Origin of the sequence: Ponticoccus litoralis (assembly GCF_039769985.1) — a bacterium.
GTDB classification, from domain to species: domain Bacteria; phylum Pseudomonadota; class Alphaproteobacteria; order Rhodobacterales; family Rhodobacteraceae; genus Ponticoccus; species Ponticoccus litoralis.
Genome location: NZ_JBDNCH010000004.1, coordinates 56,735 through 114,405 on the forward strand (window position 1 = coordinate 56,735; position 57,671 = coordinate 114,405).

Here is a 57,671-nt window from a genome sequence, read left to right on the forward strand (position 1 = left end):
TCACAGGGTTGATCGTGATGTGGTCCGGGTCTGAGTGGTGGGGCGTTGGGCAAGCGCGCCGGATGACCGCGCGGCGCCACGCGACCCTGTGACAGGCGTTTCGACCGGTCATCTGCAAAACCTGTATTCAACGGGCGCGCCCTGTTGCGACAGGTGACCGCTCCTTTCAATCCGCGGGACATCTGTCAGTATGCAGAAGATTGGTAAGAAACATGTGCCCGGGACCATCCGGCCGGCACAGGGAGAACGACATTTGAATACGCGCCCAGACTTTCCGGCCACGCCCGCCAGGACACAATCGAGGGAGGGCGCGAGACCTGCGCTTCTCACCCTGGCTGGCGGTGCCCTGCTCGTGGCGGGCCTGCTCGCCGGAACGCCGCCCGCAACGGCAGATACAGACGGCCCGCTGCCCGAACTTGTCCTGCCCGAGGCGACGACCCCTCCGCCGATGGCCGTTCTCTTGCCCGTCCCGGACGAGCGGATCATGGCGGCGCTCTCGACGCTGGACGATCTGGGACAGGATGTCCTGACGCGCACGGGGATCCCCGGGCTGGCCATTGCCGTCGTTCATGACGGACGCACAGTCTACGCCCGTGGCTTTGGAAAACGTGCTGTTGACGGTTCCGAGAGCGTCGATGCCGACACGGTCTTCCTGCTGGCCTCGCTGTCAAAACCGGTGGGGGCCACCGTGGTCGCAACCCGGTGGGTGCCGGACGGGTGCATTGGGACAGCCCGGTGCGGGAGTTCCTGCCCTCTTTCGATCTGGGCGATCCCCGGATCAGCGATCACGTCACAATCGGTGACCTTTACGCGCATCGCTCCGGCCTGCCGGATCATGCCGGGGACGACCTGGAGGATATCGGGTTCGACCGCAGCACAGTGCTGGAGCGGCTTGCGCTGCTGCCGAAAGGCCCGTTTCGGGTGAGCTATGCCTATACCAACTTCGGAATTACCGCTGCCGCCGAAGCCGTGGCGGCAGCAGCAGGTACGGATTGGGCCAGCCTGTCGGAGGCCGCGCTTTATGCGCCGCTTGGCATGAGCTCTACCAGCTCGACACACGCCGACTACATGGCGCGGGACAACCGGGCCGCAAGCCATGTCGCCGCCGAGGACGGATATGCGGTCGCGGACCTGCGCCAGCCCGACGCCCAAAGCCCGGCGGGCGGTGTCAGCTCCAGCGCGCGGGATATGGCGCGCTGGATGGCGATGGTCCTTGGGCGCGGCATGGTGGACGGGGAGCGCGTGATCTCGGAGGACGGGCTTGTGCCCGCGCTCACCGCGCAGACGACCCGAGGATCGCAGATGGGTGTCTCTGCGCGACCGGGCGCCTACGGGTTCGGCTTCGGTGTCGATACGCGGCTGTCCGGACGCGTCATACTAAGCCACTCCGGTGCCTTCTCGCTTGGGGCATCGACCAGGGTTGCGATGATCCCCGACCTTGATCTTGGCATTGTCGTGTTGACCAATGCGCCCCCCACCGGTGCGGCGGAAGGCATTGCCGCCAGTTTCCTTGACCGGGCGGAACTCGGGGCGGACAGCCGCGACTGGCTGTCAGCCTACGCCCCGGTCATGGTCCCGCTTACGGCGCCGGTCGGGCATCTGGCGGGCGCAGAGCCACCGGCTGACCCGGCCCCGGCGGGTCCGGTCGAAAACTATGTCGGCACCTATGACAACGGGTATTTCGGCCCGGTCTCGGTTGCGGCGGTCGACGGTTCGCTGGTCCTGAGGCTGGGGCCTGAAGGCCGGGAACTGCCCATGCGGCATTGGGATGGCGATACATTCGTGGTCCATCCCGTGACCGAGAACCAGCCCGCCGGTTCGGTTTCGCTGGTCGAGTTTCTGGAAACCTCATCGGACCCGGCAATGGCCCTGCGCATCGAGCACCTGAACGACGATAAGCTTGGCGTCTTTCGGCGTATGGACTGACGCCTTGGGCCAAGACCGTGCGGCAGGCAGGGACAGGACCCGTTCTGTCTTAAGGCCGAAAGTGCCCTGTTGCCGCGCGTACGATTGCGGAAAGGAAGGCTTTTTGCGCAGCGGTCGTGACGGGTCGCAACGCTCCGCCGGTCCCTGAGCGCCTGCTGGCAGGCGCGGTCGAGCGCGAGGCCTCCATCCCGCTTGTCCCGCCGGGCAAGCGGGTCTCGGGAATGCATGGCTGGCGGCGGTGCGCACCGCTTCGAATCTTTCGGAACATGCCCCTGAACCCAGAGTTGGGCTTGCCCGTTGCGCTGGTGATGGACGGGTCGCGCCGGGTCACGATGCCAAAGGGCAGTTGCGCCGTCATTGTCCGGCCCCGGCCCGGATGGAGGTCAATCATGCCGCGCGCATTGTCGCCAATGGCGATCAATTCCGAGGGGCCGAATTCGGGATCCCCCGCAATGACCGCTTCAAGAACGGCGGCAGGCCGATCCGGGTCGCAGTTCCAGAATTGGCCGCCAGAGAATGCGCCCCATCCGAATTCCTGCCAGAACGCCAAAAGCCTGTCGGGCAGTCTTGCCTTGCCATTTGGACAGCGCGGTTTCCGATGGATATGACACATCGGATACCGGGCCATATTTCCTTATGGTGCCACCTATCCTCGCTTGCTCTGTTGGCGCAGCCATGGATGCCCTTCTTTTGGATGTGTCGGGGCACCCTGCGCAGGCGGATCGCTGTACGGTCAGACTAGTACGGAGGGACAGGTGCTGCGTTGGCCCGGCTTCAGAGAGCCCGCCGGGCGTTCACTTGATCAACCGCCGGCAGCAGCTTTTGCGACTGTCGCGGCGCCAGCGGCAACCGCACCGATGACTGCTACCTTGCCGGCAGTCTTGGCGGTGGTGTTGGTGGTGTCGGCAACCTTGTCAGCGGTGCCGCAGGCAGAGATCAATGCAGTAAGCGCCACTGCGAAGACAATCTTCATAGTCTTTTCTTCTCATGAAGTTAGTGTTTCTACTCAAGCTCGAAAGCCTGCACCTCTGTGCATCATTCCCGGACACAAGCAAGACGATAGAGGGCAGAATATGCCGCCATCTTCCGCGTTGTGTCATCAAAGCAGGTGATTTTGCCGGGGCGCAGCATTGTCCCGGGGGCGGTGAACCGACGGTCCGGCCTGCCATGTTCAACAGGCGGCAAATGGGGGGCTTGGTGACTTGATCGTGAAACCCTGCTATGCTGCGACGGAATGGCGCAGAATTTCGGTGGCTCGATGAAGTTTTTCGAAAGTCTACTCGGCATTGCAGTCGTAGGTTTGCTTTGCGGGGCGATGCCTCGCGCGGTCGATGCGGCCTCTCCTTTCTGGGTCCGCGACGCGCAGGTCTCGCCAGATGGGGCCACCGTCGCCTTCACCTACCGCGGCCAGATCTGGATCGTCCCAAGCGAGGGCGGCGATGCCCTGCCGCTGACGGAGCGCCAATTCCGAAGCACCGCGCCCGTCTGGTCACCGGACAGCAGCCGGATTGCCTTCGCCTCGGACCGGTTCAATGTCTCGGATGTCTTCGTCATGCCGGTCGAGGGTGGCGAGATCACGCGGCTGACGCATCATTCGGCGGCGGATACGCCGCTTGCCTTTTCGGCGGACGGGCGAGAGGTCTTTTTCCGGGCGGCGCGGCAGGGGGGCCCGAGGCGGATTATCTCGACGGGCTGGGTCAGCCGGTGGGCGTGCTCATGAAGGTGGCCGTGGACGGCGGTCGGGAAAGGATGGTGCTGCCGCTGCCGATGGCGCAGGCCGACCTGAGCCCGGACGGGCGCACACTGGCCTATGTCGAGCGCAAGACGGTCGAGACCCCCTGGCGCAAGGGCGAGATGTCGGACAGCACGCCGGATATCTGGCTCTACGATCTCGAGAGCGGCAGCCACGACAAGCTGACAACCTATCGCGGCGTCGACCGCAGCCCGGCCTTCGCGCCGGACGGGCAAAGCCTGTACTGGACCACCGAGATGCCGCAGGCCGGTATCGAGGATCCCAACGCCGCGCCGGGCACCTTCAACATCTGGCGCGGGCCGCTGGATGGCGGTGCGCCGGAACAGGTGACGTCGCATGACACCCTGCCGGTGCGCTTCGCCTCGGTCGCGGAAGACGGCACGCTGGTCTACACCTGGGACACGCAGCTCTGGCGGCTGGACCCCGGCGCGCAAGAGCCGGTGCCGGTGCCGGTCAACATCCGTCAGGGCACGCTCTACACCGGCGAGGTCTTCATCGATCTGGCCGGTCAGGTCTCCGAGGCTGTCGCCTCGCCCGACGGGTCCGAGATCGCGCTGATCGCCCGCGGCGAGGTCTTCGTCGCCTCGCCCGCGACGGGGGAGGTTCGCCGCATCACCGACACGCCGCAGGCAGAGCATTCGGTAAGCTACGCGCCGGACGGCAAGCGGCTGCTCTATGCCGCCGAGCGTGCGGGCGACTGGGACATCTACGAAACCGGGTTCGGCGAGGCGGACACGGGCTTTCTGACGGCGGTGACGCTGACCGAACGGCGCGTGATCGACACGCAAAGCGACGCCCTGCAACCGGCCTATGCGCCCGACGGCCAGCGCATCGCCTACCGCGACGACCGCAACGCGATCCGCATCTTCGACCCGGGCGCCGGGACCAGCACGGAGATCCTGCCCGACAGCGCCAGCTATTTCTACACCGTCGACCAGTTCGATTTCGAATGGTCCCCGGATGGAAAGCATATCCTGACGACGACCGGCTTCATCTCGACCAATACCGAGATCGAGATGATCGAAACCACGGGTGCGCACCGTCGCCAGAACCTCAGTGACAGCGGTTTTGGCGACGGCGGGGCAGGGTTCAGCCCCGACGGCAGCGTGGTCTTCTGGCAGAGCGACCGTTTCTCGCAACGCAACCTGTCCTCGGAAGCCGCGATGGTCGACATTATGGCGACATGGCTCACGGCGGAGGGGTATCTCGCCCGCGACCTGGGCGAGGCAACGGCGGCAGAGGAGGGGGCGGAGCCGGACTTCGACGGCGTGCCCTACCGCACGTCGCGCATCACGGGCCGCCCCGTCCTGCCGATCCTGACCCGCATGACCGCCGACAACAGCGGGCTGTTGCTGGTCACGCTGCAGATCACATCCGGCACGATCGAGGCCGAGTTGATCGACCTTGCCACCGGTCGGTACCGCGACAGGTCTTTGCCAAGCCCGTCGCGGGCATCGAGCAGATCATCGCGAACAAGGACGCCTCGACGCTCTTCCTGATCAAGGCCGGGTCCATCGAGACGGTGCAGGTTGCCGGCGGCGCCAGTACCCAGACGCCGTTTCAATTGCGCGCCAGCTTCGATCCGGTCGCCGAGATGCGGTACATCTTCGACCACCACTGGCGCTTTGTGCAGTCGAAGTTCTACGATGCCGCGCTGCATGGCGTCGACTGGACGGCGATGCGCGACGCCTATGCGAAATACCTGCCGCACCTCACCCATTGGGAAGACTTCGTCACCCTGATGAACGAGCTCCGGGGAGAACTGAACGCCTCCCACATGGGCGCGCGCTTCGATCACGACAACCCCGGCTGGGACAGCACCGCAGAGCTTGGGCTCTACTACGACACGGCCCATGCGGGCGCGGGTGTGAAGATCGCAGCCACGCTGCCCGGCGGACCGGCGGCACTGGCACGCGGGCCGCTTGGCGCGGGCGCCGTGATCCTCGCGGTGGACGGGGTGGAAATCGGCCCCGAGCAGGACATCCATCCGCTGCTGAACCGCATGGCGGGGCGCAAGCTGCGCCTGACCGTCGCCCCGGCGGATGGCGGGGCCGCTGTCGACGTCACCCTGCGCGCAGCCGCTGCGGGCAGCGACGGAGAGCTGGCCTACCACGCCTGGGTCGAGACGCGACGGGCCATGGTGCTGGACCTCTCGGGCGGGCGGCTGGGGTATACCCATGTGCGGCGCATGATGGATGACTCTTACCGGCAGGTCTATTCCGACCTGATGGGGCGCGACCGTGACAAGGAGGGCGCCATCGTCGACACCCGCTTCAACTTCGGCGGCAACCTGCACGACCAGCTGAGCGCCTTTCTCACCGGCACGCGCCATTCGGGGCTGGTGACGCGCAATGGCGTCGATCTGGGAACGACGCCCTATCTTCGCTGGGCCAAGCCGAGCGCGCTGTTGATGAACACCTGGAACTACTCGGATGCCTCGGTTTTCCCCTACTACTACATGCGCGAGGGTATGGGCCCTGCGGTCGGCGACCGCGTGCCCGGCACAGGGACTGCGGTACTGCGCCCCGACCAGCTTGAGAAGCGGGTCGTTCTCGGAGTGCCCCAGCTGGGCTTCCGGACGGTCGAGGGAGATTTCTTCGAGAACCGGGAGATTGTCCCGGACGAGGTTGTCCATACGTCGCCCGAAGCGATGCTGAGCGGTCGCGACCCCCAGCTCGAGGCAGCGGTGGCTGCACTGTTGCGGGCATTGGGTGAGTGAGGCCCCATGGGTGGGGGACAGGACAAGAGTGGCAAAAGCCCTGCGGCGGCTTGCATGGGGCCTGATGGTGACCCGGGCGGGCTTTCTGCCGTCGTCGCGGACGGCCTAGCAGGGGGTTGTGCGGGACGTCGCCAGCGATCTGCCGCCGCAGGCCGCCGACATGCCGCGCGAGCGCTGACGGATCGATGGGCCGCTGCACCTGCCGGAATTGCAGGAAGCACCGGGTGCGGAAGATGATCTGGGCAAACCCCCGTGGCGCCGACCGATGGCACCGGCGGCACCGGTGCCACAATTCGCGACCTTGGGGAAATGCCTGTCAGGGCCGACGATACTTCTCGATGAAGGGATCGATCGCGAGCGTCCTGATGTCGGGCAGCGCCTTTTTGTAGGCGTCGTGTGACCAATCCCAGACCGCGATCTCCTGCAGGGCGTCGGCCTGGGCGGGGGTGAACCGGCGGCGTATCTCGCGCGCGGGCACGCCGCCGACGATGCTGTAGGGGGCTACGTCGCGGGTGACCACGGCGCCGGCGCCGACGACGGCCCCGGTGCCGATGGTGACACCCGCCGTGACCGTCACCCCGTGGCCGATCCAGACATCATGGCCGATGGTCACCCGGTTGGCCTGCCGCCAGGCAAAGAAGGCGTCGTCGTCGTCTCCCAGCCCGTAGGCCTCTGCCCGGTAGACCGAGTGATGCTGCACGGCCCGCCAGGTCGGATGGTTGCCCGGGTTCAGGCGGGTGGCATTGGCGATGGAACACATCTTGCCTATGTCGGTCCAGATCACGTGGCAGTCGCGGGTGATGTAGGACCAGTCGCCCATGCTGCTTTCGCGCATCTGGGTGCCGCCGCCGACTTCGGTCCATTGGCCAAGAGAGCAGTCGGTGACCTGGGCTTCGGGATGGATCGTGGGGGCTTCGGAAAGGCGCTTCATCGGCTGGCTCCTTCTGTGCGGTTGAGCCGGATTTCGGCGGTCAGGGGGACGCGTGTGCCCTGCGACAGGCACAGGGGCTCGATCAACGCCTTGACGTCGGTCAGGCCCAGGTCGGGAAAGCCAAGGCCCATGCCGTGAAAGCAGGCGGCGCGGAAGCCCGGCTTCGGGTTCAGGCCGGGGCGAATGACGCGCGTGCCCATTTTCAGGTGATGCGCGATGTCCCATTCAAGGTCCTGCCCGTCGATGCGGGTGACGACCCAGCAATGGCCGTCGTCGCAGGAGCCGTTCTTTTCCTGTGGGAAAAAGAAGCCCGTAATGTAGCCGGCAGCGATCCCGGCAGCGCGGAGCGCCGCGAGGAAATAGGTGTTGATATCGACGCAGGAACCCACCGCCATGCCGCAGCCCAGAGCGGGAATTTCCTCCAGCCCGTCGGTGAAGCGATGCTCTGGATGGCCATAGGTGAAACGCCGGGCCGTCGCGCAGGCGATGGCCTCGGCACGGTCGAGGGGTAGAGGCCGGGCGCGATCTGGTCGACCTCGTCAAGCAGGGCCTGCGCGGCACGGGTGTGGCGCGAGGGATGGGCCGTGAACACCGCATCGTCGTAGCGCCCCGGCTGCTCGCCGAAGTCCCAGCGCACCTCTATCTCATCGCTTTCAAGCCGGATGTGGCGCACCCGTTGGCCGGTGCTGGCCTCGCGCAGTATGCGCGCGGGGCCGCCGGTGGTTCTCACCGCGTCGATACGGGCTTGCGGTGTGTCGAGCCCCATGGGGATCAGCAGATCGGTGGCGCCGGCGGGCCGCTGCGCGCGCCAGAGGACGGCAAAGCTCATTTCGCCAGTTCCGATTTGCCGATCAGCCGCGCCCGGATCAGACCCGAAAGCCAGTCGATCAGGTAGACCATGGCGATGATCAGGAAGATGATCGACCAGGCCTCGTCCCACTTGTAGGCCGCTATGCGGTCCGACAGCAGAAAGCCGATGCCGCCCGCGCCGACAATGCCGAGGATGGTCCCCGAGCGCACGTTGGATTCGAAGTTGTACAAAAGGATTGACAGGATCACCGGGTTCACCTGCGGCGCGATGCCAAAGCGGATCTGTTGCAGGCGTGTTCCGCCAGAAGCCTTGACCCCCTCGATGGGCTTGTCCGACGTGTTTTCCAGCGCCTCGGAGAAGAGTTTCGCGAAGGTGCCGATCTCGGAGACGGCGATGGCGAGGATGCCGGGCAGGGGGCCAAGGCCGAAGGCGCGGATGAAGATCAGGGCAAGGATCAGCGTCTCGAAGGCGCGGATCAGGTCGAAACCGCGCCGCGCTCCGTGACGCAGCCATGTCAGGCGGTTGATGGTCCTGGCCCCGAGGAATGACAGCGGATAGGCAAAGATTGCCCCCAGCAGCGTGCCGAGGAAGGCAATGGCGAGGGTCTCGCCCAGCCCCTTTGCGATCTCGGAAAACTCGGCCCAGCTGGTCCAGACATGCGGTGGGAACATGAAGGAAAAGACCCGGCCAAGGCGGCCCAGCCCTTCCCAGATACGCGCCGGGCTGATGTTGAAGTCGACAAGGCACCAGCCGAAGAGCCCGATGAACAGGGTCCAGAGGAGCGCGCGCCGAAGCCGCGTGGCAAGGGGTGCCTGAAAGGCCTCGGGCACGCGGGCGCGGGCAGCGGCGATGCGGTCTGCGGTGATCTGCATGGCGATGTTCCTCAAGCGGCGACGGCTTTGGCCGCGCGGCGGTGGGCGGTGTTCCGGTCGAGGCCGATGATGCGGTGGCGCAGCTTTTCCGATCCGTAATCGATCACCATCACGGTGACGAAGACGATGAGGAACAGCGCCGAGAGGTCGGTGTATTCCTGGAAGGACATGGCGGTGCGGAACTCTTGGCCCAGCCCGCCCGCGCCGACGTAGCCGATGATCGACGAGGCGCGCACGTTGATCTCGAACCGCAGCAGCGTGTAGCTGACGATGTTGGGCAGCACCTGCGGAACCGCCCCGTAGCGGATCTGGTCGAACCATGTGCCGCCTGCGGCCTTCACGCCTTCCAGCGGCTTCATGTCGATGTTTTCATTCACTTCCGAGTAGAGCTTGCCAAGCGCGCCGGTGGCATGCAGCCCGATCGCCATGACGCCTGCCATGGGGCCGACGCTGAAGCAGAAGACGAAGATCAGCGCCCAGACCAGTTCCGGCACGGTGCGGGTGATTTCCAGGTATCTGCGGGTCAGCCAGAGCACCCAGGCATTGGGCGACAGGTTGCGCGCCGCCGGGAATGACAGAAGAAACCCGCCGATGACGCCCAGCGTCGTCGCCATGAAGGCGATCAGCACGGTTTCCAGCAGCAGTTCCAGCCAGATCTGCCAGCGCCAGAACCAGTTGCCGAGATCCGCGGCAAGGCTGTCCCAGCGCAGCACGGGCAGGGTCTTTTCGATGTATTCGCCAAGGCGTGGCAGGCCCGCCGGGATGATCCAGCGCCAGTCGCGCGATCCGTCCGGCAGGGTGACCTGGGTCACCTTGAAAAAGTCCCCTATCCACGAGGTGACAGCGAAAAGCGCCACGAAGAGCACCGTGCCGACGGCCCAGCCGATGCGGGCGCGCCGGCGTCGTGCGGCGTAGTCTGTTTCGAATTGGTCGATGGCGGTCATGTCGCGTCCCCTTGCAGACAAGGCAAAAGGGGGCAGCCACGCCACCCCCTTCGACAGTCAAAAGGTCAGGAGCCGGAGCGGCGCTGTTGCTTGATCCAGGAGCGCATGTCGACGATCCACTGGTAGCGATCGGCATCGACGCGCTTGAAACCGGTCTCCGGGTTCGGGTCGTCGGCGGTCCAGGAGGAATAAAGCTTGTAGCCCTCGGGGTCGGCGGCGGGGAAGGCCTCGATCGCGGCGGTGACCTCTTCGATCATCTCGGCGGGCAGGTTCTTGCGGAAGGTCCAGGGGCCAGAGGTGATCTCGGGGGATTCCCAGATCTTGCAGATGATGCCCTTGTCGATCATCCCCTTGTCTTCCATGCGCTGGTAAACGCCATCCGCATCGTTGTTCTGGTAGGCGGAGGCGGTGTCGAAGGTGCCGTTCACCACGCCGGTCACGTCGGCCTCATGGCTGCCGCCGAAGGTCACGGTGCCGAAGTGGTTCTCGGGCTCGAACCCTTCGCGGGTGATCATGTTGTAGTAGGGCACCGCATAGCCGGAGGTGCTGTCCGGGTCGGCGAAGGCATGGACCTTGCCCTTGGCATCGGCGAGCGACTTGATGCCGCTGTCGCAGCGCGCCACGACGATCGAGTAGTAGCCCGAAGAGCCGTCCTGCTTCAGGGAGGTCAGCGTCGGCACGACGCCGCCATCGGTCGCGGTGAAGGCCGCAGCATAGGCCGAAGAGCCGAAGCGCGCGACTTCGATCTGGTCGGCAGAGATCGCCTGGATCACGCCGTCGTAGTTGCCGGCGGTGAAGATCTCGACCGCGACGCCAAGCGTCTCTTCGAGATAGACGCGCAGCGGCTCGTTGCGCATCAGGCGATCCTTCTCGTTCTCGCCGGAGAGGATGCCGAACTTGAGGACCTGGTAGTCGTCCTTCCAGCCTTCGGCCAGAGCGGGTGCAGCAATGAGCGCGAGCAGCGCGGTGGTGGTGACGAAACGCATTCTGGGTCTCCCTGTGGTCGCGTTGTCGGGGGGCAGTTGGGTGTCAGGCCTGTTCCATCACGCGGCCCGTGGCCCGCGCGCTGGTCGATGTGACGGCCTCGTTGAACTCGGCAAAGCCGTCGAGCCCGTAGATGTCGCGCACCACGTCATCGGTCAGCTGCGCGGGCGTGCCGTCGAACATGACGCGGCCCAGACGCATGGCGATGATCCGGTCGCAATAGGCGCGGGCGGTATCCAGCGTGTGCAGGTTGACCAGCACGGTCAGCCCGTCTTCGGTGTTGATCTGGCGCAGCCCGTCCATGACGCGCGTGGCGTTGGCGGGGTCGAGCGAGGCGATGGGTTCATCCGCCAGCATGATCCTGGGCCGTTGCAGCAGCGCCTTGGCGATGGCGACGCGCTGCTGCTGGCCGCCGGACAGGGTGCCCGCGCGTTGCAGCGCCTGCGGGACCAGGTCGAAGCGGTCGAGCGCCTCGATGGCCAGCGCGCGTTCCTCGTCGGTGAAGCGCATGGCCATGGAGGACAGAAAGCCATGCTCGGCCAGCCGTCCGATCAGCACGTTGGTCAGCACGTCGAGCCGGTCCACCAGGTTGAACTGCTGAAAGATCATGGCGCAGTCGCGCCGCCATTGCCGCAGCGCGCGGCCCTTCAGCGCGGTCACATCCACAGAGCCGAAGTGGATGGACCCTTCGCTTGGGTCGATCAGCCGGTTCACCAGCCGCAGCATGGTCGATTTTCCCGCGCCAGAGCGTCCGATCACGCCGACGAACTGGCCGGGCTGAATGTCGAGGGAAACATCGTCCACCGCGCGGGTGGTGCCGAACTGGCGGCTGACGCCTTTCAGGCTGAGTGTCGCGGTCATCTCGCAGGCTCCTCTGGTCGAGGTCGAATGTGTGATTCATTCGAATGAATTTATGACCAGAGGTTTAGGAGAGTCGGGTAACAGGCGCACAAACCGGACGTGACGGTTTGTTGACATATCGGCCAGCCACCCTAGGCAACGGTATCAAGCGGCTGTCCGACCGGGGCCAGCGTGCCGTTGGAATAGACCGTGCGGCCCGCGACCATGGTCAGCCCGACGCGATCCTGCGGATCCACCACGATCAGGTCGGCGCGTTTGCCCACTTCCAGGGCGCCGCGATCCGTCAGCCCCAGCGCCCGCGCCGGGTTCACCGTGGCCAGCCGCGCCGCCCCTGCCAGACCCTCGGGATCGGTCCTCGACAGAACCCGGATCGCGGGCAGGATCGCGGTACGGGTGATAGTCCGCCGCGAGGATCGACAGCAGGCCGCGCGCATGGGCCTCCCGGGCCGAGAGGTTGCCGGAATAGCTTTGGCCGCGCATGGCGTTCGGGGCGCCCATGGCGGTCATCATGCCGCGCGCCACCGCGGCCTTCGCGGCCTCCAGCGTCACCGGGAACTCGGCGATCACCGCGCCGAGATCGGCCATCAGATGTGCCTTGTCCGGGGTGTCATCGTCGTGGCTGGCGATGGCGATGCCATGCGCCGCGGACATTCGCGCCACGGCCTGCATGTTGCCCAGCAAGACCTCTTGCGGGCGGCTGCGCGCGGCAATCGTGCTGGCCACCTGTTGCCGCGCCTCGGTTTCCGAGATGTTCAAGGCCGTGGCCTTGTTGCGGATATGGATTTCGAGGTTGCGGTACTGCCCCCGGCCCGGGGTGTGATCCATCAGCGACACCAGGTCGACCTGGCCGTCGTCCAGAAGCCGTTCCAGCACCTCGACTGCATTGTTGAAGGTGATGTCGAAACGCGCGTGAATGCGATGGTCCACCCGGCAATCGCCGCGCGCCGCATGCAGCGCGCGGATGATCTGCGAGGTATGCTCGAACGACCGGCGCTCGCCGGCCTTGGCCCCGCGGGAGAAGGACACCGAGGCATAGGCCGTGGTCACGCCGCTGGCCGCCAGCCGGGCGTCCAGCGCATTGAGCGCGACGGACATGGGAAAGTCGACATTGGCGCGCGGCTCCAGCTCTTGCTCGATCATGTCGCCATGCATGTCGATGAAGCCCGCGAAGACGGTGTGGCCGCTGGCGTCGAAGCCGCCCTGCGGGCCTTCGGTGATGCGGGCGATGCGCCCGTCCTCGATCAACAAAGAGCCGCGCGTCACGCGATGGGGCAGGACAAGCGTTGCATCAGACAACCACATCTGTGCGGTCCTCCTGTTGGGGGGTGTCGGGGGTGGTGTCGGGGGTCAGGTCGATGGTCCGGTCGATCAGCTGCGCCACGTCGCCGGGGTGGTGAAAGACGCCGATCATCGCCGTGCCCTGCGCCTTCAGCGCCGCAAGCCGGTCGATCAGCGCCGCACGGGCCGAGGCGTCCAGCGAGGCGGTGGGTTCATCCAGCAGCAACAGCCGCTGCGGCAGGATCAGCGCGCGGGCGAGGTTCACCTTTTGCTGTTCGCCACCGGAGAATGTCGCGGGATAGGCGGGCCAGAGCGTGCGTTTCACCCCGAAGGCATCCAGCCAGTGCCGGGCCTCGTCCAGGGCGGCCTCCGCCGTCCATCCCGCCAGCCGCAGCGGTTCCGCCACCAGCGCCTCGGCGCTGACGCGGGGCCGGGCCTGCAGGAACTGCGTGACAAAGCCGATCTCGGTCCTGCGCAGCAGCGTGATGTCCACGTCCGCCGCGCGGGCGAGGTCGATCACCCCGTGCGAGGAATGGAACAGGATCTCGCCCGATTGCGCCAGGTAGCTGCGGTAGAGCGTCCGCAGAAGCGTCGATTTGCCCGCGCCGTTCCGGCCCTTGAGCAGCAGGAACTCGCTGGCGTCCAGCGTCAGCGAGATCGCCTCGAACGCCTGCATGGACGCTCCGAGGTGATGCATGTCAAAGCCCTTGGACAGGGCGCGAACCTCCAATATGCGGGTCATAGCTTGGCCTGTACAAGTTGTTGCGTGTAGGCGTGTTGCGGGTCACTGGAACACCTGATCGGCCAGTCCCTGTTCCACCACTTGGCCGCGCCGCATGACCATCACGCGGTCCGCCAGCGTGCGGATCACGCCAAGGTCGTGGCTGACGATGACCATGGTGATGCGCCGTTCCTGTTGCAGCCGCTTCAGCGTGTCCAGCACCAGGGCCTGCACGCTGACATCGAGACCGGTTGTCGGTTCGTCCAGCAGCAGCAGCGCCGGTTCCAGCGCGATGGCCTTGGCCAGCTGGACCCGCTGCTGCATCCCGCCCGACAGTTCCATCGGCGGCGCGTCCATGCGATCGAGCGGGAACTCGGAGGCGTCCAGCGCCACCCGGGCCTTTTCGCGCAGGGTGGCAAAGGACCGTTCCCCGGCAACCAGCAGCCGTTCCGCCACATTGCCCGAGGATGAGTGCTTCATCAGCAGGCCGAGGTGCGGGTTCTGGTAGACGATGCCGATCCTCGTGGCGCAGAGCATCCGGCGGGCAAAGCGGTCGAGGTCGAAGAGATTGCCGTCCAGATCCGGCAGGTCGAGGGTATAGGACCCCTCGTCGGGTGTCTCTTCGAGGTTCAGGCAGCGCAGGAAGGTCGATTTCCCCGACCCGCTTTCCCCGACGATGCCCAGCACTTCGCCCGGGTAGACCGTGGCCGATACATCCCGCAGGGCCTGCACCGCGCCATAGGTCAGTGACAGGCCGCGCGCCGTCAGCAGGGGCTGGGTCGTCGCCAGCCGGGGCGCTTCCATGGTCAGGCTCATGACATTTCTCCGTGCTGATACCAGGTTTCGCCGATGTGCACCGGATCGCCGTCGCGGCGGTTGATCACCTTCACGCCGAGATCGCTGTCCGAGACCTCGTGGATCGACGTCCCGTCCGCCTGCGGGATCTCGTTCATGAAGAACCCGGTCGCCCCCGAACGGTGACAGGTCAGCCGCGCGTGATCCTCGACCGCATAGGGCACATCGTCGAAGACCAGCGGCTCGACCCGGGTGAAGGGCGGGACGGCGTGCAGCCGCTTTTCCCGCCCCGCCGACAGGATCGTCAGGTGCTGCGCCATGTGCAGCTTGGGCACGTCCCAGCGCGGGATCGGCGAGGGGGTCATGACATGGCGCCCGTTGACGAGGCTGGGGTAGGACGCGCCCTGCATGACCCGACCGGCGCGCACGATCTGTTCGTATAGCTGCAGCCACATCCGACCGTAGTCGGCATCGGCGTGCATCTGCCGGGCGATGGACATGTTGGGCTGCACCGGGCGCAGCGGCTCCGGGTTCGGCACCTGCAACACCAGCACCTGATCCTGCCGCAGCCGTTCCTCGGGAATGCGATGGCGCGACTGGATGAGGTCGGCCTCCAGCGTGTCGGTTGTAGTCGGGGCGCCGGACACACGGGCGAGGAACCGCCGGATCGAGGCCGCGTTGACGCTGTCATCGGCACCCTGGTCGATGACCTTGATGCGGGTTTTCGGCTGGATCAGCGTGCAGGAAATCTGCAAGCCCCCGGTGCCCCAGCCGCGTGCCATCGGCACCTCGCGCGAGGCATAGGGGATCTGGCAGCCGGGCACCGCGATGGCCTTGAGCATCTTGCGCCGGATCTCGCGCTTGGCCGATCCGTCGAGAAAACCATAGGACATCGGCTGCCATGGCTTGGTGAGGCTGGCGAGGGTCATTCGGCGGGCTCTTTCGTGATGGGCCGGGCAGCATCGCTGCCTGAGGGCTTGTCTTGTCTTGCCGCGTCGCTGCCGGGGGTCGGGCCATTCGCAGCGCCTTTCGCCCGGGCGTCGCGCATGGCGTCCAGCGCAGACTGGAAGGTGACGTAATGCGGCAGCTTGAAGTGGATGCAGAAGCCAGAGCTTTCGACGCCTTCGGTGTGATAGAGGAAGAACTCCTCTTCCGTTGCCGACCCCTTGCTGGCGCCGGGGGCGTTGAGGTCCAGCGTCGCGGCCGCGATGACCTTGACCTCGTTCCAGCCCAGCGTCGCGGCAAAGCCGAGCCCCAGCTGGGTGCCCTTCTTCGAGACCACCTCGGCCTGGGACAGCTTCACCCGACCGGCGCTGAACCGTGTGCCGCGCGGATGGGTGACAACGACCTCGGCCTCTGCCAGCCGCAGCTCGTTCACCGTGGGGTGGGCCTGCCCGTAGCCGCGCTGTGCGGCATATCCAAGCGCCAGCACGCCGCCGGTTTCGGCGCGGGCCAGCGATTGCAGGCTGTGGGCGCGTTTCGCCGGGAACAGCAGGGGCTCGCGGGTGATGTCGGGGATCGCATTGCCGGTGGTCTCATCCGGGTCGGCTGCGCTCAGCAGGCCATTGGCCGCCTGCCATGCGGCGACAGAGGGCTGTTGGGCCGGGGCCGGTTCGTCCGCCGGTTCGACCGGGACGGGCGCGTGCGTCTCACCCTGCAGCACCTCTGTCGCAAGGATGCGGTGGGCGTAGTCCAGCGTCGGGCCAAGCACCTGCCCGCCCGGAATATCCTTGAACGCCGCCGAGATGCGGCGATGGGTGAACAGGCTTTCCTGCGTCACCGGGTCGGCCACCGCAAGGCGCGGCTGCGTCGTGCGCCAGGCGCGCAAGAGCAGCACCGCCTCGTAGAGCTCGCCGCCGGTCTGGGCGAGGGCCAGCGCGGCCACGTCCTCGTCGTAAAGCGAGGCCTCGCCCATCACGCGATCCACGAGGTAGGGCAGGGCGCGGCGCAGCTCGGCCACGCGGTCAGGAGTGATGTCGCCCAGATCTTCGCGGTAAAGACGCTGGGACTGTTCGATGGCGCGGGCACCGCCACGGGTTGCAACGTAGGCCATTAGGCTTGTCCGATCGCTTCGTTTCTTGAGGACGGGAGCCGTCCCGGGGTTTGGTTCCTTGAGGACGCGGTCTGTCCGATCGCTTCGCTGCTTGAGGACGCAGGGTGCCCCACCGCTTCGCTGCTTGAGGGCATCAAAGAACCTCCACATGCGTGGTGCGCGGCAGGCCGATGACCTGCGTGCCATGCAGGATGAACAGCTCGAACCCCATGGGGTAGCGCATGATCTCGCGGCGGATCGCCCATGTCTCGGGGGGCAGGTCGACCGCGATGTCCACGTGTCCGTCGATCCCCGGCCCGCTGAGGCGCAGGCGCGGGCCCTGGTCGAACCGGGCGCGGGTGATCAGCGTCGCGCCGTCCTCGGGATGCAGGTCCGAGCCTTGGCGCAGAGCGCGCAGCATCGCCGGAACGAAATCCGCGACAAAGACGTGATCGGCAGCCGCGGCATCCGCCAGGGCCGCGCCGGTCCGGGCGATGGCCTGCGCCAGCGCGGGATCGTCGCTATAGGCAGCGCATTCGCGGTCCAGCAACGCCTCTGCGATGCCTGCCATGTCGGGCACCGGCAGGTCACGCGGCAGGCCGGGACGCGACAGCGCCCACATCAGGGCGTCGAAGCAGGCAATGGTGCGGCTGTCTGCCTCGGACAGAAGGGGGCGGCGCTCATCAGAAGGTCTCCATGTCGACGCGGGTGGCCTCGACCCGGCGCAGGGTTTCGCGGTCTGCATCACGTTGCCGTCCGGCTTCCTCTGACAGGAAATCGCTGCAGGCGGCGTGGTTCAGCCCCGCGGCCACCGACAGGTCCACCAGCGCCATGGCCATGGCCGCCTCGAGGTCACGCCCCCGGCGCATACCGTAGCCCGCCTGGCCGCAGGCCGTCAGCCGGGCCTCGCTCACCAGCACCTCGCCAAGGTGGAAATGCGTGCCCTGCGCGGTGTCGCGCATGGGCAGCATCACAAGGCCGGTGCGGTTCTCCAGCACCTCCAGCGCGCCAAGCGACGCAATCAACGGCTCGGCAAAAGCCTTCAGCCGGGCGGCATCGGCGCGGGCGAGGATGCAGAGCATCTCTTCGTGCGTGTGGTCGGGCAGGGCCTGTGGATCCATCAATCCTCTCCGGGTGAAATCGTGAATTTGACCCGCGCCGCCGACCAGATCACCTTGGAGGTGGCGATGGGCGAGCCATCCAGCAGCGTGTCCACCGCGCGGACCACCAGGACCGGCATGTCCGGGTGCTGGTGCAGGCGCTGCGGCTCGTCGCCACTGGGCGGCGCGGGCGTGGATCTGGGTGTCGCCGCGCAGATAGTCGTCGATCCCGTAAGAGCGGTAGACCGCGGTGGTCGAGTCCATGGCCCGCCGCCGCTCTGCGAAATCCGGGAAGCGGGCGGCCTCGTGGTAGATCGTGCCGATGCTCACCGGCAGACCATCGGCCAGAGACCGGCGCTGGGTGGCGATCACCTCGGCGCCGGCTGCGATCTGCAGCAGCTCCGCCACGCGGCGCGGCGCGGGAATGCGTTCGAAACCAAGGGTTTCGCCGGACACGTCAATGCCCTTGGGGTCGAGGTTGCGGCGCAGTCGGGTGCGTCTGCCAATGGCGTAGTCGATCATCGGGCGCGCCTGCACGAAGGTGCCGCGCCCCTGTTCGACGCTGAGATGCCCGGTCTTGGCCAATGCCGTCACCGCGCGGCGCACGGAATGGCGGCCCGCGCCGTAAAGCGCCGCGAGCTCGGGCTCGGTGGGCAGTTTGGCTCCCGGTTCCAGCAGGCCGTCCATGATGTCCTGTTCGATCAATGCGCGGATTTCGCGCCAGCGTTCTCTGGTCATGTCTCAATCATCCGAATGAATTTCTGCTACCGCCTGCATATGACGTACCGGTGACGGTTGCGCTGAAAATCTGTGACATTGGCCTGCCTGCTGTCGGAAAGCCGTCACGATTCCGTCGCGCACCGCTGGCGTCGCCGGTTGCTGGTCCCGACGAAATTAGCCGAAACGGCGCGGTGGCTGACATGGGATTCCGGCCCCGGCGCAAGACGGGAGCCTCGCGTGCTTTTTGAACCGCCGCCTGCGCCGGGGCAGGCCTCTGCAATCGGCGGGGCGGCCTCTTGTTCCGTGATCACCCCCTCGCCCGGGACATCGCTGCGCAAAGCCCTGCCGGGCAGCGGATGATCGGTGCCCCGACAGAATGGTCCCTGCGCATGCGTCCACGTCTTCAGGGGGAGGCACTCGCGACATCGCGGGGCGGGATGTCGCTGGGGGGGCAGGTCAAGGCCGAGGAGGATCGGAAGACGGGCCGCAGCCTGTCAGGATGCGGTTGCCCAGAAGGTCAGGCATGGGACGCCGTGCCCGGCCGGGCGCCGGTGCAGGGGCCGGCCTTGCAGCGGCGCACCGGTGGCCGGGGCGCTGCCGTGTCGGCAGGGCCGGGCAGAACGAAGCCGCGACCGGCCCATGCGCAGGGTGGGGGGTTACCGTCCCCGCCGCTTTACGTTGCCGCCGCGCTGTCCCGGCTTGCCAGCGGTGGAGCGCCCCTTTGCCTTGACCGCCGCCTCGGAGGCGCGCTCGACCGCCTGCTGGCGCGCCAGAGGGTCGTCCGAGACCGCAAGGTCTACCGCTTCCAGCCGCTTGACCTCGTCGCGCAGGCGCGCGGCCTCTTCGAATTCGAGGTTCTCGGCGGCCTTGCGCATGTCGGCGCGCAAGCCGTCCAGCACCGCTTGCAGGTTGCCCCCGGCGAGGCCCTTGTCGATCGTCGCCGTCACGCGGCTCTGGTCGGTGTCGCCCTTGTAGAGACCGGCCAGAATGTCGTCGACGTTCTTCTTGACCGTCTCGGGCGTGATGCCGTGCTCCTCGTTGTAGGCGATCTGCTTGGCGCGGCGGCGGTCGGTCTCTGCCAGCGCGCGCTCCATCGACCCGGTCACGCGGTCGGCGTACATGATCACGCGGCCCTCGGCGTTGCGCGCGGCGCGGCCGATGGTCTGGATCAGCGAGGTTTCCGAGCGCAGAAAGCCCTCCTTGTCCGCGTCCAGAATGGCGACCAGCCCGCATTCGGGGATGTCCAGACCCTCGCGCAGGAGGTTGATGCCGATCAGCACGTCGAAGGCGCCAAGGCGCAGGTCGCGCAGGATCTCGATACGCTCGATCGTGTCGATGTCCGAATGCATGTAGCGCACCTTGATGCCCTGTTCGTGCATGTATTCGGTCAGGTCCTCGGCCATGCGCTTGGTCAGCACGGTGCACAATGTGCGGAAGCCGTCGGCGGTGACCTTGCGGACCTCGTCCAGAAGATCGTCGACCTGCATCTCGACGGGCCGGATTTCCACCTGCGGGTCCAGAAGACCGGTGGGGCGGATGACCTGTTCGGTGAAGACGCCGCCGGTCTGCTCCATCTCCCAGGCTGCCGGGGTGGCGGAGACAAAGACCGACTGCGGGCGCATGGCGTCCCATTCCTCGAACTTGAGGGGTCTGTTGTCCATGCAGGAGGGCAGGCGGAAGCCGTGCTCGGCCAGCGTGAACTTGCGCCGGTAGTCGCCCCGGTACATGCCGCCGATCTGCGGCACGCTGACGTGGCTTTCATCGGCGAAGACGATGGCATTGTCGGGGATGAACTCGAAGAGGGTGGGGGCGGTTCGCCCGGCGCGCGTCCCGTCAGGTAGCGCGAGTAATTCTCGATCCCGTTGCAGACGCCGGTCGCCTCGAGCATCTCGATGTCGAAGTTGGTGCGCTGTTCCAGCCGCTGCGCCTCCAGCAGCTTGCCCTCGCCGACGAGGATGTCCAGTCGCTGGCGAAGCTCTTGCTTGATGCCGATGACGGCCTGGTTCATCGTCGGGCGCGGAGTGACGTAGTGGCTGTTCGCATAGACGCGGATGCGCTCGAAGCTGTCGGTCTTGCTGCCGGTCAGCGGGTCGAACTCGGTCAGCGCCTCCAGTTCCTCGCCGAAGAAGGACAGGCGCCAGGCGCGGTCTTCGAGGTGGGCGGGCCAGATCTCCAGCACGTCGCCGCGCACCCGGAAAGAGCCGCGCGCAAAGCCCGCGTCGTTGCGGCGGTATTGCTGGGCGACGAGGTCGGCCATGACCTTGCGCTGATCGTATTCCTGCCCGACATGCAGGTCCTGCGTCATGGCGCCGTAGGTCTCGACGCTACCGATGCCGTAGATGCAGGACACCGAGGCGACGATGATCACGTCGTCGCGTTCCAGAAGCGCCCGGGTGGCCGAGTGGCGCATCCGGTCGATCTGTTCGTTGATCTGGCTTTCCTTCTCGATATAGGTGTCGCTGCGCGGGACGTAGGCCTCGGGCTGGTAGTAGTCGTAGTAGCTGACGAAGTACTCCACCGCGTTGTCGGGGAAGAAGCCCTTGAATTCGCCGTAGAGCTGAGCGGCCAGCGTCTTGTTGGGGGCAAGGATGATGGCCGGGCGCTGGGTTTCCTCGATCACCTTGGCCATGGTGAAGGTCTTGCCCGTGCCGGTGGCGCCCAAGAGCACCTGATCGCGCTCGCCGTCCTTCACGCCCTGCGACAGTTCCACGATGGCGGTGGGCTGGTCGCCTGCCGGGGCGAATTCCGTTTGCATCCGGAAGCGCTTGCCGCCCTCCAGTTTCTCGCGCCTGCGCACATCCGGCGCGGGCGCGTGCAGGACGGGCATCTGTTCGGGGGAATTGTTGTGCATCGGGCGACTCCTTGCCCCCCAAGATGTCGCGCGGGGCCGGGGATGCAAGGGGGGCAAAGGCCGCGGCGGCATTTGCTGACGGAATTTGACAGGATGTCGCGAGCCGGCGGCCTGGCTGCGCGGTGGCCCGGCCCGTGTTGCGGACCAGCGGGGGCGGCGGCGGCTGTGTCCTGTGACAGGGGCATAGGGCAGGTGGGCCGCCTGACCGAGGCGGTGGTGTGCCGGTGCCGGTGCGCGCCGGGCGGTCTGCCCGTCGGCGTCGTGTCTGGGGCAAGCGATTGGAACAACGGCTATCTATTCCGCGGGGGTGCTGTTCCGAACAGACCTTTGCAGCCCGGAAGGGGCAGGGGGCCAAGCGCGCTTGACCACGTCACGTCTTGGCGTTGCTGCCATGGACACCTGTTTTTGACTTGGTGAAAGATGCAAACGACCTGTACCTTTGATGTCGCAAGCAGCCTGTGCACCGTGTCCGGACCGTCAGTGCCCACCCCTCGCTCCCGCGGTCGGACCCGACGCGGGGCTGCTTGCACCCAGCCCCCAGGCCTGCGCCGAAAATTCGCGCCATCCTGCCCGCTGCCCCCGTTGCGTATCCCGCGGGAATCTCCGATACATATCCCGTTCAAGGGAGACCGAGCCTTGCCAGCACGCATCTACAAGCCAGCCCGCACCGCCATGTCATCCGGTCAGGGCAAGACGAAGCACTGGATCCTGGAATACACGCCCGCCAGCGCGCGGTCGGTCGATCCGCTGATGGGCTGGACCTCGTCAGACGATACCCAGGCCCAGGTCCGGCTGCGCTTCGACAGCCGCGAGGCGGCGCTGGCCTATGCCAAGGACAACGGCATCGACGCCCAGGTGCTGGAGCCGAAGACCCGCAAGCCCAACATCCGTGCCCGCGGCTACGCCGAGAATTTCGCCGTGGACCGGCGCTCTGCCTGGACCCACTGATCGTGTATGTAAATCGGGATCAAGTTGCGGTACGAATAGGCCACAAGATCCGGCTGAGGTCTATTTTGAAGTACGTGGATGCACCCGCTTTCAGTCAGCTTCGCGGTTATTCCTTTCGGCATCTGGTCCAGTGAGACGCTTCGACCGACCATCGGCTCTCGCATGGACTGGCTTGGACGGTGCGCATGCTGCGCTCGTTGAAGCCACTGGAATGAGAGGCCGATCGCTTCGGCGAGGCGTAGTCAGAGAAAGCAAATGAATACGCAAACGGAAGCATAAGTCTGCGCAGCGCAAGGGGTGTCAGGGGCGAAACGTACCGCCTGGTGTCTCTGGGCTGCTCTCTGAAAGACGGTGATGGAGGCGCTGGCGCTGGCGCTGATGCTCCGGCGCCTTTCGCGTATGGAGAGGGTTCTGCGGCTGGTGGCATGGGGCCACGGATCCGGCTGAGTGCCGTTGTGCTCTCCCCGTATGAGTCTTAGCATGGCGCAGTGGGGCTGGCTTGCGATAGTGAGCCCCTGGACACGAGGTCGCTTGGAAGCGGTGGGAACTCCGATGAAGACCATGCAGTCAACGCACACTGTCGCTACGATACTGAACCGATATCAGCGTTGGAGAAATTGTCAGGTGCCCTTCAGAGCAACAGATGCCTACGCCGACGCCATTACTCGCGTCTGTGGAGACGAAGTTGACCTCGACCCGTTTGAAAGGGGCCTCATCCACCTCAAGCGCCAGAAGGTGATTTCCGGTCGAAGACTGGTCACGCTTCTTGCTCGCCATCAGCGCGAGATCAGACCTGAGTGACGCCTCCCGAGGCTTTCTTGGGGTACTGGGCTCAACACCAGATAGGAATACACGAAGTGTCATCGCTCTTGGGAGCGCATGGTTCGCTTCGAGGGGCCATAGTCACCGCTCACGCCCGGCGCTGACTGATGATCTGCCCTGGCTCGAAGGGCGGAAAGCCGACGTTCGCTGCGTCTCTGGCGAAGGGCAGCAATTCCTATGATTTTGCCGCTTTGGGCTGGTTAACATCTGCTGGTGTCACTATCCAAGATACCGAACGTCTGTCGATTTGGAGCAAGGGCTGTGGTTGATCGAGCGAAGATTGAAGAGTGGTGCAGCTCTGGCGTCCTTCCAGAGCATCAGGTATTGCTAAGCGCTCTGATGGATGACGATACTCGCTTCACATCAGTTGAGGGACAGAACTGGGACTTCAAAGATAAATGGCCGGCTTCCCACAAGGACAGCTACTTTGCCGGAATTTGCCGCCTCATCTGCGCATTTTCAAACTCACATGGTGGATTTATTGTCTTTGGGGTGCATGATCAAACTCGCCTCCCAGGCCACAACAATATTTTGCCAGATATTGATAGGTTAACGCTGAGCTTCAAGCAATTAACTGGCTCCAGTTTCGAGTATGAGTTCTCTCGTTGCCCAGGAGTTGGAGGCATTGGTGGTGTTGAATTTCTTCTGATAAAGCCTCGGAAGCGCACCTCTCGGCCTCTAGTATTCCAGAATTCTTTGGCAGGCTATGAAAAGGGCAAGATTTGGGTCAGGGATGGAAATGAAGTACTGCAGGCCGGTCCGCAACATTTCGCCACTCTCTTCCTATCAGATGACAGCGATGGCATCGAAGGTTTCATCCCACCTTCATCCGCGCAAATAAAACGTTTCATTGGCCGCACTGAGTCAATGGTTGATTTGTTCGATTGGGTGAATAACTCCGATGAGCCAAGGACGTATCTGTATGGGAAAGGTGGGTCTGGAAAGACGACGATCGCAAGGGAGTTCGCAAAACTTGCAAAGATTGCAGGCAGGGAAATTCGAGTCGAGGGAGTGGATGCCCTGGATATCGTTATATTCCTCAGCGCAAAGGAGAAGGAGCTTTCCTCCCCTGATGCCGAGGTAGTAGAAATTTCCGAGCCGGACTTTCACGATGAGCTCAGTCTTCTTTCCCAGATTGTAAAGCTTTCAGGTGGTGAGGTTGACGTCATTGAGCAACAGGACGCAAGCTTGGCGGATTATCGTCGAACAGTGCAAGAATACTTGAATCACTTTTCGTATCTTATTGTCCTGGATGATGTTGACACGCTAACCACAAAGGGAATTGATCCCGGCGCGGATTTTCTCTATCGCGCTCTTAGCAGGGCAAAGAAAAGATCAAAGGTGCTCTACACCATAAGAAATGCTCCATCTCAGTCCATTCACAACTCAATCGAAGTGCCAGGCCTTCAAGGTGTCGACTACGATGAGTTCGTAGATGAGTGCGTAAAGAGGTTTCGAGCTCCGACGCCAGATAAGGAATTCCGAACGAACCGTCTTCCTGCTCTCTCTGAGAGGCGTCCGCTAGTGATTGAAACTATTATAGCTCTTTCGCGAACATCGGGTGGATACAAGGGGGCTGACCGGCTCTTCACTCAAAACGTTGGCAATGACGTGAGAGACTATGTTTTTTCTCGAGAGTGGGACGCACTCGGCAGCAACCTAGAAAGACCTTTGCTTGCAGCTCTGGCTGACCTAAATAAGCCAACATCGTTTGAAGATTTGAAAATCTTACTAACGGCTGGAGATTCAGCGGTGCGAGATGCCATCTCCGCGGTTCGAGAGATGTTTTTGACGGTCGATGACACTGGGCAAGATACCTTGTTTTCACTCGCGGCACTCACGCGGGCCTTCGTAAATTCGAAGAAGGCGAACCTGAAGCTATACCCCGCCATCAGACAGCGAGTGCGCGCGTATAAGCAGACTGTGAAAATAACTTCCCCTGAAGTTGCTCGCATAATTTCCGCCGTAAGGCGCTTGGTTCCACTCAGGTTTTCTGATCATAGCGAACAGAGTCTAAAGGCCGCGCTGCAGCGAGTACAAGATACCGAGTTGGGACCGAGTATCACAGAAGACCCTGTGTTTAGAGCACTGAAGGGTTATGTCGAGTCGATCCAAAGGCGGCCCGATTTGGTCGCGACGCGAGACGATTTCGGGTATTCACTTCAGATGAAGCATGAGCCTGAGTTCGAAGAGCTAGCTGCATGGTTTGAGGCCGAGAAGTCTTCTGGCGTCATAACGGATAGTATATTTGTCATAACTGACGCAGTGATTTCTGGCAGGAGATACAGCGAAGATCAAAAGATTTCGATGATATCAAGGAAGGCCACTACTGCTTACAATATGGCGAGGCAAAAGATTGGTGATTCACCAGATGCGGCCTACACTCTAGCGGAAACGAGCGTGTTACTACACTGCAAAGCGTTCAAGCATAACGTTTTGAATGGCTCCCCAATGACTGGCGTTTCTGAAAAGTATGCAAAGAATACCAGCTATCTTTTAATTCGCCTCTCTTCGGAGTATGGCGCGTGGCGACCGATTGAAGAACTTAGCGTACTTCAGAAGAAGGTGGATGGGTACCTCGACCCTTTCGCGGAGGCCCTATTTCCCTACTTGGACAGTTTGTCCGCCAAGGCAAGAACAAAGTCGGAAGCGTCTCGGCTCAGAAATGCGCTGAAAGCAGTGGCGGGTGGTGGATTCGACAAATCCAAATGGCTCGATACAACAATGACCCCGCAGCTTATCGACAGGTTAAAAGCGCTGGAGGCGCGCCTGTAGGGGGATTGGTGAGGCTTGGGCGCGTACAATGGGTTCGCCATCAGCAAGACCAGATGGGGTCTGACAGCGGTCACGCGCGGACCTAGGAATGAATAGCTGACACCGGTCATCCGACGCGCCTGGAACGAGGGTCGGCTTTGGGCCGGGAGCAGCGGCGCTTCCGGCTGAGGTCCCACACCTGCACATCAAGCCCCTAGCCGACTCGCGAAGGTCTCGAGGCGAAGTCACTTCGCCGCTGTATCGTCAGCCGCCGTCGAGAGAAGTGCTTCAAGGAGCCCTGGTTCAAACCAATTCCGGTCTTCCAGAACCTCTGCGTCGACAACGGTCGGTTGCCGCTTCAGCTCTTCCAGGCCAGACGCCATGATGCGTGACATTCGATATCCGCCGCGTCGGCATAGATAGAGGGAACCTGATTGACCGAGGAAGCGGTATTCGATGTCATCCGCATGAATGGCTTGGATGCCGGAGTTTATGCGCCAGCCATCCCCACTGAGATACCCCCCGCGCCAGCCGCCCAACACTCTGAGTTGAGTGAAAGTTCTGTCCCTCGTCACAAACGAAACTCTCAGGATCACCCAGTCGTCAGGTGAATAGTCCATGTTCGTTTTCTCCATAGTTCATTTTCGGTAGTGCGATATGTGGGGGTGTGACACCGTCGGCCAGGGATGGAGCCTGGTGCAGATTTCAGTGAGGTTTGCGCTTTTGGTGCGGTGAATTAGGATTGCCGGAGGCTTTTCGGGATCTTGTTTCAGATCTACCGCAATGCTGTGACCTTGTGCGGGCCGGGTCCTGCGCCCGAGCGCGCCTCCCCCGGGGCTGGGAGCGAGAGAGTCGTTGATCGGGGGAGCCTGAATTGGCGGGGCGCTTTCGATGAAGCGCTTCACCCTGTCCGGATCAGGGGCGGCTGAGCGTGCAGTCCCACGATAGGCGACTATGACACGGACGAGGCCGAACAGGCAGACGAGCATCCCGGTGATCGAGATCAGTGCATCCATGCTCAACAATCCGGACCACTCTCGTGCCAGTGAGAGCATAGTCATCGACTTCCGCCCTGAGGATCGTGACCATATGCTTCTGGGCCGGCTCTCGTCGTCGAAGGGTCCTGCGCGTCGGTGCCAGCGCTCTCGTGGTCGACCCGAAGGAAGTGCTTCGGCAGGGGAGGAGCGGTTTCGATGAACCGGCGGACGCGTTCCGGATCGGGCTCGGCAGAGCCGATGCTCTGCCCGTAAATCATCAGCGATCGGATGATGGCGCTCGCGCCGATTACCATGCCTGCAATTCCCAGAAGGGCGCCCATGGTCATTGATCGCCCCCATTTACGTCCGGAGACTCAGGCGTCGCTGCCCGTACCGAGCGCGACGATGACATCGGTTGCGTAGTACGCGTCTCCTTCCGGCACGACAGGGCAGGCGCATCCCCTCAACGCGTGACGCAGAAGGGCGCGCGTTTCGGGTGTGAGCTTGTCCACCAGGACAGGAACGCTGGTTTCGCTGCACCGAAGCGCATACTCGAAGTCCTGCCCGAGCGTCTGTCGGTCGGCCGGCAGTTCCCTAACCTCATTCGAGGACTGCGTGTTCAGCGCCGCCGCAATGAAGCAGACCTCCGCCAGGTCATCCTCGTCGGGGCCATGATCTTCGTCGGGGTAGCCGATTGAAACGTTCTGAATACGTGTTCCTGCAACCACGGAGGACAGCCGCCGGTGGGAATGCCCGAAGAACCATGTGTCGATGTCGCTCCGCTCGATGACTTCGGTCAGGTCTGAGTGGAAGGCTGGTGTGAGACCATCGACCGGGCCTGCGGCGGACGGGTGCGGGCCGTGGTGCGTGACGACAAAGGTCCGGCCATTGCCGGCGAAATGTGGGGTCGCCAGTCTTTCTTCCAGCCAAGCGCGGTGTTCCCCATGCACGGCGATTATGTCCTCAGGTGTAACCGGGACAATGCGGCGCGGCAGCACCTCGTCCGAGTCAAGCGACACATGACCGGGCGCTTCGATGGAGATCATGTCGAAGTCGCGCATGAAACAACGGGCGAAGTTCTTGGCAGCCTCCTGATCCCCCAGTAGGTCAAAGTTCGTCCATAACGTGGCGCAGAGAAATCGGTCGCTGCGGTGGCGGAGTTCGGTCTTCTGCACGAACCAACTCCCGCTGGCGTGAACCAGGGCACGGAGCCGGTTCTCGTTGTCGAGCCGCCCAGAATAGTAGTCGTGGTTGCCGGGGACGACGTAGATGCGATCGGCGGGAACATAGCGGCTCAGGTAGGCGAGCGCGTCCTGCAGAGACGGGCCGAAGGTGTCGGACAGGTCACCCGCGACGATCAAGGCATCGACGTTTTCCCCGAGCAGCCGATCTTCGAGGCCATGAAACTCGAGCGGGTTACTTCCATGCCAAAAATAGGACTTGAGGTGGAGGTCGGCCATTACTGCGACTGCCCCGCCATTGTCCGGGATTTCGATAACGGTGGGGCCGGGCAAAATCGCCTCCAATGAGTTCGTACGAGTTTTGACCCACAGGGAAGGCAGGCCAGGGCGCGGCTGATCGAGGTTGCGCTGGTGCGCAAACCTCTTCAGTGAGTCATTCCCTGCCTCATCACGTAACTCAGTTCAAGTCACTGATTTTGCTATATAATTTTTTCGCATCTGATGCGGCGGCCTTAAAGGCTTGAATTTGCTCGGCTTGTGGGGCCAGAAATTTCTTTTTCGCAAACTTGCTGGGGCGCGGCAGTGCGGAGTTGACCTCTGAGGCTCGAGGAATTCAGCCGTGCAATTGACAGTCAAATACCTCTATGCCTGAGTAGTTTGGGGATTAAAGGGCCAGGTAGCGTAAGAATGTCGTTTGATACGGTTGGGGAAGAGGCGCGTGACCAGCTCGTTCTGGAGCTGTCCGTCGCTCAGAAAGTAAACTTTGCATCGTCCCAGAACGGTGTCTCGGTTCTGAAAAGTGTCGTGTTGGAGAACCTTTCAGATGAGCCGCTGGAGAATATCACTCTCGAACTGACTTGCAGTCCCGGTCTGATCCGCCCGAAAAACTGGACGGTGGATCGGCTGGCGCCGGGGCAACGACAAGAGCTGCGCGACCTGGAAACGCCCTTGGATACGGTGATCCTGGGCGGTCTCAACGAGGCAGAGTGGGGAGAGCTGCAGTTCGTTGTGAAGCACGGCGAGACGGAGCTGCTGCACGAGCAGCGCCCGATCGAGATGCTGGCCCGAGACGAATGGGGTGGTGTCGGCGACATGGCGCATCTGCTTGCGGCCTTCGTATCTCCCAATGACTCGATTGTCGCTGGTGTCCTCAAGGAGGCAAGCCGACTACTGGAAGGGGCCGGCCAGAGCGGTGCTATGGATGGCTACCAGACCCGCGATCCGTCCCGTGCATGGATGCTGGCCGGGGCGATCTGGTCTAGCCGCGACCGGCATGGGGCTTACCTACGCGGTGCCTCCTGCAAGTTTCGAATTACGCGGCCAGAAGGTGCGCGACCCCGAGCCGCATCAAGTCTGAAGGGCTGGCCACCTGCCTGGATAGTGCTCTTCTGCTGGCCGGCTGCTTCGAGGCTGCTGGCCTCAACCCCGTTGTGCTCTTCTCCGAAGGGCATGCCCGGACCGGGGTCTGGCTGACGGACCGGGATTTCGGGACCATCAGCGAGCCCGACGTGATGACGGTCCGGAAGGCCATCGATGCGCGTGAGTTCGTGGTCATGGAGACCACCTTGCTGACGAAGAAGCCCAGCGTTGGGTTCGAGCAGGCGGTTGATACGGCGCGCGAGCTGACATCCGAGCGCAATGAGCACAGCTTTGTCATGGCAGTCGACATCCGGCGTGCCCGGGCGGCCCGGATTCGCCCGCTTGCCAGCCACCGCTCCGAGCTGAAGGCCGAGGCGGAAGACGTCATTGCAAGTCCGGCAGCCCTGCCGCGCCCGCTGGATCTGGGCCTGCTGCCGGGCGAACTGATCGAGGATGAGGCCTCGACGCCAGCGGACCGGATCTCTCGCTGGCAACGTAAGCTTCTGGATCTGTCGCTGCGCAACCGCTTGCTGAACTTCAAGGACAGCAGGCAGACGCTCCCCTTCCTGTGCCCCGATGTCTCGGCACTGGAAGATCAGCTGGCCGACGGCAAGAAGTTCCGCGCGCTGGCGCTCAAGGACGAGGACCCTGTCGGCGCGCGCGACCTTCTGGCGAAGGAAGAGCCCAAGCTCCTTGAGGAGGTCGCGCAGGATGCCTTCGCGAAGGGCCAGATCGCGGTCCCGCTGACCCGCAAGGAAAGCGAGCGCCGGCTGCTCGAGCTGCACCGGCGCGCCAAAAGCGACATGCAGGAAGGCGGCACGAACACCCTGTTCCCGGCCGCCGGTTTCCTGCGCTGGAAGAAGTCCGAAGGAGACACGCGCAGCTACCGCGCGCCGTTGCTGCTGGTGCCGGTGAAGATCTCTCGCAAGTCTGCGCAGTCGGAGTTCGTGATCGAGCATCACGAGGACGACGTGCGCTTCAACACCACGCTGCTGGAGTTTCTCAAGCGGGACTTCGACCTGAAGGTGCCCGAGCTGGAGGGTGATCTGCCACGGGATGAGAGCGGTTTCGACCTGCCTCGCATCTTCGAGATCATGCGCCGCAAGGTGCGCGATGTTGCCGGTTTCGAGGTGGTCGAGGAGCTTGCGCTTTCAACCTTCTCCTTTGCAAAGTTCCTGATGTGGAAGGACTTGGTAGAGCGGACCGACAGCCTGCGCGAGAGCGCGCTGGTGAAGCATCTGGTGGACAACCCGACCGAGCCTTTCCTGGCCGAAGGGACGCCGGGTCTCCCGGTCGCGGTCGACGTGGACCGCAGGCTGGCGCCGCGCGACCTCTTCACACCGCTACCCGCTGACTCCTCCCAACTCGCTGCCGTCCTGGCCGCGCAGGAGGGGCATGACTTCGTTCTGATCGGGCCGCCGGGCACCGGCAAGAGCCAGACCATCGCCAATATCATCTCGCAATGCCTCGCCATGCAGAAGACGGTTCTCTTCGTGGCCGAGAAGTCGGCGGCGCTGGACGTGGTGCAGCGGCGGCTTGCGTCGCATGGGCTTGGCGATGCTGTGCTGGAGCTGCACTCCAACAAGGCCGACCGGAAATCGGTGCTGTCTCAGCTGGGCCGCAGCTGGGCGCGGGCAGTGACCGGCACGAGGGGTGAGTGGATAAAGGTGACGGATGACCTGACGGTCACCCGCGAACAGCTGAACGCCTACGTCACGGCGTTGCACAAGAAGGGGACGCAAGGCTTCAGCGTCTTCCAGGCGATCGGGATGGCTGCCAGTCACGAGCAGCCGTTCAGTCTGACCTTCGCGAACAAAGATGCGCATGATGCGGAAAGCTACATGCACCTGCGGAAGTTGGCCGAAGCCCTTGGCCGATGCGAGGAGATCATTGCGGGCCGTAAACCGCTGCCGCTGGTCCAGGCGGAGGAGTGGTCCTTTGGCTGGCAGGCGGAACTCCTGGAACGAGGCGCGAAGCTGGGCACGGCCACCCGTGAACTGGCAGAGGCCGCCGAGGCGCTCGCGCGCCATGCCGGGCTGACCTGGGCGGGCGCGGGGGAGGCTTCCGAGGTCGCGCCGCTGGCGCGCCTCGCGTCGATCCCCGAGACTGGCGAGGATGTAAGCTGGTCGCTGACGCGGGATGTCGTCGAGATGCAGGCGCAGGCAGAGATGCTGACGGACAAGCTTGCCGCCTACACCGCCGCAGCCGGTCGAACCTCTGCGAGCTATCCGATGGCGCGGCTTGAAAGCATTCCGCTGGATCAGCTTGATGCCAATTGGCGACTTGCGCAGACGAAGATGTGGCCGTTCTCGGTCTTTGCCAAATCCTCGGTGCGCAAGCTCTTGCAGACCTATGCGGAGGGCGGAAAGGCCGATCCCCAATCCGATATCGCCGCGCTGGCGGACGCCAAGCGCGCTCGAGCCGAGGTCGAGGCGACTCCGCTCACCGGGTGCCCGGTGGTCAAGGGCGTGGAAACGGATCCTGCACGTCTTTCTGACTGGATGGACGAGGCACGGGCGATGAAGACGGTCCTCGCCGAGATCGCGCCCGCGGTCGCCGATCCGGACCGCTGGGATCTGGCCCGCCAGAGCCTTGTCCAACGGAGCGGCGGTGACCTGCGGAACGCGATCACGCTCTTCCAGCGCAAACATGAAAGCTGGCAGGAGCATGCCGGGGCCTTCGCGCAGACGGCGCATACCTCGCCCGAGGGGATGGCGCTGTCGGAGCTGCTCGCATCTCTGCAGGCCATCCAGGACAACAAAGAGCACCTGCAGGATTGGACCCGGTGGGTCGAAGTCCGCACGCAAGCCAGTGGCGCAGGGCTTGAGGCCCTCGTGCTCGCAGTCGAAGAAGGCCAGATCGAGGGCGATGTCGATGCAGCCTTCGCCTCGGCCTATGCGGCCTGGTGGTTGCCGCAGGCCATGGATGCGCAGCCTGAATTGCGGGGGTTCTCCCATTGGTCGCACGAGGACGCAATCAAGCGCTTCCGGGAATTGGACGACCGCGCAACGGAGATGGCAGCCGGGCAGGTCCTGTCTCGCATTCAGCATGGCTTGCCAGCCCAGGATGCCGTCGCGCGCCGTTCTGAACTTGGCACGCTGCGGCATCAGCTTGGGCTTCAGCGGCCCAGCATGCCGATCCGGGAGCTGATCTCGGAAATGCCCGACGCCTTCACCAAGCTGGCCCCCTGCGTGCTGATGTCCCCGCTTTCGGTGGCGCAATACCTGCCCGCGGGGCAGGCGGCCTTCGACGTGGTGATCTTCGACGAGGCCTCCCAGATCACCACCTGGGACGCGATTGGTGCGATTGCGCGGGGCAAGCAGGCGATCATCGTCGGCGACCCGAAGCAGCTTCCCCCGACGAACTTCTTCGGGCGCAGCGACGCCGGTGAGGACGAGCTGCCTGAAGCAGAGCGGGATCTGGCGTCCATCCTGGACGAGGTCGCCGCGGCAGGCATCCCGACGCAGCAGCTCGATTGGCACTATCGCAGCCGCGACGAGGCGCTTATCGCCTTCTCCAACTGGCATTACTACGGCGGTCGGCTGGTGACCTTCCCGTCACCGGCAACGGCGTCGGAAGCGGTGAGCCTGCACCAGGTCGATGGCGTCTATGCACGGGGCCAGGGCAGGACCAACGAGGCCGAAGCCCGCGCCATCGTGCGCATGACGGTGCGCCGCCTGAATGAATGGCTGACCTGGCCAGAGCAGGAGCGACTGACGCTTGGTGTCATCACCTTCAACGCCGAGCAGCAGGGTCTGATCCTCGACCTGCTGGACGAGGAGCGGCGGAAGAACCCGGATCTGGAATGGTTCTTCGAGGATGCGCGGGAAGAGCCGGTCATCGTCAAGAACCTTGAGAACATCCAAGGGGACGAGCGGGACGTGATGCTGTTCTCGATCACCTTCGGTCCTGACCATGCAGGCAAGCTTTCGATGGCCTTCGGCGCTCTGAACGGAGACGGCGGCGAGAAGCGCCTGAACGTGGCGGTGACGCGCGCTCGGGCGGAGCTGCACGTATTTGCTTCGATCCGGGCCGATCAGATCGACCTGACGCGCACCAAGGCCATCGGGGTGAAGCACCTGAAGGGCTTCCTCGATTTTGCGGCACGTGGTCCTGTCGCGCTCCCGGCGCAAGATGACGGCTCGCTCGGGCCGGTCGAGAATGTCTTCGAGGCCGCGATCAAGGCGGCCATCGAGGCCAAGGGATGGGAGCTGCGTCCGCAGATCGGCGTCTCGGGCTTCCGCATCGACCTGGGCGTCGTGCATCCGGATCATGCGGGCGTCTATCTTGCCGGGATCGAGTGTGACGGGGCGACCTATCACGGTTCTGCCACGGCGCGGGACCGGGACAAGGTGCGACAGGCGGTGCTGGAAAACCTTGGTTGGACGATCTTCCGGATCTGGTCGACCGACTGGTTCCGCAATCCTGCGGCCGTGGTCGAACGCATCCACACCGCGCTGACGGAGCACCTCGAGGCCGATCGCGCCAAGCGGGCCGAAGAAGACGCGGCACGCGACGCCATGCTCGCGGAAGATGCCGATGAGATCGAGGTCTCACATGAGGCCGAGGAAGCAGCGGTCGCTGAGGTCGAGCTGCCGATCATGGAGGTCGGCGAAGGAGGCATCGCACCGTCAGAGCCTGTCCGGCAGGAGGCACAGTTTGCCCGTGCAGCGCCGTCAGCTGCCAGGCCGGAGGTGGGAGAAACTGGTTCGAGTGAAGCCAGCCCCGATCCCGAAAGGTTCTACGATGCGGACTACATTCCCGTCCTTGAGCGCCTGATTGCGGACGTGGTCGAGCGCGAAGGGCCTATGCCGATTTCCTTGCTGGGCAAGCGGGTCTCCGGGATGCATGGCTGGCAACGGACAGGGAGGCGGATCTCCGGGCAGGTGTCCGGGGCGCTTGGCCAGGTTGAGCTGCATCCCGAGAATGATGTCGATTTCCTTTGGGCGGTGGGTACGAAAGCCGACAGGGTCGGTTTCCGGTCGGGACTGGATCGGTCTATCCGGGATATTTCCCGCACGGAGATTGCGGAGCTTTATGATCGCCATGTGTTCGAGCTGAGCAGGAGCGAGGATCCCGTTCTCGATCTGGCGCGGTACGCGGGGATTGCCAGATTGTCAGCGGATGCGCGTTCATACCTTTCGGAGTGCATTGGATGGCGATCTATTGCCAGTGAGTGAGGGAGAGCGATCGGGCGGTCGCGCCACTGCCCGTCGCATCGAGCACGTCATTGCTTTCGGGCCCCACCACGAAATCAAGGGGCTTTGTTCGGCGCTTTCTCATCGTTACTCATAAGCCTATGGAAATGCGTCACAACCAACTTTTGTCCCGGTGCCTGTCAATCGATCTCGAGGTCGATCCTTCCAGGGCAAAGATCTTTGGTATAGCGGTACGTGCGCGGTGATGAACGTACCGGTGCTAAAGTCGTGGGAAGGGATTTCCGAAGAGTTCCTCGATCAGCTCGAAGCGCAGGTCGGTGATGTGGCGCATCCGATTGGTCATAACTTCCTGAAGCACGACCTCGAACATCTGATCGCGAAACGGCCCCGTCTTGGCCAGATCATTCAGGCACCAATCGATACCCTGTGGCTGAACCCACTCGCCTTCCCGCGGAACCCATACCACCACCTCGTGAAGCACTACCACGACGGGCGCCTTGCTACCGGGCATGTGAATGATCCCGAATTGGACGCACGCCTTGTTTTCGAGGTGCTCGCCAATCAGTTGGATGCTTTTGCAAAGCTGGCGGAGGATGCGCCCGACGCGCTGGTTGCCTACCATTATCTGACCACGCGCATGGAACGCGCCGGCGGCTTTGATGCGGTGTTTTCCTATCTGCGCGGCAAGAGTTGTCCAAGCTATGACGAGGCTGCTGCCGCGATCACCCGGTTGCTCGACGGGCGAGCGTGCGGGTTGCGTGTCGAACAGACGCTGCGTCGCCTCAGCAGCCCTCAGAACGGCTGGCCGATGGCCTATGCCCTCTCTTGGATTACGGTGGCAGGCGGCGACTCCGTCATGCCTCCCTGGGTGAGGTCGCAGTTCCGCGAGGCATCTCTGATCGTCAGGCACCTGCGGGACACCTCCTGCAAGGAACCGGCCTGCACCTGGTGCGCCGAGCAGAACGACCCGGTGCGCGCCCTGGAAAGGTGGTTCGGGTTCCCCAGCTTCCGCCCCAAGCCGGTGGACCCGGAGGGACGCCCGCTGCAGGAACGCATCGTCGACGAGGCCATGTCTGGCAACAGCCTACTGGGGATCCTGCCGACAGGGACGGGCAAGTCGCTGTGCTACCAGGTGCCGGCGCTGTCACGGTTCGACAAGATCGGTGCGCTGACGGTGGTGATTTCTCCCTGGTCGCTTTGATGGCGGATCAGGTGCAGGGGATGGAGCGTGCCGGTATCTCCTGCTCGGTCACGATCAATGGCATGATGTCCATGCCGGAACGTCAGGATGCGCTCGACAAGGTCCGGATGGGCGACGCCGGGATCCTCATCATCTCTCCTGAGCAGCTTCGCAGCACCTCGATCCGTAGCGTGCTGGCGCAGCGCGAAGTGGGGCTTTGGGCGATTGACGAGGCGCACTGCGTGTCGAAGTGGGGGCATGATTTCCGGTACGGACTATCGCTATCTCGTACCGCTTCATCCGGGAGTTCTCGGGGATCAACCACCCGCGCCTGTGCTCTGCCTCACCGCGACCGCAAAGCCCGAGGTGGTTGCGGATATCATCGAACACTTCCAGTCCAAGGCCGGGGTCGATCTGTTGCCGCTTGACGGGGGCGCTTCGCGGACAAACCTGGCGTTTGAAGTGCGACCGACGAACAAGGCATCCAAATTGTCGGACGTGATGAACGTCCTCGACGCACTGCTTCCCGCCGAAGGGCGCTCTGGGGCGGTGGTCTATTGTTCTTCGCGCAAGGAAACCGAGCGGGTGGCCGAGTTCCTGAAGTCTCAGGGTGTGGATGCGGCGCATTTCCATGCCGGGATGAGCGCGGACGACAAGCAGGTCGTGCAGGAACAGTTCCGGGTGGGCGAGCTGCGCGTGATCGCCGCGACCAATGCCTTCGGGATGGGGATCGACAAGCCCGACATCCGCTTGGTCGTCCATGCCGATATCCCGGGGTCTTTGGAGAACTACCTTCAGGAGGCCGGGCGCGCCGGACGGGACCGCGAGGACGCCCATTGCGTCCTGTTGTTCGCGGCTGATGATGTAGAACGGCAGTTCCGGCTGACGGCCAGTTCGCGCCTTGCCCGGCATGAGATCGGGGCAATCCTCAAAGCGCTGCGTCGGATCGACGAGCGGACGAAGAAAACCGGCATGGTCGTCGCGACTTCTGGTGAGATCGTCCGGTCAGAGAAAGACCAAGAGTTCGAGCGCGACAGCGCCACGGACGACACCCGCGTCAAGACTGCCGTGTCCTGGCTGGAGGAAGCGCATCTTGTATCGCGGGAAGAGAACCGGGTTCAGGTGTTCCCGTCCTCCCTGCGGGTGCGGTCTGTGGATGAGGCGAAGCAGCGGTTGGCCGGGGCAGAGCTGACGCTGGCGCATCGCAACCAACTTCTGGCCATCGTGGCGCATCTGGTCTCGGCCCCGGCTGACGAAGGCGTGTCGACCGATGAGCTTTGCGGTGTGGCGGGGATATCACCCGGTGCGCTGCCAAAGGCCATGTCGACGCTGGAAACGCTGGGCATCGCGCGCAACGACGTTGCGATGACGGTTTTTGTCCACGTTGGTGTAGCCAGTTCCTCAGCACAGAGACTGGCTCAGGCTTCTGCGCTGGAGGGCGATCTTATCGCACTGATGCAGGAGCTGGCGCCGGACATGGATGACCGAACCCCGGTTCCGCTGAACCTTTCTGAAACCTGTCAGCGTTTGCGCGACAAGAACCACCCGGATGTCAGGCCCGATGCGGTGGACAGGCTGGTGCGGGGGATTGCCCAGGATGGCCGAAGCCAAGACGGCGGTCGCGGGAACATCTCTCTCCGGAGGGTCAGTCGCAATACGCTGATGGTCACTCTGGTGCGACCCTGGAAAACAGTTCGGGCAACGGCAAACTTGCGGTGGCAAGCGGCAGAGCTGCTCCTGACCTATCTGACAGGCCGGCTCGACAAGGGTGTGCGGGGCAAGGATCTTCAGGTCGAGACGACGGTCGGCGACCTGCTGGCACAGCTGAATCAGGATGCCTTCCTGAAGACCAGTGGCATTGGTGACATGACCAAGCTCATGGAGCGGGCGCTTATGTGGCTGCATGAGCAGGGCGTGGTGACGCTCGGAAAGGGGCTTACGGTGTTCCGCTCTGCCATGACGGTCTATCTCGATCCGGCAGGGGGGCAGTTCACTCAGGCGCATTTCGCGCCGCTGGAAGACCACTACGGCGAGCAGACACTCCAGACCCACGTCATGGCGACCTATGCCGAAACCGGGCTGCGGGCGATGAGCGATGCGTCACGCCTGTCGGAGGACTACTTCCTGCTCAACAAGGAGCAGTTCATGAAACGGTGGATGCCCGGCATGGGCCGCGAGGTCCGACGGCAGACCACCAGCGCCTCCTGGGAGGCGATCGTCGAGAAGCTGGGCAACAAGGTCCAGCAGGATATCGTGACGGATGACCGGGACCGGACGAATGTTCTGGTCCTGGCGGGCCCGGGGTCAGGCAAGACGCGGGTGCTTGTCCATCGGATCGCCTATCTGCTGCGTATGAAACGCGAGGATCCGCGAGGCATTCTGGTTCTCGCCTACAACCGGCACGCAGCGGTCGAAATCCGCGTGCGGCTGCGGTCGCTGGTCGGCGACGATGCCATTGGTGTCACCGTCTCTACCTGTCATGCGCTGGCGATGAAGCTTGTTGGGGCCAGTTTTGTGGGTCAGCGGGCCGAGACCGAAGATTTCGATGGCATCGTAATGGAGGCGGTGCGCCAGCTCGAGGGCGAAGGGCTGTCGAAATCCGAAGCCGAAGCGCAGCGCGAGACCCTGATCCAGGGCTATCGCTGGATCCTCGTGGACGAGTATCAGGACATCGGGCCGGAAGAGTATCAGCTTATCTCGGCGGTCGCGGGCAGATCTCTCGAGGATGCCGACCTGAAGCTCAGCCTGTTCGCCGTCGGGGACGACGATCAGAACATCTATGCGTTCAATGGCGCTTCCGTCGGGTTCATCCGGCAGTTCGAAGAAGACTACAAGGCGCGAGTCGGCGTTCCTGGTCGAGAACTATCGTTCCACCAACCACATCATTGCGGCGGCCAATGCGGTGATTTCGGCGGCGCCGGATCGGATGAAGGTTGATCATGAGATCAGGATCAACGCAGATCGCAGCCGTGATCCTGAGGGGGGCGTCCTCGCAAAGGTGGATGGGGTTGGACAGGGCCGGGTTCAGCTTCTGAATGTCCCCTCCGGCGATGTGCCACAGGCGATCGCTGCCGTCGACGAGATGGTGCGGCTGTCGAAACTGGATCCGGAGTGGTCCTGGGCCCGTGCCGCCGTCATCTCTCGTGACTGGAAGAGACTTGGCGCTGTCCGGACCTATGCTGAAAAGCAGGGTATCATGGTCGAAATGGCCAATCAGGACCTGCCAAACATCTGGCGGCTGCGCGAGACACAGGCGCTCGTGGCAAGTCTGCGTCGGCGACAGGGAGAGCTTCTGGGCGTTGCCGACATCATCGATCTCCTCAACGAGCAATCAGGCAACAAGTGGGTCGACCTGTTGGCAGAAGGTATCGCCGAGCTGGCGAGAGAGTTGAAGACAAAGACTATGCCTGTGCCCGATATCGTCGAATGGCTGGCCGAATGGTCCCGTGAGACACGGGGCGAGCAACGCGGGCTGCTCTTGCTGACAGCGCACCGGGCCAAGGGGCTTGAGTTCGATCATGTGGCTATTCTGGATGGCGGTTGGGACCGGGCATCGAAGAACGAAGACCGTGATGCTCCGCGCCGACTTTTCTACGTCGCGATGACGCGTGCCCAAAAGGGCCTGATCGTTATGGCGTCGGGCGAGCATGCGTTCCTGAAGCCCGGCACTCCCTGCGTCGTTGAGAGACAGGTCGAGCCGCATTTCCCGGCTGGAGGATTACCTTCGAGGGTCTACAATCTGCCGAATCTCAAGCATTCCGATCTGTCATATGCTGGGCGCCAAGGGGGTCGGCACGAGGTTCACCGTGCAATCCAGGAATGCCGGGTGGGTGACCCGTTGCACCTGGACCACCGAGCCTCCAACTGGGAGTTGCTGGACCGGCATGGCCGCCTCGTAGGACGCATGTCGAAGTCATGGGAGCATCCGCCGGGGCAGATCCTGCTTTCGGGTGCAGTTGGAGCTGTGGTCCAGTGGCGCAAGTCGGATGGTGACGAGAAATATGCGCACTACGCGCGTCGAGATGCTTGGGAGACCGTCCTTCCCGAACTGGTTTTTGCCCCACCGGGACAAGTACCTTCTGTCGCAACGGTGCCCGACACAGCTGTCGAGAGTGTCGTCTCACGGGCCAATCCGGCAGGCTGCACGGAGATCCGGGGCGGGCAGCTTGCGAAAGCCGTCACGCTGGATGATGCGGATGCGCTCGCTGCGCTTGCGCAGCGCATCTACAACGAAAGCCGGTCGTGGGGCGAATTCATCGACAGCTTCAAAGAACGGGGTCTTGAAGTGGCGCCCAAGGGTGGCGGCCTCGTGCTCAAGGACGGGACCGATGGGCGCGAGCTTTGCAAGATGTCTGTATTGGGCCTCAGCTACAAGGAAATGGTGCAGGGCTTCGAGGAAGGGTTTCCCGGCCATCCGTCTCCCTCCATGGCGGACTACGCTCTAGGAAAGAAGAGGGCAGGTGCGCCGAAGCCACAAAGGCGCAGCAAGCCTTCGACCGAAGAAGATGACTTCGACATCATAGATGAGTGAAATTGCCAGCGCGCTCACCCTATCTCGTCTGGCGACTACGCTCGAACGCCAGCATTGCCACTTTCCTCTTGGCCGCGATGTCGCGGACGGTCGCGGCAACTGTTGTCTCGCCGAAATCCCTTGGATTGAAGGGGCGCCCGTACCAACGGATCATGTCCTTGTGCGCCGGGTGACGGCTATTGCCCATGGCTTCCACGAAATCGACGAAACCGGGCGGGCCACCGACGTCTTCCGGCGGCGCGGTGCGCTCGCCACCCAGATAGAGCGGATAGTCGACGTCTGGATCCGCGACTTCGACATGTTCGATGACGACGCGATGCTGCCAGTTGTCACCGAAATCGTAGGTGTATTCGAACTCTGCTACGCCGCGCCCTACCAAGGTTTCCAGGCGCATGTTCTTGGCATGGTAGACCTTGTGGCCCCATGCCGCATCCTCCGGACTGGGTTCCCCGTAGTCACGCTCCCCGACCGTGAACTGATAGAGGTGGTAGTTCTCCCAAGGCATTACGCCCTGGATGAGTTCATGGAGGGCGCGTAGGTTCGTGGTCAGGCTGACCTCGACCCGCCGCCATATGGTTGGGTCGATGTGCAAGAGCTCCACGCGCAGTCGAGCGATCTGATGTGCCATGAAGGCTCCTTCCACACGTACCGAACGAGTGACCCGCGTCTCTCTATTCCGCTGCGATGCCCTGTCCGGATGCCGAAAGGCGGTTGACGTAGGACCTGAACTCCCGCGTCGAGGTGAAACACCGATACCCGGTACGAGCTTGCGAGTGAGATCAACTCCGCGCTCTCGCCCAAGAGAACAGCGACGGGTTCGGACAATTCGGTCTGGACACCATTCGGCCAGACTAGGTCGAGGATCGCGCGTTGTTCGCCGGTTTCGGCATCAACGAAGTCGAAAGACATCTGACCTTGCGCGAAGCCTTGCTGCGCCACCCAGTCGTTAAGGGCTTCCAGTTCATTGGCTTCCTCTTCGCTGGCGATGCCGCCGAGAAGAACCTTGTCGGTCAATTTGGCCGAGCGCGATCCTTCCGGGATCGCAGTGTCGCCGTGGAGCAGAGAGGCGAGGCATTCATTGGCAGCGTCGGCCAAGAGTTCCTTCCGGGCTTCGATGAAGTCGCGGTACTTATCGATCTTCCAAAGCTCGGGGTCCTGCGGGATCCACTGCGATTGGAGGGCGCCGGGGTGCGCCGCCTCTACCTCTGGGAAATATTCCTCGGGGCGACGATCCGAGATCGAGAGGTTGGTATCCTTGGTCAAGAAGCAGAAGTTCCCTAACGCGTTCACCTCCGACCGGCTGTGTGCGTTACGGTACAGAAGCGCTTTCGGAAAGATATGGTGAACTTCTAGCCGACTCATCTGCCCCAAGAGATTGTTCTTCAAGGGCAGACCTGACCCCCAGTCTCGAGCCCCTGTCATCCGCGTCAGCATGTAAAGCACAGGATAGAAACGCGAGCTGACGCTCCACGAATGGAAATGCCCTGGTTCAACACGCAGTCCGCCCTGTGCGAGCCGGAGTTCGCCAATCAGCTTGTCCAGGTCGCCCCCGCTCTGGTCGAGAATGCCGAGATCCTTGTCGATGAAGCTTTCCACGGACCCCGAGAAACGCCCCCACATGCCAGTTTGTACGAACCAGAAGAGGAGTTTGTCACGGGTCTTTGCGTCCAGCTTGCCGCCATGGGTGTCGAGGAAGCGCACCATTACGGGAATCGCGAACTTCGAGAACAGGACACGGTTATGATCGAGGCCAAGGCGACCGCCGATCATGTTCAGGCTGCTGTCGATATGCTTCACGGCGCGTTTCAGAGCGTCTGCGATGTCACCAGCATCTTGGCTGTGAAGGTAGAGGAATTTCGCCTCTCCGGTCAGGATCGTGTTCACGGACCGGAGCAGCCAATCGAGCGTGAAGTCATAGCCTTCTGAACGCCAGCGGCTGATGCTGGACTTCATCGTATCGCGGGCTTCCGGCCAGTCCGCGCAGATCTTCGCCAAGGCCAGATCGCCCTTCGATAGTTTGGTGCCGCCGCTGTTCACGCGATTGAAGATGTCGACTACGACGTCCAGCGTCTTGTCCGGACCAGTGACCTCTTCTATGTGAAAGTTCTTTTCACGAATGCCCAGCAGCTGGTTCAGGCGGTCGATGTAGTCGCCGACCTTCGCTTGCGTATCCGGGTTCTGGCCAAGGGTGGCCACGAAGGCACCGATCCCCGCGTTCCCCTTCTGCAAGACCTCGGTCACGTCGATCCAGAGGGGGTCATCCCCCATCTTGATCGGCTGGAAGAACGCAAATTCCTCGGTCTCGAGGTTGAACCTCAGGTCGGTGAAGGCCTTGGCGTTTCCATCGAAGAAGCGCGGCGGCTTGCCACGGATCACGCCATAGAGCGAGGTGATCCGCTGTTGTCCGTCCAGGAGCAGCTTCACGACACCGGGTGCCAGCTGGCCGTCCCCACGATGGGTGGCCGTTGATGCGTCGGTTGCCCAGACCAAAAGACTGCCAACCGGATGCCCTCTGTACAGCGATTGGAAAAGACCGCGGACCTGTTCACGCCCCCAGACATAGCCACGTTGGAATTCTGGAAGGGCCATGTGGCCTTTGTCGATATATTCGAGAATTGAAGAAATCTGCATTGAATAACCGATAAGCTACTGGGCGTAGCTGCAGCATGGCCTGCATCTGCATGGCTTCACAAGGTGCCACATGAAGATGCGGGACTTTTCCGGCTGCTACTTCGTTTTGGTGTGCAGGTTTGGAACCTTTCCAAGTTGTACCCATCAGCGGCACAGATTGCCCGTGACCTGCCACGGGATTTTTCCTCCGCCGTCGATTAGAGACCGGCCCAACTTGAGGACGGACAATGAAGCGAACGAGATTCACGGATGAGCAGATCATCGGCATCCTGACCGAGCACGAGGCAGGCGCAAAGTGCGCGGACCTGTGTCGCAAGCACGGCATGTCAGAAGGCACCTTCTATAACTGGAAGGCCAAATTCGGCGGCATGACGGTGTCAGAGGCAAAGCGGCTGAAGACGCTCGAGGATGAGAACGCCAAGCTGAAGAAGCTGCTGGCCGGGCAGATGCTCGATCTGGCCGCGATGAAGGAACTGGTCTCAAAAAAGTGGTGACGCCTGCCGTGAAGCGCGAGGCGGTCGCGCATCTAAAGGCCCTTCTCGGGCTATCGGAACGGCGGGCGTGCCGGATTGCCGGTGCGGATCGCAAGATGGTCCGCTACCAGGCGCAACCTGCGCCGGACAGGGTGCTGCGCGGGCGGCTGCGAGAACCGGCCAACGAGCGTCGGCGGTTCGGTTATCGGCGGCTCTTCGTGCTGCTGCGGCGCGAAGGCGAGGCCTCGGGGATCAACCGGATCTATCGGCTCTACCGCGAGGAAGGGCTGACGGTGCGCAAGCGAAAGGCCCGACGCAAGGCTGTCGGAACGCGGGCCCCGATCCTGGTCGAGGCACGGCCCAATGCGCGATGGTCGCTGGATTTCGTCCATGAGCGGTTCGCGGGCGGCCAGCGCTTTCGGGTGCTCAACGTGGTCGATGATGTGACCCGGGAGTGCCTCGCGGCGATCCCGGACACCTCGATCTCGGGGCGTCGAGTGGCGCGTGAGCTGACGGCCCTGATCGAGCGCCGCGGAAAGCCGGGGATGATCGTCTCTGACAACGGCACCGAACTGACCAGTAACGCAATCTTAACCTTCGCTGCCGCGCACCGGATCGAATGGCACGACATCGCGCCGGGAAAGCCGATGCAGAACGGCTTCGTGGAGAGCTTCAACGGGCGGATGCGGGACGAACTCCTCAACGAGACCATGTTCCGCAACCTGGCCCGCGCGCGGATGGTGATCGCGGCCTGGGCTGCCGACTACAATACCGAACGCCCGCACTCGGCCTTGGACTACCAGACCCCTGCGGAAGATGCGCGGTCCCTGACCACCGCAATCGCCCGCCTCGGCTCGCGCGAGATGAAATCTCCGCGCGTCTAGCCGATTTCTCACCCTGCGCCGATCGGCGTAAACGCAAACCGGACTCCGGTCGCGGCTGGATGAATGATCCGTGGCAGGCCAAAACACCTATCTTTCAAGGGCTTATGGCGGAGACGAAGGGAGCACTCATAACGCTTCAAGTGTCTGGCTTTGAACGAAATATTTAGGCAATCTTTGTGCCATACCTCGCTTCGTACCACACGACGGCTTGCACCAAATTCCGACAGGCCATGTCCTCCGCAAGCTTCGCCGATGATGTCGGATTGCACAGCAGTCAAGGAGCTCACAATCTTATGTCGAGCATCTGGTAGTAATTATATCACTGGATACTAGACTACCTGACCAAAATGGCTAGACTGGGACCCACGCGAGTGGGGAAAAAATTGCTTGATTCAGAACAGCTTACAGAAACCAGACACGCTGAGATCTCGGTGTTTCGGCCACTCAAAGTCGGCCCTGAAGCTGTTCTGCAAGCTGCTGTTGAGAAAGATATTGCGAAGTTACTCCCGCTTGGCGAGTTTTCATGGACCGGTAGCACCGTCCCGGTTGGGGCGGGCGTGCCAGATCTGCTACGAGCAAGTGTGCGGCCTGAGGCCGTAAGTATCGCTGATGCAGACAGCATATCCATTGCAATTCTAGGATACCTGCGCGCAGCTCGTCGCGCTCGAGTAGAGACAATCGCGGAACGTCTGGGTTTGAGCGAAAAGACCACGCTCAACAAACTAGATACGCTGCGAGGGCAGGGCGTGATCGAGCAAGTTCAAAAGAACTTTAGCTTAGCTGAGCCATGGCAGAGCATTTTGGGTGATGTTTCGGTACGTCGAGGTGAAAGTTTCCGACTGGAAGAAAGCTGTTGCGCAAGCATCACGGAATCGCATTTTCGCGCACCGGTCTTTTGTAGCTCTACCTGAAGGTGTTGCTAAACGCGTTAAGGACCGACTAGCTTTCTCTTCATTGGGCTTGGGGCTGATTTCCATCGACGACAATGGCGTAAGTCGCGTTATGAAGCGAGCAAGGAAGTCATCTCCTAAAGCGTGGGCGTACTACTATACTGTCGCAGCGAGAGCGGCAGGAGATTTGAGGGCTTCTGATAACAGTGTTTCAAGTTACTATAGATGATGCAAGTCAGCAGCACCCGGATTATGAGTTTGTAACCGCACTGACGCCAAGCGCCCAAAAAGCGGCTTTCCACGTCAAACGAAATGGCGATGATTTTTGCCTGAAAATCATTGCTCCAACGCAATCTCTGGAAAGAGTTCAGCGTGAAGTTTTGGCGATGCAAACTCTCAACCATCCCAACGTAGCCAGGGTAGTTGAATATGAGTACAGCGCGCGCGGCGGTGAAACGCGGCACTACCTAGTAGAAGAGTTTGTGGCCGGAAGCGATCTTTCACATTACTTGGCGGCTCATGGAAAGCTGAGTTTACAGCAAATCAAGGATATATTTGTTCCTCTATGTGACGGTCTGAACGCACTGGCGGCAAATAATATTGTCCACCGGGATCTAAAACCCAGCAATGTTCGGGTCGATTCTTCAGGGAAACCTGTAATTATTGACTTTGGCCTCGCACGACTTCTAGATATGGAAAGTCTCACCGCAACCGTTGAGGGTGCGATGCTGGGGACTCCGAAGTATTTCGCCCCGGAACAGCTCCGCGGTACGAAGCGTGACATCGATCCGCGAACTGATCTGTATGCTCTAGGCGTCATTCTTTACGAGGCCGCAGTTGGGAAGCATCCATCACTAACCAATAGCCCGAAGACATTTGACGAACTAGACGAAGCCATTTGTACTTCGGAGGATTTCAAATCCGACCCTGACTACTTGGGGCTTGACCCAACTCTGAAGCTTGTCCTGCAAAGATTGTTAGAAAAAGAACGAGGTCGCCGACCAGCAAGTGCAGCTATGGTCGGAACCATCCTAAATGGTTTGGGGGGCAGCAATGAGACGTGGGGCCTGGCATCAATGCGGTGCTAACAATCAGAAGTTCATTCTCGAAATGCTCCAAAACGGAACGGGTGTAGGTGCAATCCTTAGCCCAAAAGACTTAGCATACGAGAAGGCACAAGAGTACGCGGGCCAATATAAGGACGTTGGCGCGGACGTTCTCCTCGATCCTCAATTCTACGAACCTGACTTTGCGGATGGGAAACTTTCAAGCTATCCAATCGCGCAGTTCCGGCAGTCGATCGCATCTCTCGGAGCGCTTTCAGCTCCCTCGTTTGCAAGTCTCACAGCTGCTCTACGGGGTGAAAATCAAGCACTCGGCTCTAGCGCGGTTATTGCACCAGCGATACCGTACGAGGCAGCTCAGTACGGATATCGCTCAGTTGAATGCTCGTCTGTTTGCTGCTGCTAAAGCTGCAGGTGACTCTCTCGGCATTCCGACCTACGCAACCGTCGTCATGGGCGGCAGCATCACCACAGCCCAAGTCGCGCAATCTATCTTATCCCAAGCCACGGCGCTCAATGCTGATGGCTGGTACTACGCTGTCGAGTTTGACAGCGCTGAGCGTCTTCCAACAGATGTTGAAGCGGTATTCCGTTACTGTTCGGCGGGCTTGACGCTCGCTTGCACGGGAAAGCCAGTCCTTCATGCATACGCAGGCCCATTGGCCGGGCTTGCTTTCGGTTCTGGCGCGAGAGCCGCTGCCATTGGCTTTTGGCAAAACCTTTGGGGCTTTACACGATCTCGCTTCCAGCCATCGACAGGTCAAGGTGGTGGTGGAGACGCGCCGCCTCGCTTCTTTTCTACTCCGCTTTGGGGCACAATCGTGTACCCAGATGAATTGCTCCAACTGCCACCTGCCCTGCAGAACACTATTCTGCTTCACTCGCCGTACTCGGGAGCGGTGTCAACAGTGACCGCCACTGCCTGGCAGAAGTGGGATTCCTATAGGCATATGGTTCACCAGATAATTATGTATGTCAGTCCCCTTGCTGCTTCGGCAGATGCACGGCAAGCGATGCAAACCGTCATATCAGATCTGGCGAGTGCCAATGCACTTCACAGCCAAGTTCACACTGCGGGTTTGATACTTCGCGACGGAAGCAACTCGTATCAACCTTCTTGGGCTTCGGCGGGAACGAGAATGCTGGCAGATATGTTGGGTGACTATCAGTGGCTTCAGTTGCAAGGAGGGCCTTAAATAGAGGGCGATCCTTCGAACGTGATTACGTTTGAATAGCTGGCGTTACAATCAGTGGCACCTGGCGCTTTAGCAACGTGGCAGGATAATCCAATTAGCCACCTTCTATGGCTTCCCTTCTCCCCAACCTATACCACAATACAGCAGACCTGGCTCCGGTCCGTCTAGACGCTCATAACGCACGCAAGAAAAAACGGCGATCATAGGTAGAAGTCATTTGGAGTGAATTTACTCAATCCATTGATCGCCGCTTTCGAGTTCCTTTAAATGTCGCTCGAGCGCTGCAATGATAAATCCCTCAATATCAGCCACCCGCAGTCCGTGATCCAGCGCCAAGCGGCGCACCAGTCGTTCCATCCGTGCGTCCTTGGGCCCATACAGGACCCAGTCATCCAAGAGGTGACTGTCGGGATGCGTTCTGGCAGGAAGCTCGTCTCCAGCCTGGGATCGAACAAGTGCCTGTAAACGCTGGCGCCTCGTAGCATCGTCACACATTCTCAAACCGATCCTTCCTAACACTTAAGTTGTCGTCGACTTTTGACCTGCTCATAGTGAAGACCGCGTTCTTCAGTTCGCTCTGTTCAGGCTTGGCATTCGCTCACCCTACCTCTGCACAAATAAGGTATTTTCTTGCATATTCCCAAGGATGTACGCTAAGCGCACCTTGAGAGATGTGTAATGTTCTATTCGGGAAAGAACCGTGGCCTTCATTAAAGATAATCCAAAGTTCGTTCTGCTTATCGCGGTCCTGTGCTGCATCTTAGCATCAATCTTTTTCGTGTCTCTGTACGGTTTCGGCGTTGTGGTTCTGGCGGGAGGGATTATTGCCAGCTGGGTTCTCGTGGGCTGGAAAGATAACTGGATCGCAAAGTGGTTGGCGGGAGGAGCCTTCCTCGTCGGATTGTTGGGCGCTATTGTCGAGTATCCTTACCGCCGTGAAACTGCTTCTGTTTTCAGCTTGGCCATAGAGGCCCAGACCCAGCCAGGCGCTTTCGGCTTTGACTTCGAAGATAACGAGGAACTGTTTGGAACAGTTGTCGCTTGCGGTTTGCAAGGTCACAATGATCTTGGATCGTTGACACACGACCTAGCTGCGGTGATCTATGAACCGCCGGAAGCCAGCATCATCTCCTGGATGTGGAAGCGACCTGTCGACCGGAAAAGCTGCTTGGAGCGTGCAAATGCGCTCGCTGAAAAGTCGCCCGCATTCGCTGTTAGGCTTAAGGCGATTATGGACGACTTCTCATGAGTGTATGCGTGTCGAGCTAATCGTAGGCCATCGCCCTATCACCGTTTGTGCGTCTCTCCACTCAGACGTTCCGCGCGGTCCATCATGCGTTGCATCTTGGCCCCTGTACCGGTTGAGGGGCGGGGATCTGTTGCAGCGGCTGAGGAACGGGTCGCGTCCGCTCCTGAATTCAACCTCCGGCTTGCATCGCTCTTTGCGTTCGAGAGCATTCGGTTCGGCTGCATCGGGCGGGATTGCGGCATCATTCGCCGGACACTGCCTCCAACAGTTGTGGCTGCCCAGCCTGCCTGCAAGTTGCCCGATATCATGGGCACGATGAACGGGATCGCCACGACCATCACAAGCGAAAGTATGACTACCGCCAGAAAGGGAAGCGTCGCGCCCACCTGCTTGACAGAATCCGGCGATCCGATTTGGCCGACCAGCTGGCTCACCAGGCCGAAGACCATCGAGAAGACGCCAGCCATCACGACCGGGTAAAGTGCAAAACTCGCCAGCGAAGACACCCATCTGTGGAAATAGTCCTTCGTCACCGGGAACATCGAGCAGAGGATCATGATGGGCGCGATACCTATCAGGAATGTCATCATCATCTTTGCTAGGACGAGAACAGCGCCGGTACGCCCCGCCGATTACAGCCAGAAGAGCCATGAAGAAGACTCCCATCACAGCCTTACTGACCGCTCCCATATGCGATGTGGCCGAGTTGCCGTATTCGGCGAGCCTGTCGAGCTGAAGGTCAAAACGAAGGGCGAAATACCTGGGTCCCGCGAGGTCTACCCCGATTGCCGAGCCGACCAAGCGCCCAGCCAGTTCGTCGAGGCCGTCGATGATATGACCGCTGACGAAGTTAAAATTTGCCCAATTGAACGCGAATGTGTTGATCAAAGCGATCTTGAATGACAAGACCAGCAGCTCCTTCCCGTCCATGGGGCGGATTTGCCATGCCATGTTGATAAACAAAACGATCATCGCGAGGGTCGCGGCCCCCACAACTATCGTGCCGGAGACCTCCGCGACCGCCGCGAACTGCGAGGTGGCAACTTTCTCGAGACCCTCGTCTGCGGCTGATACGATAAAGTTAACGATACCCATCACTCAGCCTCCTGGCACTGGGTGCGCAACCGATCCCGAAGGTCGGAAATGACAGGGAAATACTCTTCCGCCGACCATGTGATGTGCAGGCTGTCGGTGCCGGTCGGGGCGGCAAAACCCAGTTCCGCGTACTCGTCCTCGATGATCGCCCAGTCGGGCCATAGCGTCTCGCAATCGCAAGAACCGGCCTTCAGCGCCATCTGATGCCGCTTCAAGCTATAGAGGTCGTCCGCCGCCACCGAGCGCCATGCGTCTCGAAACGACCGGAAGGTCAGATGTTCCGGTCGTAGGCGGATCGCGCAACCGTAGCGGTCGGTCTCTGCGGGTTGGATGGAATTGCTCAACTTGATCTGGTCCGCCATCACCGGAGCGGTAGTCAAAGCCAGAAATAGGATAGCTCGATATATCATGCGGTTACTTCCGTCGTTTGTTCGGTGTTGCGTGTCGCCTGTCGCTTGTCCGGTGTCGTCTGTTGCGTGTTGACTGTCCGGTGTTGAGTGGCCACGGTCGCGTGTCGCGTGTCGCGTGTCGCGTGTCGCGTGTCGCGTGTCGCGTGTCGCGTGTCGCGTGTCCGGTGCTGCCTGTCCCCTGTTCAGTGTTGCGTGTCCGGGGGAGAGCTGGATTTGTCCCTCAATGGCGCAGGCCATGCACGTCCTCCACGATCTCGTCTGTCACCGCGTCCCGAGGCGCTTCTGCGCCTCCAGCGCGAGCGACAGGCTGTCCTTCAACTTCGACGGTGCCTGCGCGGTGTCGGGGCCATCCTGCATCCAGCCGTTCAAGGCTTCGACCAATGAGAGCTGCGACCTGAGCAAAGCGATCATGGAGCCGCGCAACCCATCCAGTTCCGTCCGCCTGTCCTGCCCGGAGGCGGTCAATTACTGCGCGGATACCCTCGAGGCTTCCGTCAACTTCTCGACGTAGCCCAGCAATTCGCGTTCGAGCGGCGTCAGACCATCCATCGCTCACTCCTTCGGGATCATCAGGCAGTCCACGGGTTTCCCTGCCAGCGAACAGCGTGTCAGTGCCGCGCGGCCGCTGCGCGGGATCAGATAGACCGCCTCCGACCGCTCGATCACCCTGAGCCCCATCGTGTTCAAGTTCGGCGTCAGCCATGTCATGACTGACCAGGTCGAAATCCCGGTGCAGATCATCAGGCAGCAGGCCACCAGCATCGGCCACATCAGAGCCTTCCATTCCGGTCGAGCTGCGTTCGCGCTCTGCCGCATGAGGTGCTTCCTCACGCGCAGCAGGTAGCCTTCCGTATCGGTCTTGATTGTAGCCAGCGCGTTTTCGGCAATGCTCTTCAAATCGGTTCTGAAGCTCTGCAACTGTGTGTCGATCGAGGCGGCGTTCTCCGCCCTGATCCGCTCCATGTCCGCGTTCAGCTTCTCGCTCAGCCGTTGCTTCGGCTCTCCAGTCTTCATGGAAAATCTCTCCTTTCAGGCGAAACCGTTCTTCGGTCTCGGGGTCTTTGACGGTGAGGTATTTTTTGCCTGCGCGCGGCACCTCGAAGCCTGCATCGGTCAGGGCGGCGACCGTTCCCGCCCGATCCTCGATCAGCCCCATGGAAATCTGGTCGGCGATCCAGGCATGGAGCTCGTCGCGCCCGGCGGCGCGGCTCGGGGCTTCCGAAACCGGCTTGACCTCGGCCACACGCTCCACGTCCATGGGGTCGGCCCAACCGTGCGTCTTGTTCATCAGGTCGCGCAGGCTGTCGAAGGCGCGTTCGTAGCCGGGTGGCGCAATATTGAGGCTGCGTCCGCTGTGCAGCTCCATGCGTGGCGTGCAAAAATGCAGCTCGACGCGATCCTCATGAGTGTGGCGCACCCAGAGGCAGGCGTAGCGGTCGGCATCGAGACCGGCGAAAGCGATCTCCTCGAAACGGTCGATCACCTCCTGCTGCTGGTCCTCGGTCGGGGCGTCCTCGCGGGCGAAGCTGACAACACCGGCGCGATAGGTCCATTTGTGCGGGCAGGCGTCGATCAGGTCGGTCATGCCTTGGGGATCGCCTCGGACGACCTCCGGCAGCGGTTCGCGCGTCACGGTCATCGGCTGGCCGGACGCGTCGCGGATCAGATCGCGATTGTCGTCATACGCAAGCACCGTGCGGGCGGTCAGGTAGTCGACCGGCCCCGCGCCTCCGCCTTTGCCGTTGGGGAAGAACTTGATCAGCATCCGGGCGGCCTCCGGTGCTGGGCTATGATCTCCGCCAACCGCCGCTCGATGCCGACCAGCGCCGCCGCCACGTGCAAGGCCTCGATCTCGCTGGTCCGGCCCGCTCGGGTTGCAGTGTTGAGCCATCGCGCGATCTGGTTGAGGTTTCCGCCATAGCGGGACACAGCCAGCACGAGCGCGGGATCGACACGGGGCGCGGGCTTGCGCCGCTTCGGAGCCGCGCCGGTTGCGAGCTGCCGAAGCATGGCGGACATGGACAGCCCGTGATCCGCAGCCGCCTGCCGGATCAGCGCCTTTTCCTCGGAGGAGCAGTAGAAGAATACGGCTTCCTGCTTTTCCGAGGGGACCGCGCCCCGCGCGGTCCGGTTGGGGTTCGAAGGGGAGGCTTGCCGCCCCTCGCAAGGCCCCGGTTCGACGGTCGAAGACCTAGAACCGGGTCGCCTTGCTCTTTGCACTTCACCAGAACTCATGACCCCACCCGACATCAAGCCGAGGCGCGAAGTGCGCGAACCAACGGACTATTCAGGGTCGCAGCTAAAGGGCGAGCACTCTTCCCGGCCTGATTGCCGTCAATCTCGCCAGTGGCTGTGAAGTCATCCGCAAAGGCCATTTTATCTTTTTTTGTATTTTTTGAATCTTCTCTTTTCTCTTGTGGCGGCAGGGTATCCCCACCCTGATCGCACCCTGCCGCCACCCTGATGGCCTCCTGCATCTGAATTCTGTCAGCTGCTCGCTGCATCTTGGCTTCCGCTTCTACGAGGCCAAGCATCACATCTTCGAACTCGCGAGCAACCGACGCGCCGTATTCACGAAACTCTTCCTCTAGAAACGGTCGCAGATTCCGAAACACGACCCCCGCAGTCGCCAGGAATGCGCGAATTTCATCGACGATCTTCGGCCCGTGCTCGCTGCCCGCTTTGAAACGCTGCGCCCGAGCGAGGCACCCCAGGACGAACTCAGCGATAGAGCGGCGACAAATGTCAGTGGTCGGCAGTTCGCCGGACAGATAACCCTGCGCCAGGTTCTGGACGCGCGAGAGATTGTCAGGACAATTTATGGACCGAAACCAACCAGAGATTCTGAGCAGTTCGACCTCTGAATCATATTCGAGCAACTGCGCATCGTTCAGTCGCTGAACCGAGACTTGCAGCTGCTCCTCTGTAATCCCTGCCTCGGATGCAAAGAGAGAGCGTGGATATCTGAACAAGCCGGAATAATCGGCCTGAGAACTCAGATGTGCGGTGAAGTAGACGTTTCTGTCTGTGCAGCTTCGAAGGCTGCGAAAAGCAGCTGAGTTAAGCAGCGAGACATTGAGCATTGCAAATTTCTTGCGCGCCATAGGGCAAACCTTTCCCGTCAACCCAATTGCGGTTGGGCTGGCGATTGCCGGAGTTCGGCATCTGTCATGGGGTTGAAATCTGGGGCGCGTTTGTCCTAGGATTGCGGTGATCACGCGAATTCGACAAGGCCCCGCCCCGTGCGGGGCTTTGTACTTTGGAGCCTATGCCGCATCACTTGGAGAGACGCGGTTCTCTTCGATGTAAGCGTTCAGATCGCGCCCGAGGTATTTCACCCGCCGACCGAACTTAACCCATGCCGGGCCCACCCGCCGGTGACGCCACTGCGCCCGTTTCGCGCGAGGGGCGATAAGATCAAGCTCTTTGTCACCATCATCGTAGACACGTTCGTTCTCAAAAATCTCCATTGTTCCGACATCGCCTTTCTTCGGTTGCGTTCGACTGCATCCATATTGACCAGCCTGCCGAAAACGTCCTAGCGCAATCGAAAATGCAACATCTTTCTACTTGAAAACAATGACTTGCATTCTTTTCTGTTTGATAGGTTTGGTATGCGTTGCCATGTTCAGGAGATCGCGGAACAGATACGGGAACTGAACAATGTGCGAATGGTCGAAACCAGGAACACGCGCCGCGAGTCGTTGCGCTTGAGCGTAGTCCAGATACACATATGCCAGCACCGGCTCGTAGAGCGCCCATAGCTTCTGTAGTGATCGAGGACTTCGCCCTAGGTAGTTCCGTGCGACTTCGATCCCTTTCGTATCGAGCACGCTCTTATATTCTTGCTGGGCAAACCCCTGTGCGTCAGCATATGCCGTTCCCTTGGATGACCCATGAATGACGATCCGGCGCAGCACATCTCCTAGGCGCATGACGTCCTGGCACATTTCATCCTGACCCAAGGCGCATTGTTTCACTGCATATCGAACAGCGCCTTCAAGCAACAATGGATCAGAGCCAGGGGTTGGCCACAGTGCGTCCCGCCTACCGGTCTTCAGGTACTGATCGCGAGCTCGAATCTCCAGCAGCCCGGTATGCAGTTTCAAGAAGTCGGCTTTCGTCTTTGTCGCGATGAGAAGGGCTCGTATGGCGAGCCACGCGGCGTCAAATTCAGAAATGAACGTTAGGTGGGAAATCCTTGCCGCGACGTGTTCTATTTCAGCTACCACAGTTCAACCTCCACATTGCGAACAAGCAAAAAGGTTCCAATCGCGCATCAGTTCACGCCTTCTGGAAAGAAGATCAGATCGCGCATAGGCCCGCTCCACTTCCGAACCCACCTTGTGACCCAAGCTCAATTCCGCCACCTCGCGCGGATGGTTCCCCACCTCGGAAGCCCAATCCCGAAATGCTGATCTGAACCCGTGAACGGTCACACCCTCGATCTCCATGCGGCGCAACAGCATCAGCATCGACATGTTCGACAGCGGCGTGTGCCGACGCTGGCCTTCAAAGACACATTGGGAGCGAAGGGCTTGCAGTGGTTCGATAATCCCCAGCATCTGATCCGTAAGCGGAACGCGGTGCACGGCCCCGGTTTTGGTGCGCTCTTCGGGGATCGTCCAAATCAGGTCATCTAAATCAAACTCCCCCAGACAGCCCTCAGAACCTCGCTGGTTCGGCATCCAGTCAAGCATGTGAGCATCAGCGCCTTGGCCGCCATCCCGCTTTGCTGTGAGAGCTGCGCGTAGAATGCGGGCACGTCTTGCCAGCGCATCGCATTGTGGTGCTTCACCTTGGCCTTCACGCGCGGCAGCACGCGCGCGTCAATAACGACCGTCACAGGGTTTTCGCCCTCGCGGTAGCCGCGCGACCGCGCCACATCGAGGACCGCCTTCATCCGCTGCGCTACCCTACGCGCTGTTTCGTGTTTCTCGGTCCAGATTGGGGACAGCACCTGCAGAACTTCAGGCTGGTCGATCTCCGATACGGGCAAACGTCCGATTTTGGGGAAGGCGTAATCGGCGAGTGTGTTGATCCACTGCTGGCCGTGCTTTGGGTTCTTCCAGGTCGGCAGGCGTTCGATATGGACCTGCCGTGCGACCTCCTCGAAGCACGGCACCTCCTTGTCGCGGTGGTGCTTCGGGTTCAGGCCCTGCTTGGCGAGGCGTCGGTATTCAAGCGCTCGTTCGCGGGCGACCGTCAGGGTGATGATGTCCGCGCCGCCTAGACCGAAGTCCGTTCGGTTAGGCTTTCCCTGGCGATTGCGTTGCCCCTTCACTGTGACACGGACGATCCATCGGCGAGCGCCGGATGGGTCTACGACGAGGTATAGGCCATTGCCGTCACCGTGCCGTCCTTGGCCGAGGGTGCGGACGAGATTCTTGGTCAGTTTGCCGGAGGTGTAGGCCATCGGACGTACCACCTTTCATACCACGGAACGAACAGAACCGAGCGCAATCGAAGTGAAACGAACGCAACCAACGAACGAGAATAAGCGCTTAAGTCCATAGACTTATACGCTATAAAGCGCCCCAAGGCCATTCAATGAAAATGGTAGGTGGCGGAGACGAAGGGATTCGAACCCTCGAGACCCTTTCGGGCCTACTCCCTTAGCAGGGGAGCGCCTTCGACCACTCGGCCACGTCTCCGCTGACCCGTTTAGTGGGGCATGGTCCGAGAAACAAGGCGAAAATGGCGCCTGCGGTCCCGTTCAATTCACATGCGTGATGCCGCATGCGATTTCGGGTGTCGCGACGCAATCCCCCTAGTATCTGGCGATGCTCTGTGACCGGCCACAATGCCTTGGGCAGCCGGGCCGGGGGCATCGAGGGACAGTTTAGGGCTTGCGCTGTTGCGCCACCTGCCTTGGGGTGGCAGGTGCAGCCTGCGCCGGCAGCCGTGCCCGGCCGTTGCCGGGCGGGGGTGGGGTGCACCCCGAAGGGGCCGCGCCGCAGAACTTCGCCCGCCGGGTCATGGGCTTCGCTGCGGGCAGCCGGTTCGACGCGAAGATGCAATGTCCGCATCCTCGGGAAGGTATTGCATGGCCCGTGGCGCCGACCGCCCGGGCGCTGCGCTTCGGGCTCGCGCCGCTGCTCCGAATCGTTCCTTTGCGCTCGGTGTGCCGGTCACAAAGGCCCCGGGTTCAGCGCGTCCGGGACCGGGGACGCATGCCCTGATTTGCGCGAGGGAGCCTCATCGCTCTGTTTTCGCCTACGGGTGACAGGGCGCGAAGCGGCAAGGCGCGCGCGGGTCATGACATGGTCAGGCGGGGCGCCGGGGCAGGGGCCGAGCGGGGCATGTTCGTTGCGTTCAGGCCCCGCCGGTTGCGGATCGGGCGGCCCGAGCGAGCCGCATCGCCTGGTGACGCGCCGGGCGCCGGATCAGACGCCGGAGGCGCCCTTGCCGGTTTGTCCCGGGGTCCGCGTCAGCCAACCCAGATCGGCATTGCCGCCGGATACCACCGCGACGACCGTTTTCCCGGCCAGCGCCGGGGCATCCTGGACCGCGGCGGCCACGGCCACGGCGCCGCCGGGCTCGGCGACGATCTTCAGGTCGTCCATCAGGATCCGAATGGCGGCCAAGACCTCTGCTTCGGTGACGGCGCGGCCACCGGACAGGAGTCTTCGATTGATCGGAAAGGTCAGCTCGCCGGGGATCTGCGTCACGATGGAATCGCAGATCGAGGCATGCCCGGTTTCATTTCCGACCCGCTTGCCCGCCTGCAGGGACCGCTGCGTGTCCTCGAAGTTGACGGGTTCGGCGGCGTAGATGGCCGTCTTCGGCAGGCGGGTTTCCAAAGCCGTTGCCAGCCCGGCGATCAGCCCGCCCCCGCCAACCGGGCAGTACACCGCGTCGGCCCCCAGCCCGGCCGCGTCCAACTGATCGGCGATTTCCAGCCCGACGGTGCCTTGCCCGGCCATGACGGCGTAATCGTCATAGGGCGGGGCAAGAACGGCTCCGGTCTGTTCCGCCAGATCGCGTGCGATCTTGGCACGGTCCCCGGTGTGGCGGTTGTAGGTGATCACCTCGGCGCCCAGGGCCGCGGTATTGCGCAGCTTGGTGGCCGGAGCGTCCTCGGGCATGATGATGGTCGCCTTGACGCCCATGGCCGAGGCCGCCGCCGCGACCCCCTGCGCGTGGTTTCCCGATGAAAAGGCGACCACGCCGCATTGACGCTCTTCCGCGCTCAGCGAGGCTATTTTCGTGTAGGCCCCCCGGATCTTGAAAGAGCCGGTCACCTGAAGGCACTCTGGCTTCACCAGCAGGCGGAACCCCAGGCGGTTGTTCAGCAGTTCCGATTCAAGCAATGGCGTCACGCGGACCACACCCTTCAGCGTGGCGGCGGCGGCTTGGATCGTTTCAAAGGTCAACATGGTCAGCTTCCGATCTGAAGGGTGGCGGATCGATTGCGCAGCAGCGCCACAACGCTTTGCGGCGTGATGCGCCCGGTCCCGGGGTTCTCTTCCGTCGGGCGGTTCTGGATCGTCATGGTAAAGTCGGAACTGTCAGAAGTGATGTGAACCCTGTGCATATTGCGGGTCAGGGTCGGATCGGCCCAGACCTG

General features: G+C 62.2%; 46 protein-coding genes, 1 tRNA gene and 7 pseudogenes (1 of these 54 cut by a window edge). 18 read left to right on the forward strand and 36 right to left on the reverse strand.

Annotated elements, in window-relative coordinates; translation table 11 throughout:
* Positions 1-484: 484 nt before the first annotated feature.
* Both ABFB10_RS24320 and ABFB10_RS20940 read left to right on the forward strand, forming a co-directional pair.
* A pseudogene (locus ABFB10_RS24320) lies at positions 485-688 on the forward strand (serine hydrolase); the annotation flags it as partial.
* A gap of 14 nt (positions 689-702) precedes the next feature.
* A complete protein-coding gene (locus ABFB10_RS20940) occupies positions 703-1,926 on the forward strand; it encodes a serine hydrolase (protein WP_347168185.1) in 1,224 nt (407 codons plus the stop codon).
* 49 nt (positions 1,927-1,975) lie between these two features.
* On the opposite strand, the gene ABFB10_RS20945 is transcribed toward ABFB10_RS20940, so the two are convergent.
* Together ABFB10_RS20945 and ABFB10_RS20950 are read right to left on the reverse strand one after the other, a co-directional pair.
* The gene (locus ABFB10_RS20945; RefSeq protein WP_347168186.1) at positions 1,976-2,554 is read right to left on the reverse strand and encodes a GAD-like domain-containing protein; all 579 of its coding nucleotides are present in this window, start codon (positions 2,552-2,554) and stop codon (positions 1,976-1,978) included.
* 174 nt (positions 2,555-2,728) lie between these two features.
* Complete coding sequence (locus ABFB10_RS20950; RefSeq protein WP_347168187.1) at positions 2,729-2,899, reverse strand: hypothetical protein; 171 nt, start codon at positions 2,897-2,899, stop codon at positions 2,729-2,731.
* 342 nt (positions 2,900-3,241) lie between these two features.
* On the opposite strand from ABFB10_RS20950, the gene ABFB10_RS20955 reads away from it, so the two are divergent.
* Genes ABFB10_RS20955 through ABFB10_RS20965 form a run of 3 tightly spaced genes read left to right on the forward strand, consistent with a single transcriptional unit; the run spans position 3,242 to position 6,398 of the window.
* Complete coding sequence (locus tag ABFB10_RS20955) at positions 3,242-3,646, forward strand: hypothetical protein (RefSeq protein WP_347168188.1); 405 nt, start codon at positions 3,242-3,244, stop codon at positions 3,644-3,646.
* A complete protein-coding gene (locus ABFB10_RS20960; RefSeq protein WP_347168189.1) occupies positions 3,643-5,178 on the forward strand; it encodes a hypothetical protein in 1,536 nt (511 codons plus the stop codon). The genes ABFB10_RS20955 and ABFB10_RS20960 overlap by 4 nt, the downstream gene beginning before the upstream one ends.
* A 23-nt stretch (positions 5,179-5,201) precedes the next feature.
* The gene (locus ABFB10_RS20965) at positions 5,202-6,398 is read left to right on the forward strand and encodes a S41 family peptidase (protein WP_347168190.1); all 1,197 of its coding nucleotides are present in this window, start codon (positions 5,202-5,204) and stop codon (positions 6,396-6,398) included.
* Positions 6,399-6,714: 316 nt separating this feature from the next.
* On the opposite strand, the gene ABFB10_RS20970 is transcribed toward ABFB10_RS20965, so the two are convergent.
* From ABFB10_RS20970 to uvrB, 15 genes and pseudogenes are all read right to left on the reverse strand, one after another.
* Positions 6,715-7,329 (reverse strand): DapH/DapD/GlmU-related protein, encoded by a 615-nt coding sequence (locus tag ABFB10_RS20970; RefSeq protein ID WP_347168191.1) that lies wholly within the window; start codon positions 7,327-7,329, stop codon positions 6,715-6,717.
* A pseudogene (locus tag ABFB10_RS20975) lies at positions 7,326-7,826 on the reverse strand (transglutaminase domain-containing protein); the annotation flags it as partial. The pseudogene ABFB10_RS20975 and the gene ABFB10_RS20970, both read right to left, overlap by 4 nt.
* A 328-nt stretch (positions 7,827-8,154) precedes the next feature.
* Positions 8,155-9,012: a phosphonate ABC transporter, permease protein PhnE gene (gene phnE, locus ABFB10_RS20980; protein WP_347168192.1), complete on the reverse strand. Its 858-nt coding sequence runs from the start codon at positions 9,010-9,012 to the stop codon at positions 8,155-8,157.
* A gap of 11 nt (positions 9,013-9,023) precedes the next feature.
* On the reverse strand, positions 9,024-9,956 hold the full coding sequence (phnE, locus tag ABFB10_RS20985) for a phosphonate ABC transporter, permease protein PhnE (RefSeq protein WP_347168193.1): 933 nt from the start codon (positions 9,954-9,956) through the stop codon (positions 9,024-9,026).
* A gap of 65 nt (positions 9,957-10,021) precedes the next feature.
* Positions 10,022-10,942, reverse strand: coding sequence for a phosphate/phosphite/phosphonate ABC transporter substrate-binding protein (gene phnD / locus ABFB10_RS20990; protein ID WP_347168194.1), 921 nt, complete (start codon positions 10,940-10,942; stop codon positions 10,022-10,024).
* Between the two features lie 43 nt (positions 10,943-10,985).
* The gene (gene phnC, locus ABFB10_RS20995; RefSeq protein WP_347168195.1) at positions 10,986-11,801 is read right to left on the reverse strand and encodes a phosphonate ABC transporter ATP-binding protein; all 816 of its coding nucleotides are present in this window, start codon (positions 11,799-11,801) and stop codon (positions 10,986-10,988) included.
* Positions 11,802-11,932: 131 nt separating this feature from the next.
* Positions 11,933-12,235, reverse strand: coding sequence for an amidohydrolase family protein (locus tag ABFB10_RS21000; RefSeq protein WP_347168607.1), 303 nt, complete (start codon positions 12,233-12,235; stop codon positions 11,933-11,935).
* A 16-nt stretch (positions 12,236-12,251) separates the two neighbouring features.
* Positions 12,252-13,103, reverse strand: a pseudogene (locus tag ABFB10_RS21005) (alpha-D-ribose 1-methylphosphonate 5-triphosphate diphosphatase); the annotation flags it as partial.
* Complete coding sequence (locus ABFB10_RS21010; protein WP_347168196.1) at positions 13,090-13,821, reverse strand: phosphonate C-P lyase system protein PhnL; 732 nt, start codon at positions 13,819-13,821, stop codon at positions 13,090-13,092. The pseudogene ABFB10_RS21005 and the gene ABFB10_RS21010, both read right to left, overlap by 14 nt.
* A 42-nt stretch (positions 13,822-13,863) precedes the next feature.
* The gene (locus ABFB10_RS21015; protein WP_347168197.1) at positions 13,864-14,616 is read right to left on the reverse strand and encodes an ATP-binding cassette domain-containing protein; all 753 of its coding nucleotides are present in this window, start codon (positions 14,614-14,616) and stop codon (positions 13,864-13,866) included.
* Positions 14,613-15,524, reverse strand: coding sequence for an alpha-D-ribose 1-methylphosphonate 5-phosphate C-P-lyase PhnJ (locus tag ABFB10_RS21020; protein ID WP_347168198.1), 912 nt, complete (start codon positions 15,522-15,524; stop codon positions 14,613-14,615). The genes ABFB10_RS21015 and ABFB10_RS21020 overlap by 4 nt, the downstream gene beginning before the upstream one ends.
* Positions 15,521-16,648 carry a carbon-phosphorus lyase complex subunit PhnI gene (locus ABFB10_RS21025; protein ID WP_347168199.1) on the reverse strand — a complete coding sequence of 376 codons (1,128 nt, stop codon included), beginning with the start codon at positions 16,646-16,648 and terminating at the stop codon, positions 15,521-15,523. Before ABFB10_RS21025 ends, ABFB10_RS21020 begins: the two co-directional genes overlap by 4 nt.
* A 133-nt stretch (positions 16,649-16,781) precedes the next feature.
* Entirely contained in the window at positions 16,782-17,294 is a 513-nt protein-coding gene (gene phnH / locus ABFB10_RS21030) for a phosphonate C-P lyase system protein PhnH (protein ID WP_347168608.1), read from the reverse strand.
* Positions 17,295-17,310: 16 nt separating this feature from the next.
* On the reverse strand, positions 17,311-18,465 hold the full coding sequence (locus ABFB10_RS21035) for a phosphonate C-P lyase system protein PhnG (protein ID WP_347168200.1): 1,155 nt from the start codon (positions 18,463-18,465) through the stop codon (positions 17,311-17,313).
* Positions 18,466-19,103: 638 nt separating this feature from the next.
* Positions 19,104-21,298: pseudogene (gene uvrB, locus ABFB10_RS21040) on the reverse strand (excinuclease ABC subunit UvrB).
* Between the two features lie 636 nt (positions 21,299-21,934).
* On the opposite strand from uvrB, the gene ABFB10_RS21045 reads away from it, so the two are divergent.
* Positions 21,935-22,246 (forward strand): ETC complex I subunit, encoded by a 312-nt coding sequence (locus ABFB10_RS21045; RefSeq protein WP_347168201.1) that lies wholly within the window; start codon positions 21,935-21,937, stop codon positions 22,244-22,246.
* 1,161 nt (positions 22,247-23,407) lie between these two features.
* Positions 23,408-25,843, forward strand: a complete 2,436-nt coding sequence (locus ABFB10_RS21050) for an RNA-binding domain-containing protein (protein ID WP_347168202.1) — start codon at positions 23,408-23,410, stop codon at positions 25,841-25,843.
* 224 nt (positions 25,844-26,067) lie between these two features.
* On the opposite strand, the gene ABFB10_RS21055 is transcribed toward ABFB10_RS21050, so the two are convergent.
* From ABFB10_RS21055 to ABFB10_RS21065, 3 genes are all read right to left on the reverse strand, one after another.
* A complete protein-coding gene (locus tag ABFB10_RS21055; RefSeq protein ID WP_347168203.1) occupies positions 26,068-26,442 on the reverse strand; it encodes a hypothetical protein in 375 nt (124 codons plus the stop codon).
* 437 nt (positions 26,443-26,879) lie between these two features.
* A complete protein-coding gene (locus ABFB10_RS21060) occupies positions 26,880-27,146 on the reverse strand; it encodes a hypothetical protein (RefSeq protein WP_347168204.1) in 267 nt (88 codons plus the stop codon).
* A gap of 27 nt (positions 27,147-27,173) precedes the next feature.
* Positions 27,174-28,313, reverse strand: coding sequence for a metallophosphoesterase family protein (locus ABFB10_RS21065; RefSeq protein ID WP_347168205.1), 1,140 nt, complete (start codon positions 28,311-28,313; stop codon positions 27,174-27,176).
* Positions 28,314-28,667: 354 nt separating this feature from the next.
* On the opposite strand from ABFB10_RS21065, the gene ABFB10_RS21070 reads away from it, so the two are divergent.
* The 6 genes and pseudogenes from ABFB10_RS21070 to ABFB10_RS24340 all read left to right on the forward strand — a co-directional run bounded on the left by ABFB10_RS21070 (position 28,668) and on the right by ABFB10_RS24340 (position 40,209).
* Positions 28,668-29,453 (forward strand): hypothetical protein, encoded by a 786-nt coding sequence (locus tag ABFB10_RS21070; protein WP_347168206.1) that lies wholly within the window; start codon positions 28,668-28,670, stop codon positions 29,451-29,453.
* Positions 29,354-34,519, forward strand: a complete 5,166-nt coding sequence (gene proA / locus ABFB10_RS21075) for an anti-phage protein ProA (protein ID WP_488175606.1) — start codon at positions 29,354-29,356, stop codon at positions 34,517-34,519. The genes ABFB10_RS21070 and proA overlap by 100 nt, the downstream gene beginning before the upstream one ends.
* A 223-nt stretch (positions 34,520-34,742) precedes the next feature.
* Positions 34,743-35,699: a DEAD/DEAH box helicase gene (locus ABFB10_RS24325; RefSeq protein WP_430523058.1), complete on the forward strand. Its 957-nt coding sequence runs from the start codon at positions 34,743-34,745 to the stop codon at positions 35,697-35,699.
* Between the two features lie 20 nt (positions 35,700-35,719).
* A pseudogene (locus ABFB10_RS24330) lies at positions 35,720-35,905 on the forward strand (hypothetical protein); the annotation flags it as partial.
* A gap of 31 nt (positions 35,906-35,936) precedes the next feature.
* Positions 35,937-38,615, forward strand: coding sequence for a UvrD-helicase domain-containing protein (locus ABFB10_RS24335; RefSeq protein ID WP_430523059.1), 2,679 nt, complete (start codon positions 35,937-35,939; stop codon positions 38,613-38,615).
* Positions 38,605-40,209: a 3'-5' exonuclease gene (locus ABFB10_RS24340; RefSeq protein ID WP_430523060.1), complete on the forward strand. Its 1,605-nt coding sequence runs from the start codon at positions 38,605-38,607 to the stop codon at positions 40,207-40,209. Before ABFB10_RS24335 ends, ABFB10_RS24340 begins: the two co-directional genes overlap by 11 nt.
* Before the next feature lie 19 nt (positions 40,210-40,228).
* Here the strand turns inward: ABFB10_RS24340 and ABFB10_RS21085 are convergent, their stop codons facing one another.
* Complete coding sequence (locus tag ABFB10_RS21085; RefSeq protein WP_347168208.1) at positions 40,229-40,837, reverse strand: plasmid pRiA4b ORF-3 family protein; 609 nt, start codon at positions 40,835-40,837, stop codon at positions 40,229-40,231.
* A complete protein-coding gene (locus tag ABFB10_RS21090; protein ID WP_347168209.1) occupies positions 40,756-42,840 on the reverse strand; it encodes a GmrSD restriction endonuclease domain-containing protein in 2,085 nt (694 codons plus the stop codon). Before ABFB10_RS21090 ends, ABFB10_RS21085 begins: the two co-directional genes overlap by 82 nt.
* Positions 42,841-43,067: 227 nt before the next feature.
* Between ABFB10_RS21090 and ABFB10_RS21095 the strand changes: the two are divergent.
* The 4 genes and pseudogenes from ABFB10_RS21095 (at position 43,068) to ABFB10_RS21110 (ending at position 47,347) form a co-directional block, all read left to right on the forward strand.
* A pseudogene (locus ABFB10_RS21095) lies at positions 43,068-44,260 on the forward strand (IS3 family transposase).
* A 320-nt stretch (positions 44,261-44,580) separates the two neighbouring features.
* Complete coding sequence (locus tag ABFB10_RS21100; RefSeq protein WP_347168210.1) at positions 44,581-45,108, forward strand: helix-turn-helix domain-containing protein; 528 nt, start codon at positions 44,581-44,583, stop codon at positions 45,106-45,108.
* A gap of 185 nt (positions 45,109-45,293) precedes the next feature.
* Positions 45,294-46,175 carry a serine/threonine-protein kinase gene (locus tag ABFB10_RS21105; RefSeq protein ID WP_347168211.1) on the forward strand — a complete coding sequence of 294 codons (882 nt, stop codon included), beginning with the start codon at positions 45,294-45,296 and terminating at the stop codon, positions 46,173-46,175.
* Between the two features lie 353 nt (positions 46,176-46,528).
* Positions 46,529-47,347, forward strand: coding sequence for a hypothetical protein (locus ABFB10_RS21110; RefSeq protein ID WP_347168212.1), 819 nt, complete (start codon positions 46,529-46,531; stop codon positions 47,345-47,347).
* Between the two features lie 228 nt (positions 47,348-47,575).
* On the opposite strand, the gene ABFB10_RS21115 is transcribed toward ABFB10_RS21110, so the two are convergent.
* Positions 47,576-47,704 carry a hypothetical protein gene (locus tag ABFB10_RS21115; RefSeq protein WP_347168213.1) on the reverse strand — a complete coding sequence of 43 codons (129 nt, stop codon included), beginning with the start codon at positions 47,702-47,704 and terminating at the stop codon, positions 47,576-47,578.
* Positions 47,705-48,047: 343 nt separating this feature from the next.
* On the opposite strand from ABFB10_RS21115, the gene ABFB10_RS21120 reads away from it, so the two are divergent.
* On the forward strand, positions 48,048-48,596 hold the full coding sequence (locus ABFB10_RS21120) for a hypothetical protein (RefSeq protein ID WP_347168214.1): 549 nt from the start codon (positions 48,048-48,050) through the stop codon (positions 48,594-48,596).
* Positions 48,597-48,634: 38 nt separating this feature from the next.
* On the opposite strand, the gene ABFB10_RS24345 is transcribed toward ABFB10_RS21120, so the two are convergent.
* The 13 genes and pseudogenes from ABFB10_RS24345 to ABFB10_RS21180 form a co-directional block, all read right to left on the reverse strand.
* Positions 48,635-49,189: a type IV secretion system protein gene (locus ABFB10_RS24345; RefSeq protein ID WP_430523072.1), complete on the reverse strand. Its 555-nt coding sequence runs from the start codon at positions 49,187-49,189 to the stop codon at positions 48,635-48,637.
* 49 nt (positions 49,190-49,238) lie between these two features.
* A pseudogene (locus ABFB10_RS24350) lies at positions 49,239-49,691 on the reverse strand (type IV secretion system protein); the annotation flags it as partial.
* Entirely contained in the window at positions 49,691-50,035 is a 345-nt protein-coding gene (locus tag ABFB10_RS21130; RefSeq protein WP_347168216.1) for a hypothetical protein, read from the reverse strand. The pseudogene ABFB10_RS24350 and the gene ABFB10_RS21130, both read right to left, overlap by 1 nt.
* A gap of 286 nt (positions 50,036-50,321) precedes the next feature.
* Positions 50,322-51,866: a relaxase family protein gene (locus tag ABFB10_RS21135; RefSeq protein ID WP_347168217.1), complete on the reverse strand. Its 1,545-nt coding sequence runs from the start codon at positions 51,864-51,866 to the stop codon at positions 50,322-50,324.
* A complete protein-coding gene (locus ABFB10_RS24355; RefSeq protein ID WP_430523061.1) occupies positions 51,860-52,351 on the reverse strand; it encodes a plasmid mobilization protein in 492 nt (163 codons plus the stop codon). The genes ABFB10_RS21135 and ABFB10_RS24355 overlap by 7 nt, the downstream gene beginning before the upstream one ends.
* Positions 52,351-53,205 (reverse strand): hypothetical protein, encoded by an 855-nt coding sequence (locus ABFB10_RS21145; protein WP_347168219.1) that lies wholly within the window; start codon positions 53,203-53,205, stop codon positions 52,351-52,353. The genes ABFB10_RS24355 and ABFB10_RS21145 overlap by 1 nt, the downstream gene beginning before the upstream one ends.
* A gap of 162 nt (positions 53,206-53,367) precedes the next feature.
* Positions 53,368-53,571, reverse strand: coding sequence for a MerR family transcriptional regulator (locus ABFB10_RS21150; protein WP_347168220.1), 204 nt, complete (start codon positions 53,569-53,571; stop codon positions 53,368-53,370).
* Between the two features lie 96 nt (positions 53,572-53,667).
* Positions 53,668-54,333 carry a hypothetical protein gene (locus tag ABFB10_RS21155; RefSeq protein ID WP_347168221.1) on the reverse strand — a complete coding sequence of 222 codons (666 nt, stop codon included), beginning with the start codon at positions 54,331-54,333 and terminating at the stop codon, positions 53,668-53,670.
* 3 nt (positions 54,334-54,336) lie between these two features.
* Entirely contained in the window at positions 54,337-54,801 is a 465-nt protein-coding gene (locus tag ABFB10_RS21160) for a tyrosine-type recombinase/integrase (protein ID WP_347168222.1), read from the reverse strand.
* Positions 54,741-55,517, reverse strand: a complete 777-nt coding sequence (locus ABFB10_RS21165) for a tyrosine-type recombinase/integrase (RefSeq protein ID WP_347168223.1) — start codon at positions 55,515-55,517, stop codon at positions 54,741-54,743. Before ABFB10_RS21165 ends, ABFB10_RS21160 begins: the two co-directional genes overlap by 61 nt.
* A 148-nt stretch (positions 55,518-55,665) precedes the next feature.
* Positions 55,666-55,755, reverse strand: a tRNA-Ser gene (locus ABFB10_RS21170).
* Positions 55,756-56,487: 732 nt separating this feature from the next.
* The gene (locus tag ABFB10_RS21175; RefSeq protein ID WP_347168224.1) at positions 56,488-57,480 is read right to left on the reverse strand and encodes a threonine ammonia-lyase; all 993 of its coding nucleotides are present in this window, start codon (positions 57,478-57,480) and stop codon (positions 56,488-56,490) included.
* A 2-nt stretch (positions 57,481-57,482) separates the two neighbouring features.
* Positions 57,483-57,671, reverse strand: the end of a protein-coding gene (locus ABFB10_RS21180; protein ID WP_347168225.1) for an aspartate dehydrogenase. It continues 627 nt past the right edge of the window; the window shows 189 of its 816 coding nt (coding positions 628-816); its start codon lies off the right edge, out of view; its stop codon occupies positions 57,483-57,485.

Coding starts and splice junctions, on each gene's coding strand:
- ABFB10_RS20945 (WP_347168186.1), bottom strand. CDS start 2,554: ATGGCCCGGTATCCGATGTGTCATATCCATCGGAAACCGCGCTGTCCA.
- ABFB10_RS20950 (WP_347168187.1), bottom strand. CDS start 2,899: ATGAAGATTGTCTTCGCAGTGGCGCTTACTGCATTGATCTCTGCCTGC.
- ABFB10_RS20955 (WP_347168188.1), top strand. CDS start 3,242: ATGCCTCGCGCGGTCGATGCGGCCTCTCCTTTCTGGGTCCGCGACGCG.
- ABFB10_RS20960 (WP_347168189.1), top strand. CDS start 3,643: ATGAAGGTGGCCGTGGACGGCGGTCGGGAAAGGATGGTGCTGCCGCTG.
- ABFB10_RS20970 (WP_347168191.1), bottom strand. CDS start 7,329: ATGAAGCGCCTTTCCGAAGCCCCCACGATCCATCCCGAAGCCCAGGTC.
- phnE (WP_347168192.1), bottom strand. CDS start 9,012: ATGCAGATCACCGCAGACCGCATCGCCGCTGCCCGCGCCCGCGTGCCC.
- phnE (WP_347168193.1), bottom strand. CDS start 9,956: ATGACCGCCATCGACCAATTCGAAACAGACTACGCCGCACGACGCCGG.
- phnD (WP_347168194.1), bottom strand. CDS start 10,942: ATGCGTTTCGTCACCACCACCGCGCTGCTCGCGCTCATTGCTGCACCC.
- phnC (WP_347168195.1), bottom strand. CDS start 11,801: ATGACCGCGACACTCAGCCTGAAAGGCGTCAGCCGCCAGTTCGGCACC.
- ABFB10_RS21000 (WP_347168607.1), bottom strand. CDS start 12,235: ATGCGCGCGGCCTGCTGTCGATCCTCGCGGCGGACTATCACCCGTACC.
- ABFB10_RS21010 (WP_347168196.1), bottom strand. CDS start 13,821: ATGACCCGCATATTGGAGGTTCGCGCCCTGTCCAAGGGCTTTGACATG.
- ABFB10_RS21015 (WP_347168197.1), bottom strand. CDS start 14,616: ATGAGCCTGACCATGGAAGCGCCCCGGCTGGCGACGACCCAGCCCCTG.
- ABFB10_RS21020 (WP_347168198.1), bottom strand. CDS start 15,524: ATGACCCTCGCCAGCCTCACCAAGCCATGGCAGCCGATGTCCTATGGT.
- ABFB10_RS21025 (WP_347168199.1), bottom strand. CDS start 16,648: ATGGCCTACGTTGCAACCCGTGGCGGTGCCCGCGCCATCGAACAGTCC.
- ABFB10_RS21035 (WP_347168200.1), bottom strand. CDS start 18,465: ATGACCAGAGAACGCTGGCGCGAAATCCGCGCATTGATCGAACAGGAC.
- ABFB10_RS21050 (WP_347168202.1), top strand. CDS start 23,408: ATGGATGACGATACTCGCTTCACATCAGTTGAGGGACAGAACTGGGAC.
- ABFB10_RS21055 (WP_347168203.1), bottom strand. CDS start 26,442: ATGGACTATTCACCTGACGACTGGGTGATCCTGAGAGTTTCGTTTGTG.
- ABFB10_RS21060 (WP_347168204.1), bottom strand. CDS start 27,146: ATGACCATGGGCGCCCTTCTGGGAATTGCAGGCATGGTAATCGGCGCG.
- ABFB10_RS21070 (WP_347168206.1), top strand. CDS start 28,668: ATGTCGTTTGATACGGTTGGGGAAGAGGCGCGTGACCAGCTCGTTCTG.
- ABFB10_RS24325 (WP_430523058.1), top strand. CDS start 34,743: ATGAACGTACCGGTGCTAAAGTCGTGGGAAGGGATTTCCGAAGAGTTC.
- ABFB10_RS24335 (WP_430523059.1), top strand. CDS start 35,937: ATGATTTCCGGTACGGACTATCGCTATCTCGTACCGCTTCATCCGGGA.
- ABFB10_RS24340 (WP_430523060.1), top strand. CDS start 38,605: ATGAAGGTTGATCATGAGATCAGGATCAACGCAGATCGCAGCCGTGAT.
- ABFB10_RS21085 (WP_347168208.1), bottom strand. CDS start 40,837: ATGGCACATCAGATCGCTCGACTGCGCGTGGAGCTCTTGCACATCGAC.
- ABFB10_RS21090 (WP_347168209.1), bottom strand. CDS start 42,840: ATGCAGATTTCTTCAATTCTCGAATATATCGACAAAGGCCACATGGCC.
- ABFB10_RS21115 (WP_347168213.1), bottom strand. CDS start 47,704: ATGGAACGACTGGTGCGCCGCTTGGCGCTGGATCACGGACTGCGGGTG.
- ABFB10_RS24345 (WP_430523072.1), bottom strand. CDS start 49,189: ATGATGATGACATTCCTGATAGGTATCGCGCCCATCATGATCCTCTGC.
- ABFB10_RS21135 (WP_347168217.1), bottom strand. CDS start 51,866: ATGCTGATCAAGTTCTTCCCCAACGGCAAAGGCGGAGGCGCGGGGCCG.
- ABFB10_RS24355 (WP_430523061.1), bottom strand. CDS start 52,351: ATGTCGGGTGGGGTCATGAGTTCTGGTGAAGTGCAAAGAGCAAGGCGA.
- ABFB10_RS21145 (WP_347168219.1), bottom strand. CDS start 53,205: ATGGCGCGCAAGAAATTTGCAATGCTCAATGTCTCGCTGCTTAACTCA.
- ABFB10_RS21150 (WP_347168220.1), bottom strand. CDS start 53,571: ATGGAGATTTTTGAGAACGAACGTGTCTACGATGATGGTGACAAAGAG.
- ABFB10_RS21160 (WP_347168222.1), bottom strand. CDS start 54,801: ATGCTTGACTGGATGCCGAACCAGCGAGGTTCTGAGGGCTGTCTGGGG.
- ABFB10_RS21165 (WP_347168223.1), bottom strand. CDS start 55,517: ATGGCCTACACCTCCGGCAAACTGACCAAGAATCTCGTCCGCACCCTC.
- ABFB10_RS21175 (WP_347168224.1), bottom strand. CDS start 57,480: ATGTTGACCTTTGAAACGATCCAAGCCGCCGCCGCCACGCTGAAGGGT.